This is a genomic window from Acinetobacter sp. Q85-2 (genome assembly GCF_013420555.1).
Lineage (GTDB): Bacteria > Pseudomonadota > Gammaproteobacteria > Pseudomonadales > Moraxellaceae > Acinetobacter > Acinetobacter indicus.
In genome coordinates this window covers 1-57,671 of sequence record NZ_VOXW01000010.1, presented here as the reverse complement: position 1 = coordinate 57,671, position 57,671 = coordinate 1, and the positions used below count along the sequence as shown (strand labels likewise).

Genomic DNA, 57,671 nt, shown 5'->3' with positions numbered 1-57,671 from the left:
GATTGCCATTTTGCAGGAAAATGCCGCGCTGATTGAACAGAAAGTTGAAAGTCTGAATCCACATACCTAGATTGATCTTTATCAAAATACAGCTGTTAAGATCAGCGTGGTGAGATAAATCTCTGCCCTGCCCGGCCTTTGGATCACAACCAGCATTAGAGTGGATAAAAATAGCGAAAGGTTAAATTGATTCGCGGCGTCACCACACGGCTGGATTTGGGCAGGCTGTGCTTCCAGTAGCGCTGGGTCTGCCCACGCATCACAATTAATTGACCACTCTGTAGCAGCAGCTCGACTTTTGCTGCGCTGTGTTTGTGCTTAAAGCTAAATTTACGGGTTGCACCCAGACTTAAAGAAGCAATCACCGTTTCTGCACCCGGAGATGCGACCAGACTCGGTTCATCATCACTGTGCCAGCCCAGTCCCTGACTGCCATCTGCATATAAATTGGCTAAACAGGAATTAAATGGATGTCCCACGATCTGTTCAATCTGCTGTTTTAACTGCCACAAAGCCGGATGCCAACGCTGCGCCTGCTTCAAACTGCCCGAATAACGATACTGATAATACTCATCACCATACCAGGCAATTTTCCGCGCGGTGACATAATGTTTGCCAAATAAGGTGACTTCATCGGCTTGCCAGGCCAGCTGCTGTAAACATTGCTGCAAGTAAGCGTGACTGTCCTCAGCGGACAGAATCAGCCCATAATCCTGCACGATCCCCTCATAGGGCAACAGATTCTGCCGTGGCTCGGGCGGAAACAGTTCCAGATTCATTGTGGCGTTTTCCTGCGAAGCGGAACTTCAGTTTAAACCCAAAACGGCTTCACAAATCAAAACATTCTCTGTGCTTGTGAGCCACGCCAAATCGACATAGACTGAAAAACAGGTTTTAGAATAAAAAATAATTGCTTATGAACTTATGGCAGCTCTTTCAGAAGCTCAAGCCCTTTGTGCGGCCGTATCGGCTGCTGGTGATTGCCACGCTGATTCTGACTTTAATTGGTTCTCTGACCGCACAGGTCAATGCCCTGACCCTGCAATATGCCGTCGACAGCATTAACCGGCTGGTAGAAGCCGGTCAGGGGCTGGCTGAAGGCTGGCAGATTCTGATAACCATTAGCGCCATTTTACTGGGCAAGGAAATCATTAATGCCTTTGTCCAATTCGGGCAGAAATTTTATGGTGAAAAACTGCGGATTTTTGTGTCGCAGGATTTGGCTCAAGGCATTATTGAGAAGTTCCTGACTTACCGGCTGGCGTTTTTTAATCAGGATAACAATCAGGCCGGCAAGCTGCAAACCCGGATTGACCGCGGCATTGGCTCCCTCACCCGGCTGGTACAAATCTTTTTTATTGATATTTTACCGTTATTTACCAGCGCGATTATTGCCTTAGGGCTGATGTACTGGGCCAATTTCTATGTCGGACTGGTGGCCTCGGCCATTGTGCCCATTTACTTCTGGCTGACCTATAAACAGGCCCAGAAACTTGGCAGCTGGCGCCGCAATTTACGTGATGGCCGCGAACGGAAAAGCCAGGGTATTCTGAGTATTATCAACTCGATTACCGTGATCAAATCCTTTAACCGGGAACATATCGAATCGGACAAACAGCTAAAACTGCAAAAGGAACTGACCGATAACCAGATGCATACCCGGCAGACCAGCTTCCTGTTTGATGGCCTGAAAACCTTTATTGAACAGATCGGAATTGTACTGATTATTATCCTGACTGCCTATTTTGTGCTGGATGGCCAGATGAGTATCGGCATGATCATGTATCACGTGCTACTGTTTAATAACGTGTCGGCACCAATCCGTTCACTGCACCGGATTTATGATGAAGTGAATGATGCCATGATCTACTCGGAAAGCTTTTTCCAGATTCTGGAGGCCGATGATGAAATTGAAGCCAGCGGTGCACAAAAACCGGCAATTCGTGGGCAATTCAATTTAAGCGGGGTCGAGTTTTATTATCCGAACGGGCATCATGCCTTAAAAAATATCGAGATGTGCATTCAGCCCAACAAGATTACCGCACTGGTCGGCCTGTCCGGTGCAGGGAAATCGACCCTGATCAGCCTGCTGGATAAATTCTATGAACCACAGCAGGGCAGCATTCAGTTAGATGGAGTGGATTTAAAAGACATCGACACCCAATACCTGCGTGACCATATCGGGCTGGTGCTGCAAAAAAACCATATTTTCCAGGGCAGTATTTTTGACAATATCCGCTATGGCAAAACCGATGCTTCTCAGGAAGAAGTGATACAGGCCGCCCAGAAAGCCTCGATTCATGAGCAGATTTTGCAGCTCCCGCAAGGCTATGACAGTGATGCCCTGATGCTCTCGGGCGGTCAGCAGCAGCGGATTGCACTGGCGCGGATGTTCCTGAAAAATCCACCGATTATTTTTCTGGATGAACCAACCGCCAGTCTGGATGCCATTGCCACCGAGCAGATCAAGCAGAGTCTGGATGAAATTAAACAGGGCCGTACCGTGGTGATTATCTCACACAGTCTGTCGCAGATTATTGATGCCGATTACACCTATGTCATGAAAGAAGGCGCGATTGCCGAACACGGCGAACATGACACGCTGTACCATCAGGACGGTGTCTATAAAGAAATTTTTGATGCGATGGCCAAAAGCCTGAATATTGAAAAGATTGCCAGAACCTTTGAAGATGATGCAGAAGAAGAAACCCATAGTTAAACCACAATCCGGTTAAAGATGAAGGAATGATTCTGTATTTTTTAATCCATAAAAAAAGCTCCTGTACAGGAGCTTTTTTGCCTTAAGGCTGTTTTAAATATGGCCAGGCGGCTTTTAAATAAATAAACATCGACCACAAAGTCAGCACCACCGCAGTATAGAGCAAGGCATAACCAAGCAATTCCAGTGGCTCCCAGTTCAGCAAGAACACGGAAATCGCAATCATCTGAAACGCAGTTTTATATTTCCCGACGGTAGAGACCGCCACGCTGGTACGCGCGCCGAGTTCTGCCATCCATTCACGCAAGGCCGACACGGTAATTTCACGTGAAATAATTACAATCGCGGCAAAGGCCATGGAAATGGTCGGCTGCCATTGCACCAAGACAATCAGGGCGGCTGCCACCATCAGTTTATCCGCCACCGGATCCAGGAAACGGCCAAAGGCTGAGGTCTGGTTTAAGGTTCGTGCCAGATAGCCATCAAACCAGTCAGTGACGGCAGCAATCACAAAAATAGCGGTCAGAATCAGATGCCGGGTCATCCCTGCATCATGATCATGGATTCCCATGGCAGGCGGCCAGTAGGCCACCAATAAAAATACGGGAATTAAGGCTATACGCGCTAAAGTTAAAATATTTGGAATGTTCAGGATTCGACCTGTTGTCATAGACACCGCCAATGCTTCCCCGTTATGCACGAGCTAAATGCACATATTTTTTGAGGGTTTATCCATCGTTAATAGGCTTCACTTTATACGAAATGGCAGAAAGTGTCACTAGGCAAAGACCGTTACGGTTTGCCGCGAAATGGCAATCAGCCGGTTTTCAGCATCCCAAAGATGCGCCGTTTCAGTAGAATAGCCATCTGCCGCATGCTCAGTAATCACTTTATATTTAAACCAATCATGCACTTGGTGGCGGATCGGATGCACATAAGTAATATGCCAGGTCAGCGAACTGGCCGGTGACAAGGTTTTAAATAAAGGCAGTACACCCGGTGGCCAAATGTCCATCAGTGTGACCAGATCGGCCACAGTAAAGTCGCGGTTGGCATGTTTTTCTGGCGTATAGCGGCACCAGCCACCAAAATCGGACTGCTGGCTGCCGGTACACGGATAATCGCCTTCGGCCCAGCACACCTCAAACTGCTGATAACATTCCGGCATCAGCTGATGCACCGGTAAATAGTTAAGCTGCGCTGGTGCAGGATAATCCGGCGCCACCGGTTCCTGCTGTACCTGAATAGTGGACTCACGCGCCGCGCCAAAGCTGGCCAGCAAGATGCTTTGTACCGCATCATCCTGCCATAAGCGCACTTCCAGCGTGGTCACCGACTTGCCCTGTCGCAAAATTTCTGCACTGATTCTGGCCCGGCCTTCCCGTACCGGCCCGACAAAGGTCACCGATGCACTGAGCAGGCGTTTATCCGGGTCGGCAAGCACCGAAAGGGCTTTCTGCATCATCAGTCCGGCCACCAGTCCGCCATAGATGGTTCGACCCTGTAACCAGCCTGTTGGAATCTGAATCCATTCATCCTGCTCGATTGCGGCAAATACAGAACGCAGCGACATATATTTTCCTTTTTATTGAGTGCGCTTCATCTTGCAGCTTTTCAGTGTGGATGTGAATGGTCAATCGTATACTGGCCAGTGACTATTTTTGCCAATAGGTCAAATATGCCGGACTTATTCGTGCAGAATTTTATAGATGGTCCGCGCCATGACCTGCCCCAGTCCCGGTACCAGCATCAGGTCTTTTTCCGAGGCTTTTAGCACGCCCTGAATCCCGCCAAAATGGGTCAGCAAATCACGGCGGCGTTTTGGTCCCAGGCCGGGAATCACTTCCAGCACCGAACTGCCACGTTTTTTATCACGTTTGGCCCGATGCCGGGTAATGGCAAAACGGTGCGCTTCATCCCGTACCTGCTGAATCAGATGCAGAGCTTTATGATCTTCCGGCAGCTGGATTTTGCTGCCATCGGTAAAATGCAAGGTTTCCAGTCCGGGTTTACGCCCCTCGCCTTTGGACACGCCGACCATAAAGGCTTCCAGTCCCAGTTCCTGCATCACTTCCATCGCCATATGCAGCTGGCCTTTACCGCCATCAATCAGCAGCAAATCCGGCAGCATGGCTTTTTTATAACGTCGGGTCAGGGCCTGACGCATTGCGGCATAGTCATCGCCTTCGGTAATGTCATTGATGGAAAACTGGCGATAATCGCGTTTGCGCGCACCGCCCGAATCAAACACCACACAAGACGCCACGGTCGCTTCGCCCATGGTGTGGGAAATATCAAAACATTCAATCCGGTCAATAGGACGCCCCACCACCTGCTCCAGCTGATGAAAACGCTCATTCAACTCGAAGTGATTGGCCAGCTTGCCTTTAATCGCGTGTTGCACGTTCATTTGTGCCAGTTCTTGCCATTCGGCCCGGGTTTCGCGGACTTTGTGCTTGATCTGGACTTTCTGCTGAAACTGCTGCTGTAGCGCCTGCTCCAGCTCTTTGGCATCTGGCAGTTCTATATTGACAATCAGCTCGGCCGGTACTTCATCGGCGACCTGAAAATAGAAGTTGGCGATAAAATCGGACAGCATCTGGCCCTGATCATCTCCGAGCATATCCGGAAAATAGCTTTTCCCGCCCAGCATCTTGCCATTGCGCACATGCATAATCTGCACACAGGTCACCCCGGCCTGATAGGCAATTGCCAGAATATCGGCTTCGCCTTTGACCTTATAAATCGCCTGCTGTGCCTGTACATCGCGCAGCAAGGCCATCCGGTCCCGATAAAACACTGCTTTTTCAAATTCCAGTGCTTCGGCCGCGGCTTCCATTTTGGCAATCAGTTCCTGATTCAGTTCACGGGTATCGCCCTGTAAAAAGCGGATCGAGTTCTGCACATCTTCCTGGTAGGCTTCCGGTGAAATCAGCCCGACACAGGGCGCCGAACAGCGTTTGATCTGGTATTGCAAGCAGGGACGTTTGCGCTGGGAAAAATAGCTGTTTTCGCACTGGCGCACATTAAACAACTTTTGCAGCACGATTAAAGTATCACGGGCGTTGTAGGCACTTGGATAAGGCCCGAAAAATTTACCGACCTGATGCTTGCCTTTGCCACGGCCACTGGCAATCCGCGGATAAGGCTTGTCACTGGAGACAAAAATATAGACATAAGATTTGTCATCGCGCAGCATGATGTTATACGGCGGCCGATGCAGCTTGATCAGGTTCTGTTCCAGCAGCAAGGCTTCGGTTTCAGAGCGTACCACCAGCGTTTCAATATCATAAATCCGCGCCACCAGCGCCTGGGTTTTCGGATGTTCGATGGTTTTTACGAAATAGCTGGACACGCGATTTTTAAGATTCTTGGCCTTGCCCACATATAACAGTTCCCCATCTTTACCCAGCATGCGGTAAATACCGGGTAAGGTGGTCATATTGGCCAGAATTTTGACAATATGTTCGCGTGCGTTTTCGTTCACATTCAGCCTATTTATCGATCTCGTCTGCTCTAGCATGATGTGATGGTGATTCTGCTATTTTCAAGCATTGCCGCGCAAGCATGCCGGCAGAAATGACATGATTGCTACAAAGTCTTAGTGCCACAGACAAATTTTGCTATGCTGAACTGCTTGTCCCGCTCAGGATTCAGTTTATGCACACCGTCCACTCTGCCATGCATATTATTCAGCCGACCACCTCAACACATGCGACATCGGAAAAAGACCGCCTGATTGGCAAACCGCGCTTTCATTTTGAACCGCGTGAAGTGATGCAGCTGCTCAGAACCCGGATTATTGGACAGGACACAGCCTTAAATGAAATTGAAAAAATGCTGCATGTGGTCAAGGCAGATTTTTCCAGCCCGGAACGTCCGCTGTCGGTGACGCTAATGCTGGGGCCAACTGGCGTCGGTAAAACTGAAACTGTCCGGCTGATCAGTGAAGCGATTTATGGCCGCCCGGATGCTTTTTGCCGGATTGATATGAACACGCTGGCACAGGAACATTATGCAGCAGCACTCACCGGTGCACCGCCGGGCTATGTTGGCTCCAAAGAAGGCCATAGCCTGTTTGATGAAACTGCGATTGCAGGCAGTCACACCCGCCCCGGCATTGTGCTGTTTGATGAACTGGAAAAAGCCTCGACTGAAGTACTGCGCGGGCTAATGAATGTGCTGGACACCGGCAAACTGACCCTGACTTCTGGCACCAAAACCATCGACTTTCGCAATTGCATGATTTTCATGACCAGTAATGTCGGTGCCCAAGCTGCGCAGCAATATCTGGACAAGCTGAATCTGTTCCCGAAAAAAATGCAGGACCTCTGTCTAAAACGTCTGCCGGCCAGACAGATTATTGAAAAGGTGATGCAGCGCCGTTTTGATCCGGAATTTCTCAACCGGATTGACCGGACCCTGCATTATGCGCCGGTCCAGGAAAATGCCCTGCCGCAACTGGTCGAGATTGAACTGGAAAAACTGAACAAACGCCTGCAGCATCAGAAACGTCAGGTGCAGCTGACCGATGCCGCCAAGGCTTATTTTTATCAAGGACATGATATTCGCTATGGCGCCCGGCATTTGGGCCGCCGCATGCGCACCGAACTGGAACCGATTCTGGCGCTGTATTTCCTCAGTCATCCAGAGCAGCTTAGTCTGTGTCTGGACTGTCAGGATCAGCAGCTGTTGATTCAGCCGGACCCAGCGACCAGCACTGAATCAGGACGATAAAGGCTGTTTAATCGCGGCGCAGAATTGCTCCGGATGCCGCGGCGACACCAGCACAAACTTGTTCACGCCATCTTGCTGATAGTCAATCTTTAAGCGTTTTAAGGACATGGCCGGAGATGCCACCGAGTTATTGGTCGGTGATACTTTTTGAATCTGCGCCAATGGGATGCGCCAGCTTAAAAACAGGCAGCGGATGGTCAGGCAGTCTTCGCTCACACGATAGCGGGTATTCCACACCGGCCACCAGATCACCACAATGGTCAGCAGATACACCGCGGTATGCACCGGATACGCTTGCATGGTGCCTTTGGCCTGCATGGTCAGCAACAATTGCACCAGCAGCCCAGTCATACAGATCAGAAAAGCCAGCACCCACCAGTCAATTTTGGAACGAAATTTCTGCATTATTTTCCCCTTTACTGTCTGTATCTTACACAAAATTTATGGGGGCTGCTGTATTCGGCCGTGCAGAAAAAAACGCCCATGTGGGCGTTTGGGTTGGAGTGCAAAAGATCAGCATGTCATCTTAAAACAGATAAGGCCGGATAAAAATCAGGAAGAATAGCCCCAGCATCAGCACCCATTTTAAAATGTAATATAGGGTCCGGTTTCTGGCTTTCAGGGCCTTGGCTTGAATCCGGATCTGATAAACATAGGCAAAGACTTTATTCAGGCCGCCAGTGCGGTCCCCGACTTCATTGGGCGAGCTGGCCGCCGTCATCACCTTTTTACCAAACCAGTGATTAAACTTTTGCATCCAACGGGTAGTTAACGGCCGCTCGACATCGGCAAAGAAAATAATCCGGTTTTGCGTAGTGCCATTTTCAGCATAGTGAATATAGGTTTCATCAAATACCACACTTTCACCATCACGCCATGAATAGCGCTGGCCATCGACATCAATAAAACAGCGCTCATCATTCGGGGTCATTAGGCCCAAATGATAACGCAGCGAACCGGCATAAGGATCGCGATGCCGGACCAGGCGGCTGTCCGGTGCCAGTTCGGTAAACATTGCCGCTTTGATACTTGGCAAGGTTTTTAATAAAGCCGTGGTTTTCGGGCACAGCTCGGCCGCAGAAGGATGCGCGGTGTCATACCATTTCAGGTAAAAGCGTTTCCAGCCGGTTTTAAAGAAAGAGTTAAACCCCAGATCATCATATTTGCTGGAGGCCTTGATGCCGCCTTGTTCATACAGCGCTTTGGCCTCATCGCGAATCATCTCCCAATGTTCATCCAGCACTTTTAAATCCTGAAAATGCTGGGTGTCGATATAGGGCTGATTCGGTACGCGTGAAAAACGGTACATCAGAAAATTAATCGGGGCGAACAGGGTCGAATGGTCAAAGAACTGACGATAAAACGAATGCCGAACTTTGCCGCGTTGCTGGATATAAAACGCTGAAATGACAAAGATGGCCAGAATAATCCACTTAAGCATAGCAACATCCGGGAAATTGCCGCCCTGTACAGGGACGACAGACAAGCCAAAATATCGGCGAGCATAACAAATTTAGCCAGGCCAATCAGCCGGTCGTTTAAGACACAGCGTTGCAAAACTGGCGCTGTTCAGGTACCTGTACTGCCCTGCCCATTCACACGAATTGACTTTTTTGACCAAAACACCACAACTCTGGCATGGGCAGCGCCAGCTTTTTCCGTTATAAACAGAGGGCAACTGCGCCAAAAAAGTAAAACTGAAACAAGTACTTCATTGGCTTTTAAGCGAAATAAGCAGGAGAAGAAAGGGAACAAGACCTTGATTGGGCATAGAAAAATTGATGACCCTAGCGTCACGGCTTGATACAACTTGTTATGTTCTTTTTCGATATAGTTATCGTAAGATTAGCGAGGCATAGAAGTGTGCGGGAAATGCACACTCGCTTCACAACATCAACTTAGAAATCCTCCAAAATAAAGGAGATCAGGCATGATCCACGCTGGCAATGCCATTACCGTCCAAATGCTTTCGGACGGAATTGCAGAATTCCGCTTTGACTTACAAGGTGAGTCGGTCAACAAATTTAACCGTGCAACGATTGAAGATTTTAAAGCTGCAATTGACGCTGTCAAAGCCAATAGTGAAATTAAAGGCTTGGTGGTCACTTCAGGCAAATCGACCTTCATCGTGGGTGCAGATATCACTGAGTTTGGTGAAAACTTCGCACAAGGCGAACAAGCAATTGTGGAATGGGCCTTGCCTGTTCACGACATCTTCAATGCTTTTGAAGATCTAGATATTCCTAAAGTGGCTGCCATTAATGGTATGGCGCTGGGTGGCGGTTTTGAAATGTGTCTGGTCTGTGACTACCGTGTCATGTCCGAACAGGCGCAAGTCGGCCTGCCAGAAATCAAGCTGGGAATCTTCCCAGGCTTTGGTGGTACAGTACGTTTAAGTCGTTTAATCGGGATCGACAATGCGGTGGAATGGATGGCAATGGCCAATCCGAAAAAACCAGCCGCAGCATTAAAAGATGGTGCAGTAGATGCCGTTGTTGCCGCAGACAAACTGACTGAAGCCGCAGTTGATCTGGCTAAACAGGCAGCAGCTGGCCGTCTGGACTGGAAAGCAAAACGCCAAGAAAAATTAGACCCTGTAAAATTGAACCCACTTGAACAAATGATGGCGTTCAACACGGCGAAAGGTGCGGTATTAGCCAAAGCGAATCCTGCACAATACCCAGCACCAAAACTGTTACTCGATTCATTACAAGCCGGCGCTGGCCTGAGCCGTAATGATGCCCTAAAAGCAGAAGCGGAAGGCTTTGCTAAAGCTGCTGTAACGCCTCAAGCAGGTGCGTTGATTGGTTTGTTTATCAACGACCAAGTGGTGAAAAAGACCTCGAAAAAATATGAAAAAGGTGCACATCCTGTGAACCAAGCGGCTGTACTCGGCGCGGGTATCATGGGCGGTGGTATTGCTTACCAAGCGGCAAGCAAAGGCACACCAATTATCATGAAAGACATCGGCAACCCACAATTAGCATTGGGGATGTCTGAAGCAAACAAATTGCTGACCAAGCAAGTTGAACGTAAAAAAATGACACCTGCCAAAATGGGTGAAACTTTGGCACGTATCCGCCCAACTTTAAGCTATGACGAGTTTAAAGAAGTGGATATCGTGATTGAAGCCGTGACTGAAAATCCAAAAGTCAAAGGCATTGTGTTGGCTGAAACTGAGAAAAATGTTCGTGACAACACGATCATTGCTTCAAATACGTCTACAATTTCAATCACACGTTTGGCTGAAAACCTACAACGTCCAGAAAACTTTGTCGGCATGCACTTTTTTAACCCAGTGCACATGATGCCATTGGTAGAAGTGATTCGTGGTGAAAAAACTTCACCTGAAGCAATTGCGACCACTGTGGTTCTTGCTCAGAAAATGGGTAAAACACCAATTGTTGTGAACGACTGCCCAGGCTTCTTGGTGAACCGCGTATTGTTCCCTTACTTTGGTGCATTCGACTTGTTACTTAAAGATGGTGCAGACTTCCAGCAAGTCGACAAAGTCATGGAAAAATTCGGCTGGCCAATGGGTCCTGCTTACCTGATGGACGTGGTTGGTATCGACACTGGCGTTCACGGTGCAGAAGTTATGGCAGAAGGTTTCCCTGACCGCATGAAGCCAGACTATAAAGGCTCAATCCAAGTCATGTACGAAAACAAACGTCTTGGTCAAAAAAATGGCGTAGGTTTCTACAAATATGAATTGGATCGCAAAGGCAAAAAAGCCAAAGTGGTTGATCCAACTGCATACGAGCTTGTGGCATCTGTGGCAACATCTGAAAAACGCGAATTTGATGCACAAGAAATCATTGACCGTATGATGTTGGCGTTCTGTAACGAAACTGTTCGTTGCTTAGAAGACAATATCGTGGCAACACCATCTGAAGCAGATATGGCGATGATTATGGGTGTAGGTTTCCCTCCATTCCGTGGTGGCCCATGCCGTTACATCGACCAAACAGGTGTTGCTGAATATGTTGCGCTTTGCGACAAGTATGCACACTTAGGAAAAGCTTATGAAGCGCCACAAATGTTGCGTGACATGGCTGCTAACAACAAAAAATTCTACGGTTAAGGAGCAACGTGAATGGCTACTTTAAATCCACGTGACGTTGTCATCGTTGATGGCGTACGTTCTGCAATGGGTAAAACCAAAAACGGTATGTTCCGCAATGTACGTGCTGACAGTCTATCGGCTGAATTGGTTCGTGCTTTAGTTGCTCGTAACCAATTTGATGTCAACGAAGTTGAAGATGTAATCTGGGGCTGTGTCAACCAGACTCTGGAACAGGGCATGAACATTGGCCGTAACATTGCCTTACTGGCTGAACTGCCAAAAACTGTGGCGGGTCAAACTGTGAACCGTTTATGTGGTTCATCCATGCAGGCGATTCATACTGCAGCGGCGCAAATTGCTACTAACCAGGGTGATATTTTCATTATTGGTGGTGTTGAGCATATGGGCCATGTAGGCATGATGCACGGCATCGACCTGAATCCTGAAGCCTCTAAATACTATGCCAAAGCATCAAACATGATGGGCTTAACTGCTGAAATGTTGGGTCGCATGAACGGTATTTCGCGTGAAGAGCAAGATGCCTTTGGTGTGGAATCACATCGTCGTGCATGGGCTGCAACACAAGAAGGTCGTTTTAAAAACGAAATCATTGGCATTGAAGGTCATGACGCAAACGGCTTTAAACAGCTATGCGACATCGACGAGGTGATTCGTCCAGATGCCAACCTTGAGGCGTTCCAAGCTTTACGTCCTGTATTTGACCCGAAAGGCGGTACAGTCACTGCGGCAACATCTTCAGCATTGTCTGATGGTGCATCTGCGATGCTGCTTATGTCTGCTGAACGTGCACAAGCTTTAGGTTTGAAACCACGTGCGGTGATTCGCTCTATGGCAGTTGCAGGCTGCGATGCAGCAATCATGGGTTATGGCCCTGTACCTGCAACACAAAAAGCGCTTAAACGTGCAGGCTTGTCAATTGCAGACATTCAAACTTTTGAATTAAACGAAGCGTTTGCTGCACAAGGTTTGTCTGTTCTTAAAGGCTTAGGCATTTATGATCAGCAAGATCGTGTGAACTTGAACGGTGGTGCAATTGCACTCGGTCACCCATTGGGTTGTTCAGGTGCGCGTATCACCACCACATTGCTGAACGTGATGGAACAGCAGGATACACAAATCGGTTTAGCGACCATGTGTATTGGTTTGGGCCAAGGTATCGCGACGATTATCGAACGTGTTTAATCTTTAAATACCAAGATAAAAAACCCCGCTTAATACGGGGTTTTTTATATTCGCAGAAATCACTTAATAAAAACGCCCCATGTGCTACATCGGGCGTTTTTAAATTGCATCTCAATCACGACTGAAGCAAGCTTCAGCTCATCGCCTTAATGTTCCGGCTTGGCCACTGTGGTTAACACTGGCTCAACCACTGTCTTTTTACCAAAATGAAGATGGTTAAACAGGATATTCAGGAAAATCGCCATCACACAGGTCGAGCTAATGCCCGAATGGAACAGGGTTTTAAACCAGGTTGGAAACTGGGCATAGAAGGAATGATCAATAATTGGAATCATCCCGGCGGCTAAAGACGTTGCCACAATAATCAGGTTTTTCTGATCGCTATAGTCCAGTTTAGATAAAGTACGAATTCCGCTGGCCGCCACTGTACCAAATAGGACCAGACCAGCGCCGCCTAATACCGGCGTAGGAATGGAAGCAATAATACGGCCCATAATCGGTAGCAGGCCCAAGATCACCAGAATCAGGCCACCGGCAGCTACCACAAAGCGGCTTTTCACACCGGTAATCGCCACCAACCCCACATTCTGAGCAAAGGCACTTTGCATAAAGGTGCCAAAGAAGGGCGCTACTGCTGAGGAAATCATATCGGCGCGCAAGCCATTGGCAATACGCTTGTCATCGACTTTGGCACCGACAATATCTCCCACTGCAATAATATCGGCCGTGGTTTCAGTTAACACCACCACCATCACAATGGTCATGGCCAGAATTGCAGACAGATGAAAAGTCGGTGCGCCAAAAGCCAAAAAGTCAGGAAAGGCAAACCAGGCACCCTCACCCACTTTGGAAAAATCGCCAAAACCCAAGACATAGGCCAGAATCGAACCGATCAGAATCGCCAGTAAAATTCCGGTACGGCGAATGGTTTCAGAACCAAAACGGCTTAAAAGCAGCAAAATCCCCAGGGTCATGGCGGCCAGACCAATATTTTGCATAGAACCCCAGTCGGGTGCATTGCTATTGCCGCCCATAATCCAGCGCACAGCCACCGGCAATAAAGACAGGCCGATGATGGTAATCACACAGCCGGTCACCACCGGTGGAAAGAAACGGATAATCTTGGCAAAAAATGGCGCCAGCAATAACCCGATTAAGGAGGAGGCAATCACCGCGCCCAGAATGGCATTAAAACCGCCACCCGTGGTGGCAATACCCACCATGGTGGCTACGCCGGCAAAGGACACGCCTTGTACCAGTGGCAAGCGTGCCCCGAAATATTTCACCCCCAAGGTTTGTAACAGGGTCGCCAGTCCGCCCATAAATAATGAGGCAGTAATCAAAATCCCGATTTGCGCAGCAGTTAAACCGGCCGCTGTGCCGACAATTAATGGCGGTGCCACAATACCGCCATACATGGTTAATACATGCTGTAAGCCATAAGTCAGGCTTTTTCCTGTCCCTAAAAATTCATCTTCGGGCGAAATATTCTGTTTGCTCGTTGTCATATGTAGCCCCACGCCGCAGCTTAGTGATGCTTTTCTCTGAAGCCATCCTTAAAAATATACTGGCCCTTGCCTGCATGTTGCAGACAAGCGCGATTCCTGCGGGATTGGAGCAATTACTATGCCATTTTAAAAAATCTGCCGGATTTTGCTGGTAAATCGGCACCAACATGAGGAGGAGATGAACTAGTTAAAAACAAGAAAGAATAGAAAGATAATTTCTTAAATTTTAGAATTTTATCAATTACTTATACCAATATTTTTTCATTCATAATTTTATTCTTTTCCTCTTTTTAAATGGATCACGCACGATGCTGTCCATGTATATAACTCGTAGCCATCCACACCCTTAAAAAGCGCTAGAGGCTGTACACTCACAGTGCATTTTCACAGCCATCGCGGCCAGCAGCAGCACTAAAATATGTCCTGAGCCTGTGGCCAGGTGATCATTAAGAATGCACCTTGCATCTGCCGATACTGCCCCATGACGGTGTTGGGGCAGTATTAAGCTTTGGCTTAAAACAGGTGCAAGAAGTTGAGCTGTTACTTACAGTTTTTCAGCCAATGCCTGCTGATGCGCCTGGATAATCTCCTGCATTTGCTGATTCAGCTTGAGCATGTCCTGATAGGCCTGATTAAACTGTTTCAGGCCTGCATCTTCATAGAACATAAACAGGTTGTTTTTCATTTCCCAGCGATTATTTTTTAGAATCCCAAGCAGCACATAGGCCTGACTCAGGCTCTGTTTTTCCAGCTCAAACAGCACTGTGCCTTCATCATTCTGGCGGCTTTCCAGCAGAGATTCACTTAACTGACGGCGTAGATGCGATTTAATCGGTAATTCTTCAATTTGGGCCGGCGCCTGAGCTTCATGTTCAGTCAGATGCTCCTGATACAGCTCCATCATGGCTTTGACCTGTGACAGCATCGCTTCAGTTTCAGCATAGTCCTGTTTTTTATCTTCATTCAGGCGTTTAATATCCAGAAACTGATCCCATTGCAGCGCTTTCAGCTCACGTAAATAGCTGTTACGCGCTTCGGCACTTTGCACCAGATGGCTAATCACAAATTCAGCCATCAGGGCATAATCACCGCTTAAACGCGGATCGGACGGATCAACCTGAATCGGGGTCGACCAATCCTGCGCCTGTACATAAATCTGCTCGGCCTTGTCATACAGTACGTTCTGATATTCGTGTAATTGGGTCAGTTCTTTTTGTTGTGCCTGATATTGATAAAACATCAATCCAAACACGGCACAGGTCACGAGGACGATGATCCACACTATACGTCGCATATCCTGTCCTCTTGTTGTATTTCTCGTTATCATAACGCTTTGTTGTTGTATCGCCTGTTTTTTAGACAAAATTATTCAACAAAGCACACAAAAGATCAAACAATAAAAATGACTTAAGTGATTTATTTTATTCAGCTAATTTTTTATTGTTTAGCTTATTTTCAAAAAATATAAAGTGATGAGGATGAAAAATACGGTTTGCTGGCGGCAAAGTACCCATCTCGGCTTTAATTCAGGCAAATCATCCCCATCAATAGTTGAAAACAAGGCAAAGAGAATATTCATGCGTGTAGATATCTGGTCCGATGTGGTCTGCCCTTTCTGTTATATCGGCAAAAAACGTCTTGAAGCCGCGGCAGCACAGGTCGGCGTAGAACTTGAGGTGCACTGGCACAGCTTCCAGCTTGACCCGGAGGCACCGGAACGTCAGGAAATTTCCAACTCTGAACGTCTGGCACAAAAATATGGCCGTACCTTGGCAGAAGTAGAAGACATGCAGCGCAATATTGCCAGCATGGCTGCTGAAGAAGGCATCCAGTTTAACTGGGAACAGGCCAATTCCGGCAATACCTTGAATGCCCACCGTCTGATTCATCTGGCGCAAAGCAAAGGCTTGGGCAATGAAGCCAAAGAGGCTTTTTTCTACAGCTATATGACCCAAGGTCTGGCTATTGGCGAACGCGAAACGCTGGAAGATGTCGCTGCACGTATCGGTTTAAACCCGGTGGAAGTCGATGATGTGCTCGATTCCGATGCCTATGCCGATTTTGTGAAATTTGATCAGGATGTAGCACGTGATCAGCTTAAAGTGACGGGCGTACCCTTTTTTGTATTTGACCAGCGCGTTGCTTTAGCCGGTGCCCAGCCACGGGAAGTGTTTGAACAGGTGCTGAAAAAAGCTTTGGAAACACCTACAGACAACGGCGCGCAATGTCAGGATGACCAGTGCGATGTACCGGAACAATAAGCAGTTACATCCTTAAGCATCGCTGCCATAAAAAATCCCCTTACGGGGATTTTTTTCTATGTACTTTATTCCACCAGGAAACTGATTTTTAAATTAACCCGATACTCGGTAATCTTATTGTCCTTAATCACCACTTTCTGTTCATTAATCCAGGCACCCTGCAGGTTTTTGACTGTTTCACCGACTTTGGCAATGCCGCTTTGAATGGCATCTTCAAAACTTTTATTACTGCTGGCATTCACTTCTACTACTTTTGCAATCGCCATGATTGATCCCTCAGTGTTGGTATAAACGTTCATCTTAGAATAAAAAATAGACAATAAAAGAGCGCTTAACCATACCGCGTCAAAAACTTACATCTCTATACAGATCAAGGGATTTGTACAGAGATGACGCATGGATGGGGCAAAAAATCTGGAGATTTTTTCATCTTAAAACAGGATGATCTCGTTCTTGTAAAAATCATCATTAATTTAAATCTTGTAGCTAAATGATTAGAGCAATTATTCTAATTTATTGTTTTTAAATGTTATTTTTTAACAAAAAGTCTTAAACTTGCCGATATGATCATTTTCTCTCAATCACAACGCGCTATCATAGCTGTTGTTTGAATACACTCTCCCACGATGACTTTTCTCCCAAGTCATCCTTTTTTTGTGAAGGTAAGATTGATGAACGTTTTAAAAGCGCTTGGCCTGTTTATGGTCACCCTGTATGCAGCCAATGTATCAGCAGAAATGGTTTATGTACCAAGCTTCCCGACTGAAAAAGCCCACACTGAAACCGTGAGCAACGATCAGCCTGCAAGCGCTGAACAGAACAAAGAAGCTTAAGCACTTCTTTAAATACAAGCAGACCTCAGGTCTGCTTTTTTTATTGCGGTTTAGAACAATTCTGCGGCTGACACCTGATCCGACCGGACAATTTGAGACTGACATTTTTTGTCAATTCGGCAGCATGATCTGTTTATTCTCTGATTTAACTGAAATTTATCTAAAAAATTTTTTAATATTTCTTATATTGAAATCCCAATTTCTGTCATAAATGCCTAAAAATCCACAAAAGCTGACATTTTTTTTCATGTAATTTTTAGTGAAATACCTATAATCAAAGTGATCCAAAACAATTATTTAAGTACAGGTTGATGAGAGAGCAATGCACGAACTTCAAGCCCTGATTCAGAGAAAAATTTCTCCACAAGAGATTAATGTAGAAAATCTGGTGGCGCTGGCGGAACATTATTCACAGCCGCATTCTGCCGAATACAAATTGGTTGAACTGGCCCTGAATATTGTCCTGGCCAGTTATCTGGAAAAAGCACAACAACTGGTTTAAGTTTCCACCATGAATACTTTAGAAAAATCCCGGCTGATTAAAGAACTGCACGACCTAACGGGCGCGCTGGAGCGCCGTTCCTTGAGTCTGTATGAAACCGCCAAGGCCAAAAGCCGGATTAAAAGTATTTTTGTTGAATGCGACCAGCCTCTGTTTAAAAAGCAGATTCTGGCCTATAAGACACAGGTGCAGCCGGAACGTTCTGCCGAAGAATTTGCGCGTGACACCATTTATGCACGTTCTTTTCGGGGCGTGTTTCAGCAGGTCGAGGCGCTAGAACAAGCTTTATATACCCAGCCCGATTCAGGTTGGGCTATCTTGTATCAGCCCGCCTCCGGCTGGCAAATCTGGCTGATTCCGGCACCCGCACGTACTGCCCTGCTCAGTGACTGGGGCAATCTGGAACAGGTCTATCGCTGGATGTTGCAACAGCAGCATCAGTATCGCAGTCTGCACACCGATCTGGAATTACTTAACCAGCAAAACTATGCCGCAACGCAGGCCTTTCAGCATACCGTCGCAGTACGTACAGCTGTAGCGATAGAACCTGAAGCAGCAGCTCAGCAACTCAAGCCTACCAAAGCCGCACCTGTTCAGCCTGAACAGCAAGCAGAGTCTAGCGCCCGTCATCTGCTGCTCAATCAGCTCAGCTGCCCGATTTCCGAATTACCCCTGGACCATCTGCCGGCGGAAAAACTGTGCCGGGTATTTTTACCAGCCCGGCCTGAAGTGATGCAGTATGCCGATGTGCTGGTTCATGATGCAGAGCAAGCGGCTCTGCTCAAACGCCCCGGTTATGTGGCCGAGCAGATCAATGCCCAAGGTCGTTTTATTAAATATCTGGTCTTGTTTGGCGCCTTGGATGCTATGCAGGCCACCCGTTTTGCCCATGCCTTTAGCCAGCAGCATGAACATGAAATTGCCGCAATCCGTGAAATAGACAGCGCTGTACTGGAAAGCCAGCTGTTTGCGCTGGACAGCCTGTTTCAGTGCTATCAACATGCCGAGCAGATGATCTGGCACAAAGAAGATTATTATCCGTTTATTCCGCTACAACTGATTCATACCCAGAAATTTATCCAGTTTGAGGAAACAGCAGCCACGCTGGCCACCCCGCTGATTTTATTAAAAGAGCGACAAAAAATTCGCCTGATTCATGGCCAGCAGCGTTTACAACTGGCTCGTACCGAACCGGCCTATCCCTATATTCTGCTCGATCGTCAGCAGGGCGTGAGCTGGCAAATTATTCAAAAAGTCTTGAATCACCTGCCTGCGCCGGTCGACCCTTTACGTCTGGTTCAGGCCATTCAACGGCTCACCGCCAGTTAATGTTTATGTTTTTGTAGCTGCATCTTGCTTTTCGCCTGAAGATTTTCAACACTAGCAAAAAGAGCTTAAAGATCAGTAAATAATGCCAAGAAAAGTACATTTTATAGCGCCATCATTATTATTATTTTGCCTGTTAGGCAGTGGATATACGGTTGCAGACAACAATACCAACCTGGAGACAGAACCGCAGACCGCACCACCAGGTTATGAGGTGCCACTGGTGCCCGAAAGTGAGGCGGGTAATGGTTTTTTCTATACCCTGCCGCGGCTGATTGATGCCACCCCGACCATTTTGCCGGAACAGTCGAATGAACCGATTGTGCCGCCCACGCATGAAACCGAAGAACAAAGCTGGGTAGACCGGCGCCAGAAGCAGATTCGCCATTGGGCAGACAATACCGCACATAAAATTGATAACTGGTTTGGAGAAACCAGCCCGGAGGAACCGGCCTCTGCGACCTTGCGTATTCTGGTCGACAGTCGCTGGAACAAATATGATGACTACGATATTAAACCGCGGGTACGTGGCCGGATTAAACTGCCGACGCTGGAACGCAAATTAAGTCTGGTCTTTGGTGATGACTCACTGGATAACGAACTGCAAAACAGTGTTGCCATTACCAATGAAAACCCCAGCAACAGCCCGGACAAAACCCTGGATGGTCGACGGGCACGTGAAGACAACAGCTCGCTGGCCTTACGCTGGTCTGACTTCACTGAACGCTTACCCTTTGAAACTGATGCCGACCTCGGGGTGCGTTCCGGTGATGATATTTATGCCCGTTTAAAAATTGCCAAGGACTGGGAACTGGTCAATGACTTTTCCTTTCATGCCGAGCAGATTTACCGTTACGGCCTCGACAGTGAAAACTATTTAAGAACCAACCTGGAACTCATTCATGCCCGGCCCGATCATCCGTTTTTAAGCAACCAGTTTAGCCTGACCTATGCCGATGAACAGGATGATGACCTCAGATGGGACAACTACAGCTTTAGACAGCACCAGTTCTTCCACGGCAACCGTTTTAACTACGGGCTCTACACCGGCGGTTATTATCATAATGATGATTTACGCCTGAACAGCTGGGGGCCATTTGTGTCCTGGCGTCAGCCGTTCTTGCGCGAATGGTTTTTTGTGCAGGGCGACCTGAATTACTATAATGATGACCGTGAAGACCGCAGCCATTACCCGAGTGTCTTGCTGCGTTTAGAAGCCCTGTTCTAAAGCCGTCAACAATATAATCGTGCATTAAAAAACCTCCCGCAGGAGGTTTTTTTAATAGGCTTATTTTAAGAGCAGACTGTTGATGCGTTTCAGGTACTCTGCCGGATTTTCTGGCAGTCCCCCTTCTGCAATCAGGGCCTGATCAAAAATCACATTGGCCAGATCATCAAACTGAGCCGAACCTTGCAGTTTTTGCACCAGTGGATGCTGCGGGTTAATTTCCAGAATCGGCTTCATTTCTGGCACCGGCTGACCAGCATCTTTCAGCATCCGGATCAGCTGTGGCGACAATTCCCCATCAGCCGTAACCAGACAGGCCGGAGAATCAACCAATCGTGTGGTCACGCGCACTTCTTTGGTTTTATCTTTCAGCGATTCAGACAGCTGCTCCACCACTGGCTTAAACTGCTCTGCCGCCTGTTCCAGTGCCTTCTTCTCTTCAGCATCTTGCAGATCGCCCAAATCGACCGCACCTTTAGACACGTTTTGCAGCGGTGTACCATCAAACTCATGTACGAAGTTCATGGCCCATTCATCAACACGTTCAGTCATCAGCAGGACTTCAATGCCTTTTTTCTTGAACAGCTCCAGCTGCGGCGAGTTCTTGGCCGCGGTCAGGCTATCTGCGGTTACATAGTAAATGGCTTTCTGGCCGTCCTGCATCCGCGCTTTGTAATCTGCCAGTGAGGTACTGACCTCATCCTGGGTGGAGGTCGCATAGCGTAATAATTTCAGGATACGCTCACGGTTACCAAAGTCTTCGCCCAGGCCTTCTTTTAAGACCGAACCAAATTCACGATAGAAAGTCTTGAAGTTGTTCTGGTCTTTTTCATCTTCAGATTTGGCCAGACCATCCAGCATGGTCAGCACACGGCGTGCGTTACCTTCACGTATGGTTTTCACATCGCGGCTTTCCTGTAGCAGTTCACGGCTGACGTTCAGCGGTAAATCGGCGCTATCCACCACACCTTGTACAAAGCGCAAATAGTTTGGAATCAGGTTGTCAGCATCATCCATAATAAACACGCGTTTGACATACAGCTTGATGCCAGCTTTGGCTTCGCGGGTAAAAATATCATGTGGTGCTTTTGGTGGAATATACAGCAACTGGGTATATTCGGTGCTGCCTTCGACACGGTTATGCGACCAGGCCAGCGGCGCTTCAAAATCATGGCTCAGGTTTTTATAAAACTCGATATACTGTTCTTCGCTAATCTCGTTTTTACTGCGGGTCCATAAAGCACTGGCCGAGTTAATCGCTTCCCATTCATCAGTTTTCACATACTGGCCGCCTTTTGGCTGTTCACCTTCCGCTACTTCCTCTTCCTGCCAGACTTCTTTTTGCATTTGAATGGGCAGGCTGATGTGATCAGAATATTTATTGATAATCTGCTTCACTTTATAGCTTTGCAGATAGTCCAACGCATCTTCACGTAAATGCAGGATGATGTCGGTGCCACGACCTTCCTTGTTGATTTGCTCGACTTCAAATTCACCGGTGCCACCGCTGATCCAGCGTACACCTTCCGATGCGTCCAGACCGGCACGGCGTGATTCTACGGTAATTTTATCGGCCACAATAAAGCCAGAGTAGAAACCCACCCCAAACTGGCCAATCAGCTGGGCATCGGCTTTTTGATCACCGGTCAGCTTGGACATAAAGTCTTTGGTGCCGGATTTGGCAATGGTCCCCAGATTATCAATCGCTTCCTGCTGGCTTAAACCAATACCGTTATCGGAAATGGTCAGGGTATTGTTCTCTGCATCCAGACGCACACGCACGCGCAGGTCCGGATCATTTTCATAATATTCAGGATGGTTGATGCCTTCAAAACGCAATTTATCGCAGGCATCAGAGGCGTTAGAAATCAGTTCACGCAGAAAAATTTCAGGGTTGGAATAAAGAGAATGCGTCACCAAATGTAAAAGCTGAGCCACTTCAGCCTGGAAACTGTGTTTTTGTGCGCTTTGTTCGCTCATTCATCACTCCTTAAATTGACAGCATTGTTGTATTGGAATGCCTTATGAATTGGAGTGAGGCGACGATTTTTCAATAGGAAAACAAAAAAATATTAAAATGGGCCCTGCTGATAGACCCGCTGCATATACTGCTCCAGCTTTTGCTGACGCATCTGGTAAACCTGGGTCAGACATTCAACCGACTGGCCACAGCGGTCACGCAGGGCCAGCCAGCGCACCTGTTCATCCCGTATAGCCGAACGTGTCCCCATCGGTACCAGACGGTTAATAATTTTATAGGTGGTGGCCATCTTCACATCGGCATCATTAACATTACGATGTTCACAAATGGCATGTTCGGTTGGGGTTTGAGCACGTTCACAATTAAAGCTGGCTGCAGCGGCAGGCAGGCTGATCAAACTGGCGAAGACCAAGGCAAAGGTTGTATTTCTATTCATATTTGATCTTCTCACTTTTTCATTTCTTTCATTTCATTCACTACAAATTAAATGAAAACGAATACTTAACTCAATATTCTGATTTTGTTCTATTGTTATCATTTTGCAATAAAAAGGCCCCATCACCAGGATGGGGCTACGCTGAATTTTATTATTGGTACTTTTTTATAATTAGAATTTGTAGCTATAACCGATGGTGTACACCATTGGATCGATATCTAAATCGAATTGGGCTGCCACATCACCACTTAAAGTAACTTCAGGGCTAAGTTGCGCATAACGTGCATCAAAGAATACGCCCCAGTTTTTGGCATCTGCTGGCTGGAAGTTAAAACCAATCTGGCCGGCAAAACCAAAATCTTCTTTTACTTTCACATCGGTATCACCCAGACCTTTGGTACGCTCATCCCAAGCCACAAATGCGGTACCACCGACACCAATGTACGGTGTAAAACCGGTATTGTTTTTAAAATGGTATTTTGCCGTCAGCGTTGGTGGTAAATGTTTAATACGTACCACATCTGTACCCGCTAACTGAACATCATGGTTAATTGGTGCAGCTAAAAGCAGTTCTGTCGAAATATTGTCATTAAAGAAATATTCAACTGACGGGGTAAATGCATATTCATGATCTGCCTCAACTGTTGCGCCGCCGAGATTATAATCGCCTGTAGGTGCTACAACCGAACCGCCCAGCTTGACTTGCCATTGGCCTGCCATCGCAGAAGCAGAAAGACCCATTAATGCAACGAGTGTAATTTGCTTTAACATTTTAATACCCCACTGGAAGATTATTTATTCAAAAATTAAACATTAATTAATAATAAACACGTTAGAAATTAATATGCAATACTTATCCGATATAATAATTTTATATTATTTTCAAACTATTGATTATTAAATTAATTTATTTTAACCAACCACACAACTTGGTTTTAAATACCAACCTGATTTATCAAGATTAAATAATAATATTCAGATTAAAATACTCAGGTTTATTTTAAACGCTCTATAATATATATTTTAAATACATCTATTATTAGATTATCAGAATGATTATAAGATTTATTATAAATACATCTATGATTCAAAAAAAATCCCGGGATTTTATTCCCGGGATATTTCAGGTTAAAGCACCATGGCGGCAATCCAGCCAAAAATCATCAGCGGGATATTAAAGTGAATAAAGGTCGGCACTACACTGTCTTTCATATGGTCATGCTGACCATCCATATTCAGGCCTGAGGTTGGCCCCAAGGTCGAATCCGAAGCAGGTGAACCGGCATCGCCCAGTGCAGCCGCAGTCCCAATGATCGCAATAGTTGCTGCAGGACTAAAACCAAATTGAATACAGAGCGGTACATAAATAATCGCCAGAATCGGAATGGTAGAGAATGATGAACCGATACCCAGAGTAATCAGCAAACCAATCAACAACATTAAAAAGGCTGCAAGTGCCTGGCTATTACCAATCCAGTCAACCGACGCTTCAACCAGCGCAGAAACCTGTCCTGTTGCCTCAATCACGGCAGCAAAACCTTGCGCAGCAATCATAATAAAGCCAACCAGTGCCATCATCCGCATACCGGTAATAATAACATCGTCCGCTTCTTTCCACTTAAAGATCCCGGCACAGCTCAGAATCGCTACACCAACCAGACCGGCCAGAATCATCGAATCTGAATACAGCTGCACGCCAAGGGTTACCAGAATCGCAATGACTGCCATCCAGATGGTGAACGTCGCCACTTCAGGTTGACCTGATTTTTGTGCCACACCCATTTCAGCCGAAATGCTTTGCTGCTCTTCAATATGCACGTCTTTATATTCACGTGGCTTACGGTATGAGAAAAACACCGCGATCAGCAAACCGACAAACATCCCGAATACCGGAATGGCCATCGCTGTTGGAATCTGGTCATAGCTGATCTCAAATCCATACGGCTTGCCAAAGGTATTAATATTATGGCCCAGAATATCATTCAGGAAGATAGCGCCAAATCCGACCGGCACCAGCATATAGGTGGCCACCAGACCAAAGGTCAATAAACAGGCCACCAGACGACGGTCCAGTTTCAGGTGGTTAAATACCATCAACAATGGCGGAATCAGCACCGGAATAAAGGCAATATGTACCGGAATCACGTTCTGGGAGAATACCGCGGCAATGGCCACCACCAGGAAAATAAAGTATTTGACCCGGTTTTGCGCTTTCAGATCGGCCTCACCCTTTAAGGTGTGAATCATTTTATAGGCCAATAAATCAGGTAAACCTGAACGCGCCAGAGCCAGTGCAAAAGCACCTAAAATACCGTAGGCCAAAGCAATTTTAGCACCACCACCCAGGCCATTATTAAACGCCTCTAAAGTACCTTGCAGGCCCAAACCAGCCAGCAAACCACCCGTAACGGCACCAATGACCAGTGCAAAAACAACAGGAACACGTGCCAACGACAGCCCGAACATGACTGCGATGGCGGCAAGAATTGCAAACATAAGAAAAGACGGATCGAGAAAAAACGCTATTTTATCAGAGATTGATCGCTATTTAGCTGCTGTTGTTGCGCTGTCCGATATTTGTCTTGACCTTGCCAGTAACAGTCAAATTAACTGCCTGATTTTGAAAATGCAAAATCCCGAAGATGTTGAGCAATCCGCTCCGGCTGGCTTAAAATTGCCCAGTGATTGGCCGCAATCTCCACTCGCTGGAAGTCTGCTGCCCAGTTCGGCACTTCATCAATCAGCTCCGGACTGACAAAGCGGTCTTCGGTCAGTACCACGGCCTGTACCGGACAAATCGCCACACGCTGACGTGGTTTGAGCAAACGTGGGATAAAATTGGCCCGATACAGATTGACGCCATATTGACCGTCTTGCTGGATATTCGGGTTTAAGGCCAGACCCGGGCTTTGCTCCAGCTGCTGTAGCATTTTGCCCCAGCGCTCTGCACTCATGTATTGCCACACCGTCGGTGCCAGTAAGGGCAATTGAAACACAGCGATATACCAGGACTTGCCCAGCTGTTTTAAGAATTTGGCCTTACCCTGCTGTAACTGCGCACGCATCCAGAATGCAGCATGATCCAGACAAGGCCCGGAAATGCTGCTGTAAGAGAGAATCCGCTGGCGAAACCGGGCATCGGTCACCGACTCCCAGGACTGAATTGAACCCCAATCATGCGCGGCCAAATGAAATGGCCGGTTGGGTAGCACCGCATCCACCACGGTCAGTAAATCTTCAGACAGGCGTGCCAGCCGATAATCATGAATATGCTTCGGAATGGAAGACTGACCGGCCCCACGCACATCATAGGTCACAATATAAAAATCCTGAATCAGCTGGGCAATAACAGCTTCCCAGACTTCCTGATTGTCGGGATAACCATGAACCAGTACCAGCGCCGGATTGTCCGGCTTGCCCCAGCTTTTGACATACAGGCGCTGCTGGTCTGAGGTATGAATCCACTGCGTATGAGCGTGCATGATGACATCCTGTTCTGTTTATGGGTGATTTCTTGTATTGGCTGTTTATTGGCAAGCGCAGTCAATCAAATCAATGCCACCTGCCGGTTTCTGTTCTAGTATGCAGATCAGTGCAATAAAAATAATTGACCCTTATGAGCCTTTTAAAAAAACTACAGACAATTCCGACCCTGTCCAAATTCCTGATCAATCGCTATGCCCCCTATCGCGGCGCCGGTATTGCGGTCGAGAAAATGGATCTGGCCAATTACCACATTCGTGTCAAAATGCCACTGACACGTAAAAACCAGAATATTGTCGGGGTACATTTTGGCGGTAGCCTGTATGCCATGGTCGATCCGTTTTATATGCTGCTGTTGATGCATCATCTTGGCTCAAAATATATTGTCTGGGATAAAGCCGCGACCATCCGCTTTTTAGCGCCCGGTCGCAGTATGGTCTATGCCGATATCCGTCTCAATGCCATGGAGGTCGCTACCATTCGGGAACTGGCCGAGAATTATGCACCGGTATATCGCAACTATCACCTGAATATTTTTGATGAAGCCGGCGTACGTATTGCCGAAGTGGAAAAGACGGTCTACATCCGCCGCAAAAAGCCGCATGCGGCCAGCTAAATAAAAAAGCGCTTATCTTTAAGCGCTTTTTTATGTGAGATCGTCTGCACCCGACTTAGCGGTTCTGCTCAATCGCGGCACCTGCACCGCCACCAATCGCACCACCAATCGCTGCACCAGTACTACCACCGAAGATGCTTTTACCTACCGCAGAACCAATTGCACCGCCGACGCCACTATAGGTCGCGTTACGGTTTGAACCATCCTGGGTTTTACTACCCACTGCTGCACCGGCACCACCACCAATGGCTGCACCTGCAGTACCGCCGACATTACCACCGACACCACCACCAATTGCACCACCTAAAGCAGCTGCACCAATACGCTGTTCATTTGGAGACATACTTTCACAGCCGGCCAGCATAAAGGTAGATAAGGTGGCGGCTGCCATAACACCGATAACTTTTTTCATGATCGCTCTTCCCCTGTTTTGGTCATAGCTTTAGCTTATTCGATATTGATGGGTCGAATCTGAGCAATATGTTACCAACTTGGTAACCAATAGAGGATTTATGTAAAAACACCCGCTTTGCAGCAGCAACCCGGCCCATCTAACGCCAAAGTACAGCGCGATACCCTTTTTTCAGGCATAAAAAAAGACGCCCGAAGGCGTCTCTTGGTTGTCATTTCACCAGCTTAGAATTCCTGGTTAAATGCCTGACTTAATGCTTGGTCTACATCAGAGAAGTCATTTTGCAGTTCAAATTCTGCAGCTTCTGCTTCCTGACGACGACGCTCTAAGTGGTAAGCCAAACCTGTACCCGCTGGGATCAGACGACCAACAACGACGTTTTCTTTCAGACCACGTAGATCATCTTCTTTACCGGTTACAGCCGCTTCAGTTAACACACGTGTGGTTTCCTGGAACGATGCAGCAGAGATGAACGAATCCGTCGACAGCGATGCTTTGGTAATACCCATCAACTGGCGATCAAACTTCGCTGGGAACTTGTTCTGTGCAAGTACAGCCTGGTTTTCTTGAACCACGCGGATGTAATCCACCTGTTCGCCTTTGATGAAGCTGGTATCACCACCGTCAGTGATTTCAACTTTACGCAGCATTTGACGTACGATGACTTCAATATGCTTGTCGTTGATTTTTACACCTTGCAGACGGTAAACGTCCTGAACTTCGTTCACGATGTAGTTGGTCAACGCCACTTCACCTTTCAGACGTAAGATGTCATGCGGGTTTTGTGGACCATCAGAAATGGTTTCACCACGGTTCACATGCTCACCTTCGAACACGTTAATAGTACGCCATTTCGGAATCAGCTCTTCGTAGATCTCTGAACCATCATCCGGGGTAATCACCAGACGGTTCTTACCTTTGGTCTCTTTACCGAAGCTCACGATACCTGACACTTCTGCCAAAATCGCATGCTCTTTTGGTTTACGTGCTTCGAACAAGTCAGCAACACGCGGCAGACCACCGGTAATATCACGGGTACGTGAAGATTCTTGTGGTACACGACCAATAACGTCACCGACACCAATGGTTTCGCCATCGCGAACCGAAAGAATAGTGTTTTGTGGCAGGAAGTAGAACTGTTCACCACCGTCCACGGTGTCTAACACAACAGCAGGACGTAAATCTTTACCTGACGCAGGACGTGAAGTCACTGGCAAGATTTCGATTGTGGTCATACCGGTTGCATCATCTGTTTTCGAGGTTACAGTGACACCATCAGCAATCTGGCTGAAACGTACTTTACCTGCAACTTCAGTTACCAGTGGATGGGTATGCGGATCCCAAGTCGCCACGATACCACCTGCTTCTACCGCTTCGCCATCTTTCAGCAAGATTGACGCACCGTAAGGCAGTTTATAGCGCTCGCGCTCACGACCTAAGTCATCTGCAATACCAATTTCACCTGAACGAGAGGTCGATACCAGGTGACCTTTGGCATGTTGTACAGTTTTCACGTTGTGGAAACGTACGGTACCTTTGTTACGCACTTGAACGCTGTTGGCAGCAGAAGTTCGGCTTGCCGCACCACCCACGTGGAAGGTACGCATGGTTAACTGTGTACCTGGCTCACCAATTGATTGAGCAGCCATTACACCCACAGATTCACCCGGGTTCACCAAGTGACCGCGTGCAAGGTCACGACCATAACATTTCGCACACACACCGAAGGTCGATTCACATGATACTACCGAACGTACTTTCACTTCGTCGACACCTTGCTCTTCCAGGAAGTTGGCAAGTTTTTCGTCAATTAAGGTGTTACGTGGCAGGATCACTTCATCTGAACCGGCTTTCTTCACGTCTTCAGCAACCACACGACCCAGTACTCGCGTACCCAGGTTCTCGATCACGTCACCGCCCTGAATGAATGGTGTCATCACCAGACCAGCCATGGTGCCACAATCTGGCTCAGTGATCACCAAGTCTTGCGCAACGTCAACCAGACGACGCGTCAGGTAACCCGAGTTCGCAGTTTTCAGTGCAGTATCGGCCAAACCTTTACGCGCACCGTGCGTTGAAATGAAGTACTGAAGTACCGTCAAACCTTCACGGAAGTTCGCCTTAATTGGTGTTTCAATGATCGAGCCATCCGGCTTCGCCATCAGACCACGCATACCTGCAAGCTGACGAATCTGAGCTGCCGAACCACGGGCACCAGAATCCGACATCATGTAGATCGAGTTGAATGATTTCTGCTTCTCGTCTTCACCCTGTTTGTTTTTCACAGTGGTGAAAGACAAGTTGTCCATCATCGCTTTCGCTACCTGGTCATTGGTACGTGCCCAGATATCGACGACTTTGTTATAACGTTCACCGGCCGTTACGAAACCTTGTTCGAACTGTTGTTCGATTTCACGAACTTCAGCTTCTGCCTTGTCAATGATCGCCTGTTTGCTTGGTGGAATAACCATATCTTCCATACCAACCGATACACCTGAACGCGTCGCTTGACGGAAGCCCAAGTACATTAATTGGTCAGCAAAGATGACCGTGTCTTTCAGACCCAGTTTACGGTAGCAAGAGTTGATTAACTTAGAGATGTTTTTCTTGGTCATCTCAACGTTAATTTGCTCGAAGCTCAAACCTTCTGGCACAACTTCCCACAGCAGGCAGCGACCTGGTGTGGTGTCTACAACAATAGTTTGTTGCTCACGCTCACCGTTGTCATTGATGACAGTTTGGTATACACGCGCTTTTACGCGAGCATGCAAATCAACCTGACCGGTTGCAAGGGCACGGTTAACTTCATGCGTATCTGCGAACACCATGCCTTCACCTTTGGCATTTACCGCATCACGGGTGATGTAGTAAAGACCCAAGACCACGTCCTGAGACGGTACGATGATTGGCTCACCGTTGGCTGGAGACAGAATGTTGTTGGTCGACATCATTAACGCACGCGCTTCTAATTGCGCTTCAAGTGTTAATGGTACGTGTACCGCCATCTGGTCACCGTCGAAGTCGGCGTTGAACGCAGCACAAACGAGCGGGTGCAGACGGATCGCTTTACCTTCAATCAGGATCGGTTCAAACGCTTGCAGACCCAAACGGTGAAGGGTTGGCGCACGGTTCAACATCACTGGATGCTGACGAATCACAGATGCAAGAACGTCCCAAACTTCTGGCGTCTCGCGCTCAACCATTTTCTTCGCAGCTTTAATGGTAGTGGCTTGACCAGACGCTTGCAGTTTCGCAAAGATGAACGGCTTGAACAGTTCCAGCGCCATTTTCTTCGGAAGACCACATTGGTGCAAACGTAAAGTAGGACCTACGGTAATCACCGAACGGCCTGAATAGTCAACACGTTTACCCAACAAGTTCTGACGGAAACGACCTTGCTTACCTTTGATCATATCGGCCAAAGATTTCAGCGGACGTTTGTTCGAACCGGTAATTGCACGACCACGACGACCGTTATCAAGCAATGCATCTACAGACTCTTGTAACATACGTTTTTCGTTACGTACGATGATGTCTGGCGCTGCAAGGTCAAGAAGACGCTTCAAACGGTTGTTACGGTTAATCACACGACGGTAAAGGTCGTTCAGGTCAGACGTTGCGAAACGGCCACCTTCAAGCGGAACCAGCGGACGAAGGTCTGGTGGAAGTACTGGCAGTACATTCATTACCATCCATTCTGGCTTGTTGTTCGACTCTTTGAACGCTTCCATCAATTTCAAACGCTTAGACGCTTTTTTCAGTTTCGTCTCAGAGGTTGTTTGTGGAATTTCTTCACGCAGGCGTGAGATTTCATTTTCAAGATCGATGTCTTTTAACAGGTCCTGAACTGCTTCTGCACCCATTTTCGCTGTGAATTCATCACCGTGCTCTTCCAACGCATTGAAGTATTCTTCATCGTTCAGAAGCTGGTATTTCTCAAATGGAGTCATACCTGGGTCAGTCACTACATAAGATTCGAAATACAGAACACGTTCGATATCACGTAAGGTCATGTCTAATAACAGACCGATACGGCTCGGCAGTGATTTTAAGAACCAGATGTGTGCTACTGGAGAAGCAAGCTCAATGTGACCCATACGTTCACGACGAACTTTTGCAGTTGTTACTTCAACGCCACATTTTTCACAGATGACGCCTTTGTATTTCATACGCTTGTATTTACCACACAAGCATTCGTAATCTTTGACTGGACCAAAGATTTTGGCACAGAACAAACCGTCACGTTCTGGTTTGAAGGTACGGTAGTTAATGGTTTCAGGCTTTTTAACTTCACCATGAGACCACGACTTAATCATTTCTGGTGACGCAAGACCAATACGGATGCGGTCAAACTCTACAGGAGCATGACCGTCTGAGTCCGTCTTTTTGCGCATGATATCGAGCAAGTCTTTCAATTTTTTTCTCCGTGTGCCGGTAAGATTTTCACTTTCCGACTGGGTCACAAATATTGTTTTTTAACTGAATTTTAATCTCCCTCAGTCCCCCTTTGTTAAGGGGGAAGCCCCTCTTTTATAAAGAGGGGTTTGGGGAGATTTAATGGAGATTCTTAGTCACCATTTTTCAGTTCAATGTTGATACCTAAAGAACGGATCTCTTTGGTCAATACGTTGAACGATTCAGGCATGCCCGGATCCATATAATGGTTGCCATCTACAATATTCTTATAGATGCGGGTACGGCCTTCAACGTCATCCGACTTCACAGTGAGCATTTCTTGAAGCGTATAAGCTGCACCGTATGCTTCCAGTGCCCAGACTTCCATCTCACCGAAACGCTGACCACCGAATTGTGCCTTACCACCCAGCGGCTGCTGTGTTACTAATGAGTAAGAACCAGTTGAACGCGCATGCATCTTGTCATCAACCAAGTGGTTCAGTTTCAGCATGTACATGTAACCAACAGTGACAGGACGGTCGAAACGCTCACCCGTACGGCCATCATACAATACGGTTTGACCGGTACGTGACAGACCCGCAAGTTCAAGCAAGTCTTTGATCTGACCTTCTTCAGCACCGTCAAATACAGGTGTTGCCAATGGAACACCAGCACGCAGGTTGCCAGAAAGCGCCAAGATTTCATCATCCGTCAGGCTGTCAAGATCTTCTTGCTCGCCGCCCACCTTGTTGTAAATCTTGTCCAAGAATTCACGCAGTTCAAGAATGGTGCGCTGTTCTTTCAGCATCTTGTCGATCTGATCACCCAGACCTTTGGCTGCCATACCTAAGTGCGTTTCTAGAATCTGACCCACGTTCATACGCGATGGTACACCAAGCGGGTTCAGTACCACGTCTACCGGCACACCGTTGGCATCGTGTGGCATGTCTTCAACCGGCAGAATGTTGGATACAACACCCTTGTTACCGTGACGACCCGCCATCTTATCACCTGGCTGGATACGACGTTTCACCGCAAGGTAAACCTTAACCACTTTCAGTACGCCAGTGGTCAGTTCATCACCTGTAGACAGTTTGCGTTTCTTCTCGGCGAATTTCTCGTCAATTTCAAAGCTCTTCTCTTTCAAGAAGGTTTGAATTTGCGTTAAACGTTCCGCAATCGCTTCGTCACTTGGCTGGATTTCAAGCAGATCAACCAGTTCAAGACCAGACAGCATATCTTCAGACAGTTTGTCGCCACGTTTGGTGCCGCCACCGCCATTTGATTCCTGACCTTTTAACAGACGGACAATACGTTCACGTGCTGCTTCTTCGAAGATTTTGTATTCTTCTTTCAAGTCTTTACGGTATGCATCAAGCTGCGCTTTCTCAATCGCCAGTGCACGTTCGTCTTTTTCCAGACCATCACGGGTAAAGACTTGAACGTCGATGACTGTACCTTTTGTGCCCGATGGAACACGTAAAGAGGAGTCTTTCACATCCGCTGCTTTTTCACCGAAGATGGCACGAAGCAGTTTTTCTTCAGGCGTCAACTGAGTTTCACCTTTTGGTGTTACTTTACCCACCAGGATGTCACCGGCAGTCACTTCTGCACCGATGTAAACGATACCTGATTCGTCCAGTTTAGACAGCGCAGCTTCACCGACGTTTGGAATATCAGCCGTGATTTCTTCAGCACCCAGTTTGGTATCACGTGCAACACATGACAGTTCCTGAATGTGAATCGACGTTAAACGGTCTTCTTGAAGCACACGCTCAGAAAGCAAGATCGAGTCTTCGTAGTTGTAACCATTCCAGGTCATGAACGCCACGCGCATGTTTTGACCCAGGGCCAGTTCACCGCCATCTGTCGATGGACCATCCGCCAGGATGTCACCACGTGCAACTTTATCGCCTAAACGTACCACAACGTTCTGGTTGATACAGGTGTTCTGGTTTGAACGCGTGTATTTGATTAGGTTGTAGATATCTACACCTGCTTCACCCGCGATCATTTCATCTTCATTCACGCGAATTACGATACGTGATGCATCAACAAACTCGATCACACCACCACGGCCTGCAACCACACACACACCTGAGTCACGTGCCACGTTGGCTTCCATACCGGTACCAACCAGCGGTTTGTCCGCGATTAGTGTAGGTACGGCCTGACGTTGCATGTTGGAACCCATCAATGCACGGTTGGCGTCATCGTGTTCAAGGAATGGAATCAGTGATGCTGCAACAGAAACCACCTGCTGAGCAGATACGTCCATATGGGTCACTTTTTCAGGTGACATACGTACGAATTCACCGTGGTGACGTACAGAAACGAATTCTTCAGTCAGGTTACCGTCCTGATCTACAACCGAGTCGGCCTGTGCAATCACGGTACCCACTTCTTCAATCGCAGACAGATATTCAACTTCGTCTGTTACACGACCATCAACCACTTTACGGTATGGCGTTTCCAGGAAACCGAAGCTGTTGGCTTTCGCGTAAACAGATAGCGAGTTGATCAAACCAATGTTTGGACCTTCAGGCGTTTCAATTGGACATACACGACCATAGTGAGTCTGGTGTACGTCACGCACTTCGAAGCCTGCACGTTCACGGGTCAAACCACCAGGACCAAGCGCCGATACACGACGTTTGTGGGTGATTTCAGACAATGGGTTGTTCTGGTCCATAAACTGAGACAACTGGCTCGAACCAAAGAATTCTTTGATTGCAGCCGCCACTGGCTTCGCATTGATCAGATCTTGCGGAGACAGGTTGTCAGTTTCAGCTTGTGATAGACGCTCTTTTACAGCACGCTCAACACGTACCAGACCCACACGGAACTGGTTCTCGGTCATCTCGCCCACTGAACGAACACGACGGTTACCCAAGTGGTCGATATCGTCGACTTCACCTTTACCGTTACGGATTTCAACCAATGTTTTCAGTACATCCGTGATGTCTTCGTTCGACAGGATGCCTTCAACTTCGCGCGACTTCTGGTCAGTACCCACTTCATAAGGACGACCCAGACGACGGTTGAACTTCATACGGCCGACTGGTGACAGGTCATAACGCTCAGAAGAGAAGAACAGGTTGTTAAACAGGTTCTCAGCTGCTTCTTTAGTTGGTGGCTCGCCTGGACGCATGACTTTGTAGATTTCAACCAGTGCTTCTTCACGACCTGTAGTCGTATCGGCACGTAGCGTATCTGCAATGAATGAACCGCGGTCGATGTCGTTGGTGAACAGGGTATTGAACTGCTTCACGCCGCCTTCAGCCAGCTTCACCATCACTTCATGGCTTAACAGTGTGTTGGCCGGAATCACATCGCCATCTTTCAGCACGATGTCTTCGGCAGTAATGCGCTCATACAGGTATTCATCCGGCACTGACAGTTTGGTCAGACCAGAGGCTTCCATTTGACGAACATGACGTGCGTTGATACGCTTACCTTGTTCAACAATGACTTTACCATCGGCATCAGTGATATCGAATTGTGCCATTTCGCCACGCAGACGTTCTGGAATCAAGTCGATCTGATAGCTACCCATATCCAGGTAAACAGGAACTTTTTCGTAGAACAGGTCAAGAATCTGTTCGTTGTTATAGTTCAGGGCACGCAGAACCACAGTCGCCAGTAATTTACGACGACGGTCGATACGTACATAGACTAAATCTTTGGCATCAAATTCAAAGTCTAACCATGAACCACGGTAAGGAATAATACGCGCTGAATACAGCACTTTACCGCTTGAGTGAGTCTTACCTTTGTCATGGTCAAAGAATACGCCTGGTGAACGGTGTAATTGCGATACGATTACACGCTCGGTACCGTTGATCACAAAAGTACCGTTATCCGTCATCAATGGCATTTCGCCCATATAGACTTCTTGTTCACGTACGTCTTTGATTGATTTCGTTTCACGATCTTTCAAGATCAAACGAATTTTAACGCGCATTGGTGCCGCATAAGTTGAGCCGCGAAGAATACATTCGCGCACATCAAACTCTGGTTTACCAAGACTATACTCAACAAATTCTAAAGCAGCATTGCCAGAATAACTTTCTATAGGAAAAACTGAACGAAATGCGGCTTGGAGACCGATATCTTCGCGGTTTTTTGGAGATTTGCCATCTTGCAAGAAAGTACGGTACGAGTCGACTTGAATCGCCAACAGGTACGGTGCTTCCATGACTTGGGGCAATTTACCAAAATTCTTACGGATCCGTTTCTTTTCGGTATATGAGTATGCCATCTGGAGTCCTCGGAAAGTAAACCAAGCCCGCCTGCAGAACGGGCTCAGAAGGAATTACGCAGGCCGATATGGCCACCACTCTTTACAAATGCTGCAATTTTTAGTGGTATTAAAACGCTTAACAATATTTTTTAACATTGAAAAATATTGGTAAGCGTTTGATTGTTATCTTTATTTTTAATTTGTATGAAATTTATATCATGCAAACAAAAATCGAGCCGATTATTGTAACGCAAAAAGGCTGATGACCCAAGAGCCATCAGCCATTTTTTGGAGTCGATTATAAAAAAATCGACTCCGCTTAAGCTATTACTTAAGTGTAACTGTAGCACCAGCTTCTTCAAGTTTCTTCTTAAGCTCTTCGCCTTCTTCTTTAGAAACGCCTTCTTTAAGTACTGCTGGAGCACCTTCAACCATGTCTTTCGCTTCTTTAAGACCAAGGCCAGTCGCTTCACGAACTGCTTTAATTACTGCAACTTTGTTTGCACCGAAAGAAGTCAACTCAACGTTGAATTCAGTTTGCTCTTCAGCAGCAGCAGCGCCAGCGCCTGGAGCAGCAGCAACTGCAACAGCAGCAGCAGATACGTTGAATTTCTCTTCGAAAGCAGAGATCAGTTCAACAAGTTCAAGAACAGTTTTTTCAGCAACTGCGTTTAAAATTTCTTCGTTAGTTAAAGCCATGAGAATAACTCCAAATGGAAATTGAATGGTGTGTAAATTGATTTAAGCTTAAGCTGCTTCTGACTCGTTTTTCTCTTTGAGTGCTGTAATAAGGCGACCCAATTTCGAAATAGGAGCTTGAAGAACGTTTGCAAGCATAGTAAGCGCTTTTTCTTGGTTCGGAAGATTTGCAATCACGCTAACTTCAGCACCTTCATAAACCTTGCCGTCAAATGCAGCAGCTTTAAGTTCAAATGCTTTGTTTGTTTTAGCGAAATCTTCGAACAAGCGTGCAGCTGCACCCATGTCGTCTTCAGAAGTCGAGAAAGCTAAGATTGTTGGACCAACAAGAGTTGCATTCAAGATATCGAATTGAGTACCTTCGAATGCACGCTTAGCCAAAGTATTACGCACGATACGAGTCGTAACACCAAGCTTACGCGCTTCAACACGTAAAGCAGTTAATTGCTCAACGGTTAAACCTTGATAGTCAGCAACAACAGCAGAGAACGCGCGAGAAGCAACTTCGTTTACTTCTGCTACGATCTGTTTTTTGTCTTCGATAAGAAGAGCCATTGTAAAACCTCCTAACGGTGATTTATGTACCCACAAGGGATACACTCCCAATTCGTGAATTCATCACTGAACTCACACGCGGAGGAGGAATAAATCACACCACCGCGTCTACGCAGGCTGGGATTTTAAGAGAAGAGCATAAAACTCCCCTCGCCTGAGGTCTTTGACGCTGATAAATTCTCATTTACCAATTCAAAGTCCGCCTGAATGTCCCCTCTCCTTTCAGGAGAGGGCTAGGGAGAGGTTTAACCCTCATCCCAACCTTCTCCCAGAGGGAGAAGGAGACCTTTCAGGACTTTAAAATTCTGTCTAAGTTAAACTTAGTTAGAAACGTTGTTTACATCAACAGTCAGACCAGGACCCATAGTTGAGCTTAGAGTGATCTTTTTGATGTATACACCTTTAGAAGTCGCAGGTTTTGCTTTCTTCAGGTCAGCTACAAGAGCTTCAACGTTTTGACGAACAGCTTCAGCAGTGAAACCTACTTGACCGATCGCAGCGTGGATGATACCCGCTTTGTCTACACGGTAACGTGCTTGACCAGCTTTTGCATTTTTAACTGCAGTTGCTACGTCAGGAGTAACCGTACCCACTTTAGGGTTTGGCATTAAGCCACGTGGACCAAGGATTGTACCTAATTTACCTACAACGCGCATTGCATCTGGAGCAGCAATTACTACGTCAAAGTCAAGGTTACCCGCTTGGATGCTTTCAGCCAGGTCATCAAAACCAACTACGTCCGCGCCTTCAGCTTTAGCAGCTTCAGCAGCAGCGCCTTGAGCAAACACAGCTACACGTACAGTTTTACCTGTACCTGCAGGAAGTGTAGTCGCGCCACGAACAACCTGGTCAGATTTACGAGGGTCAACACCTAGGTTTACAGATACATCCAAAGATTCTTTGAATTTAGCTGCAGGAAGGCTGTTAAGAACTTGTACTGCTTCTTCCAAAGTATAAACTTTGTTTGCTTCTACAGCAGCAGCAATGGCTTTTTGACGTTTAGTTAACTTTGCCATGTCTTATAGCTCCACTTCCAAGCCCATAGAACGTGCAGAACCAGCGATGGTACGTACACGCGCGTCTAAGTCAGCACCAGTTAAGTCTGGTTCTTTCGTAGTCGCGATCTCTTCTAACTGAGCACGAGTCAACTTACCAACTTTAGTTTTGTTTGGTACAGCTGAACCCTTCTGGATACCAGCAGCTTTCTTAAGCAGAATAGCAGCAGGTGGAGTTTTCATGATGAATGTGAACGACTTGTCGTTGTACACAGTGATCACTACTGGAATTGGAAGACCAGCTTCAACTTTTTGTGTCGCAGCATTGAATTCTTTACAGAATGCCATGATGTTAACACCACGTTGACCCAGTGCAGGACCAATTGGTGGAGATGGATTTGCTTTACCAGCTGGAACTTGCAGCTTGATATAGCCGTCAATCTTCTTAGCCATTTTCAATTACCTCTGGGTACAAACGCCGCTAGGCTCCCCAATGATTTCTAAGTAACGATACCGTTACAACAACAATGCCCGATCCATAACAAATCGGGCGTTTTCAACCAGCAGTGAATTAAACTGATTTTTCGACTTGGCGAAATTCCAGCTCAACCTGTGTTGGTCGATTGAATACATTAATCGTCAACGTTAAACGCGACTTGTCGTAAAGGACTTCTTCCACCACGCCTTTAAAGTCGGTGAATGGACCGTCAATTACCAGTAATTCTTCGCCTGGTTCAAACATCGTCTTCGGACGAGGTGCTTCACCAGTATTGCGTACACGTGCAAGAATCGCATCAGCTTCACGCTGCGTAATTGGCGCAGGTTTTTCCGGTGTACCACCAATAAAACCTAATACTTTTGGACATTCTTTTACAATGTGCCAAGTATCATCATTCATTTCCATTTCGACTAGCACATAGCCCGGAAAGAATTTACGCTCAGATTTACGTTTCTTGCCATCCTTCATTTCTACCACTTCTTCGGTAGGAACCAGGACTTCACCAAAGCTATCGGCAACAGCGCTACGCTGGATTCGATCATTAAGCGAACGCATCACTTGTTTTTCATAACCAGAATAGGCATGAATAATGTACCAACGTTTCATAGCTCTCTTACCCGATAATAAATTTAATTGCCCAACCTAAAACGTAGTCAAAACACCACAATAAAATGGATGCTACAACTACAACTGCAAGTACGTGCCAAGATGTGGTCACTGTCTCTTGCTTGGTTGGCCAAGTCACTCGACGCAGCTCGATTCGTGAATCTTTCAATAAACGAACAAAGCCTTTGCCTTGATGGGTGGCGTATAATAAACCTAAAGCCACTACGATACAAGCCAAAATTACCCCAACGCGCACCCAAATATCATTTGCCGGTGCCCAGTACGCTGGTAGATGCTGATTCACCATGGTTGCCGCAATGAATAAAATCAAGGCGATAATCCACAACACGTAGTCTAATGGAGAACCCGAATTTACAACTTCAGCAGGATTATTTCTTTGAGGAATTGGCGCTTCGCTTAATGCGTCACGCGATTTATCATTCGACATTTTTGTACTCGTCGTAGGATTCGCGACTTATTATATGACCAGTTTTGCCAGCATCAAGCTTTTTTTGAAAAATGGCAGGCCAGGAGGGACTCGAACCCCCAACATTCGGTTTTGGAGACCGACGCTCTACCAATTGAACTACTGGCCTGTAGAACAAGCCGAAATCCGCAAACTTCGGCTTGTGAAACTTATTTTATAATTATGCAGTTACTTTAGCAACTACACCCGCACCTACAGTACGGCCACCTTCACGGATCGCGAAGCGTAAACCAGCGTCCATTGCGATTGGGTGGATTAATTCTACTGACATTTCAACGTTGTCGCCTGGCATAACCATTTCAACGCCTTCTTTCAGCTGGATCGCACCAGTTACGTCCGTAGTACGGAAGTAGAACTGTGGACGGTAACCATTTAAGAATGGAGTGTGACGGCCACCTTCGTCTTTAGAAAGTACGTATACTTCTGCGTCGAATTTAGTGTGCGGCTTGATTGAACCTGGTTTAGCAAGTACTTGACCACGTTGAACTTCTTCACGCTTAGTACCACGTAGAAGAACACCACAGTTCTCGCCAGCACGACCTTCGTCAAGAAGCTTACGGAACATTTCAACGCCAGTAACAGTTGTTTTCGCTGTATCTTTGATACCAACGATTTCAACTTCTTCACCAACTTTAACGATACCAGTTTCTACACGGCCAGTTACAACTGTACCACGACCAGAAATAGAGAATACGTCTTCGATTGGCATCAAGAATGCTTGATCGATTGCACGTACTGGCTCTGGAATGTAAGAGTCAAGTGCTTCAACAAGAGCAACAACAGCGTCTTCGCCATATTGACCTGATTCACCGTTAAGTGCTGCAAGCGCTGAACCACGGATTACTGGAGTGTCATCGCCTGGGAAGTCGTAAGTAGAAAGAAGTTCACGAACTTCCATTTCAACTAATTCGATTAACTCTTCGTCGTCTACGATATCGCATTTGTTTAAGAATACGATGATGTAAGGTACACCTACCTGACGAGAAAGAAGGATGTGTTCACGAGTTTGTGGCATTGGACCATCAGTCGCTGAACAAACAAGGATCGCACCGTCCATCTGAGCAGCACCAGTGATCATGTTTTTAACATAGTCGGCGTGACCTGGGCAGTCAACGTGAGCGTAGTGACGAGTTGGAGAATCGTATTCTACGTGAGAAGTATTAATTGTAATACCACGTGCTTTTTCTTCTGGAGCAGAGTCGATTGCAGCGTAATCTTTCGCTTCACCACCGAATTTCTTCGCACATACAGTTGCAATTGCAGCTGTTAAAGTTGTTTTACCATGGTCAACGTGACCGATTGTGCCCACGTTAACGTGTGGCTTATTACGTTCAAACTTAGCCTTAGCCATGTTTATTTTCCTCGTTTACGTCGAACACAATCTGAGTAATACCCAGCCTCGACATATCGCCTAAAAAACTAGACACCTAATACTTAAAAAGCAGACTAAATAGCCTGCTTTCTTTAAATCTCATGCAACCAAGTTGCTAAACTGTATCTGGAGCTCTTATCGAGATTTGAACTCGAGACCTCTCCCTTACCAAGGGAGTGCTCTACCACTGAGCTATAAGAGCGATCATCTTCGATGATGGAGCGGGAGACGAGGATCGAACTCGCGACATGCAGCTTGGAAGGCTGCCGCTCTACCAACTGAGCTACTCCCGCACATTGTTGGTAATGTACCACTTCATTCGAAGTTAATGGTGGTGGGAGAAGGATTCGAACCTTCGAAGCTTACGCGGCAGAGTTACAGTCTGCTCCCTTTGACCGCTCGGGAATCCCACCAATATCACACTTATTGCAGTGCTCGTTCTTTACTTCACATCTCGAATTCTCTAAGATGGTGCCGGCACACGGATTCGAACTGTGGACCTACTGATTACAAGTCAGTTGCTCTACCAACTGAGCTATGCCGGCGTTTCTTAGTGTTTCGTACGTTTCGTATCGGAACGGTGTGCAGTTTAGCAAAACTTGAAATCCGTGCAAGTGTTTTTTTAAAAAAAACCGTCAAAAACTCACAAAATCAATCCGTTTGACGATAATTCAACCGCTTTGATCACTGCGCGAGCTTTTATTTGGGTTTCATTCCACTCAGATTCAGGATTTGAGTCGGCAACCAGCCCTGCGCCAGCCTGCACATAGACCTTATTTTCACGAATAACACAGGTCCGAATCGCAATCGACATGTCCATTTCGCCATGCCAGCCTAAATAACCAACAGCACCACCAAAAATTCCACGTTTTACTGGCTCAACTTCGTCAATAATTTCCATGGCACGGATTTTTGGTGCCCCAGAAAGTGTGCCTGCCGGGAAAGTTGCCTTAAAAACATCCAATGCATCAACATCATCGCGCACTTCACCTTGCACATTGGACACAATATGCATGACATGCGAATAACGTTCGATCACCATTTGATCAGTCACCTGCACTTTACCAATTTTTGAGACGCGACCAACATCATTACGACCCAAGTCAATCAGCATTAAATGCTCGGCAATCTCTTTTTCATCAGAAAGTAAATCTTTTTCCAGGGCCAGATCTTCTTCTTTGGTTTTACCACGTGGACGTGTGCCAGCGAGTGGACGCACGGTGGCAATACCATTTTCCAGACGCGACAGGATTTCCGGCGATGAACCGACAATATGAAACGGGGTGTTATTGTCCAAGGTTCGCCCTTGCACCAGGAACAGATATGGTGATGGATTAAGGTGACGTAAAGCGCGATAGACCTGTAACGGCTCACCATCAAAGTCAGACACCATACGATGTCCCGGCACCACTTGCATGACATCACCAGCACGGATGTATTCTTTAACCTTCTCAACCGAAGCAATAAAGTTGTCATGCCCAGTTAAAGATTCAAAATGCGGCGCCATATGAGTCTGTGCTTGCAGATTCACCGGTGTCGCCAGCAACTGCTCCAGCGCATCCAGTTGTGCCTGTGCTTTCTGATAGGCATCAGCATCATTACTATCGGCGTGCACAATCAGGAATAAGGTATCTTTTAAGTTGTCAAACACGATCACGGTTTTAGACAGCATCATCCAGATATCTGGCAGGCCCACCGGATCGGCGTCTGGAATATTGTTCAGGCGCGGTTCGATATAACGCACGGCGTCATAGCCAAAGTAACCGACCAGTCCACCAGTAAAGCTTGGCAACGCCGGTAAATCGGCCTGTGTTGGCACTTTAAACTGGGCCTGGAAATCACGGATAAACTGGAAAGGATCACTACACGGCTGCTGTAGCAGTTCGCCATTGGCCTGCTGAATGGTCAACCGCCCTTCATTGCAGGAAAACACGGTTGACTCGCCCAGGCCAATAATCGAATAGCGCGCCCAGTTTTCACCACCTTCAACAGATTCAAACAGATAAGCCTGTTCATGCTCTTTTAAACGCGCAAACACAGACAATGGGGTTTCGGTATCGGCCAGACGCTGACGGTAGACAGGAATCAGGTTATAGCCGGCAGCTTGCAGTTGTTGATATTGGGCTTGAGTGGTCATGTTGAATCTCTTTCATTTTCGCGGGGTCATAGGAAGGTTGCTGGTAGGTGCTGACTTAGTGACGCCATCGAAAAACTACACAATCACTCATTGCGGTGTCCTTTTACATCTATTCTTACATTAGGAAGCTAATAATTCTGTCAGATTATCCACCACTTGCTGCGGCTGACAATCATAAATACTCTCGCCATGATTATAGCCATAGCTGACTACAATACAATCAATACCGGCACGACGTGCGGCTTCCACATCATTGGAAGAGTCGCCAATCATCAACACTTGGGATTTTTCTACCCCAAAGGTCTCAACACAGTGCAATAACTGGCGTGGATGCGGTTTACGTTCGCTAAACCGATCACCACCAATCACATCAACAAAATAATGGCTCATGTCCAGTGCATCTAAAATGGCGCGTGATGGCAGCTCGGGCTTGTTGGTGACACAGATCATTTTTTTCTGCTGCTGTTTGCCCCATTCCAGAAACTCCAGAATTCCGGCAAAAGGCTGGGTATCCAGACAAGGATCGGCATTGTAAATTCCTAGGAAAGTTTCCAGCAGCTGCTGATGCTGATCGGGATGCACCTCTCCGGTTAAATGCAGCAAGGTGCTGTGACAAAATACCGAGGTGCCTTTGCCAATCCAGGTGCGTACCTGTGCTTCGGTGACCATGGGCAGCTGCAAGGCATTCAGGCTCATATTCATGGCACGATACAGATCGGTGGCTGAATCGACCAGCGTACCGTCCAGGTCAAATAAAATCAGCTCACGGGTGTCAAGTTTGGCCACAGACATTTTGGTCCTCTCAAAAAAATAAAGGCATGCCAAAGCATGCCTCGATTGTATGCTGTGTCGCGGTTTATTTAAACAACAGCCAGGCAATAATTGCCAGGATCACCAGCACAATAATGGTCATCAGGCCGACAGAGGCATTTTTCTGCTGCTCTTTTTCCTGCTCAACCCGTGATACAGGCTGCTCAACCGGTACCGGTTGTGGCTCTGGGGTGGCCGCGCTTAAATCGGTCCCTTCAGGAATTGGGGCTGGTTTTGGTACACCGACATTGGTTGGCATGCCATCACGTGTCAATTGTACCGATGCATCACGCTCTTTCAGCTCAGGCATACCCTGATCATTCATCTGCTGTGCCGGCGTTTTCACTGCTACAGTTTCTGTCGGCTCGGCTGCAGTAGCGGTTTCCACCACATCCAGCTCAGGAATCTGTTCTACTTCGGTGCCTGCAGGCGCAAGCGGCTCATCTGCCAACAGTTCCGGTTTGGCTGGTGCCAGGACTGAAAATTTAAAGCTGGCAAACTGGACAATATCACCTTCATGCAACGGAGTTTCCTGATCAATCCGCAGGTCATTCACAAAGGTGCCATTGGATGAATTTAAGTCTTGTACCCACAGGTCTTCAGCTTTCAGTAACAACGCAGCATGTTTGCGTGATACTTCAGCCGACTGCAGCACCACATCAGCTTCCTGATGACGCCCCACCAGCATGTCACGATCAACACTAATTTCCTGCCCGGTAAATTCACCCGTAATTGCTTGTAATTTCCAAGTCATAGCGAACTTCTCTTTAAATTTTTGCCCATCATAACATGCTCAAAACCAGATTCCATGTCCGCTCTGTTAAGAGCGCGGTCTTAAGGTGGTCGTGGTGGTGGTATTGGTGGTTTTGCTGACTTGCGGGCTTAAGGTCTGACGCTGCAGCGCCGGTTCTACCGCAACGGGTGTGGTCACCACAGCCGCCCCCGACTGTGCCGCAGGGGTCGCGGATGGCACCTGCTGATAACGGGTTTGATTTAGTGGAGTTTTAGACACTGGCACCCGCTGCTGATAGATATCTTCCACCCGCTCCGGCAGTTTGGCAAAATTACCATCCTGATCCAGTGCCAGTTGCAAGCTATACAGCTGACTATAACGCTGCTGCGAAATCCGGCGGATATCATTCTGATCTCCAACAATGGTCGGGTGAATAAAGATCAGCAGATTACGCTTCTGATTGGACTTACCATCGGAACGGAATAAACGTCCCAGTCCTGGAATGGCACCCAACCCCGGCACGGCCTGGCGAGAATAGGCAGTGTTATCTGAAATAAGACCACCCAAGACAATAGTCTGACCATGCTCGGCCAGAATTGAGGTTTTAATTGCGCGTTTGCTGGTGACCAAGTCCTGCGCCTGACCTTTGCTGGATTTAACCCCAGAAACTTCCTGTTCCACTTCCAGACGCACTGTGCCATTTTCGCCAATGTGCGGCACCACTTTTAGGGTGACCCCGACGTCCTTACGCTCAATGGTGGTATAGGGATTGACGGTACCATTTCCGGTACTGACCGAACCAGTGACAAACGGCACGTTCTCACCAACCACGATATAGGCTTCTTCATTGTCCATGGTGACAATAGATGGGGTCGACAACAGATTGGATTTGGTGGTTTCTTTTAAAGCTTGAATCAGCGCGCCATACAAACGGCGTGAACCATCACTGCCTTCCTGATAATCCCCCAACACCAGTGAGGTACCCGCGCCAATCGCGCCACCCGCACCCGCTGCACCTCCAGTTAAATAACCGGCGGCAATATTTTTCAGGCTAGACCCCAAGTTATCAAAATTGATCAGGCCAATGCCACTGCTTAAATCACCCAGGGCCCATTGCACGCCAAGCTGATCGGCATCGGTGCCTTCTACTTCAATAATCGCGGCTTCAATGAGAACCTGTTGACGGCGTGTATCCAGCTGCTGAATCGCAGACTCAATTTCGCGCATCAGCTGTGGATCGGCTTTGACCACCAAGGCATTCTGGCTACTATCGGCAATAATACTGACGCCATTGCCATTAAAGCTGGTGATCTGGCTCTGCTGATCAAAACCGTTATTCAGGGTAATACTTGGCGAGGTACTGCCTGTGCTATTGCTGGATGTGCTGTTACTGCTGTTATTGACCAGACTGCTAACGCTATTGTTACTGCTATTTTTCGTATTGGAAGATGAGCTGCTGACCGCCTGCCCCGATACCAGCCCTTGCAGAATTTCCGCCAGGCTTTGCGCACTGGCATATTTTAAGCGGAAGACTTTTAAGCCACCAAGACGGTCGGCCGCCGGCACATCCATCATTTCAATCATCTGACGGATGCGCTTGCGGGTGGCAGTATCGCCTTTAATGATAATGCGATTGGTCCGGTTATCCGCCACAATTCGCACCCGCGAACCTTTGAGATCTTTGGCATTGCCGGTCGAACTCATTGACTCCAATAGCCCGATCACTTCTTCGGCCTGACTGGACTGTAGCGAGATGGCTTCAATATCATTTTGGCCGGTGCCATCCAAATTACGGATAATATTTTCCAGCTGATAGATATTGCTGGCCCGGTCCGAAACAATCAGGGCATTGGTGCCGGCCACCGCAGACAGGTGGGCAAATTGCGGCATTAAAGGCCGTAAAGCCGGAATCATGTCATTGGCATTGGTATTTTCCAGCCAGATGACCCGGGTCACAATCTGGTCGCCGCGCGCATTCTGGCGTGCATCAAACGGAATTCCGGAGCTTTTGACATTGTTATCTGGCACCAGCTTGATGGTATTGCCCGAGGGAATAGCCACTACCCCATTAACATTAAGCACGCCCAGAAACAGGTCATAGACTTCATTGCGGTTCAACGGCTTGTTGGAAATGACCGTAACATTGCCGCGCACCCGCGGATCAACCGCGAAGTTTTTACCGGTAATATCGGCCACTTCATTAATAAATGCAGTCAGGTCAGCATCACGTAAATTAATTTTCCAGGTTTGTGCATAGCTCGCCGTACTTACCATAGCCACCAGAGGTGCACCGACCATCAATGCCCAAAGCGGACGCTCATGATTTAATAAAGCCATAATCTACCGTGTTTCCTAACCCTATAAGGTGACAAATCCGTCACTTAAAATCTTGTTGTACCGTGATGACCTGGTCACCACGCTGAACTTCCAGTCTGACCTGACCCTCCTGTCTTGCCTGTTCCAGCAATTGGGCTTCATTTTGCCCTTGTCCGACAGCCTGACCATTTAAGGATAAAATCCGGTCGCCTGGTTGTAATCCCAATCTGCTTCTGAGTGCCGCCGGTGTCCGTGCGGTAATTTCATAGCCCTGACCATTGCCACTATTCACGCCCATATCCTGTAAATAGCGTTCCCGGTCTTGCTGAATCTTTTGCACTGCCTGACCAATCGCATTTTGCGCAGTTGTTGCCGGTGCCGGATTTCTGTTGGGTGCAGCTGGGCTTTGTGTCGGCACAATCGGCTGATTCAGCCCGTTTTCAATGCCTTTAAACTCTATCTCACGGGTGGCGCCACTGCTATGACGCAAAACCACCCGATCCCAGTACACTTCAGCCAACTGATAACCACTGCCTTCAATCACATCGCCGACGCGATAGCGCTCTGCCACCTCATTGACTTTGAGCACGGCAGAAGAAAACTGGTTGGGATAACCGACCATCACGCCTTGTAATTGAAGGTTCAGATTGTCTTCGGCCTGCGTACGCTGGCTCGCTTCATGAAACAAGGCAAAACTGCTGATATTCGGTACACGCAGCTGCTGCGAACCCAGTTCGACCCGATCCAGTTGCATCGCTTGAGGTGGCGCCAGTAATAGCCAGAACAGACTGGCCAGCTTCCAGCATAAATACAGAATCAGCAGCGCCAGCAATACCGGTGCGACACGATCGGCCTGTTTCAACTGGAGAATCTGCAACTGTTCCCAGATTTTCTGCATCAGAAGCCTCCCTTGAACAGCGGCTGGCGGGTACTGATTACATAGGTATCGGCACCAGCCTTGCCTTCATAAGAAGGAACATGCATCAATAAACGCTGGGTCAGCTGCACATCCAGCATCATCTCCTGATCCAGACTCAGGTTAATCATTTTCTGGTCACGTGCATCACGCACATCAATTTTCAGTTTTCCGCTTTCATCCGACAGTGTGCCTTTCAGCGTGGGCACGGTCATGCGCTCTTGACGCTGGGCAAACTGATACACCAGCTCCCCGCCGGCCCAGTTCAGCTGGCCTTGTGCCTGGGCAAATCCTTGCTGCTTATTATAGTTCAGATCAATATTTTGTAATTGAATCGGATTGGTCGGCCATTGCCAGTCAACCAGGGTTTTTAGAGTTTCTGGCGCAACACGGCCGTGTACAGCGTTTAGCATGAAGGTCCCAAAACGGTAACCCATCACGCCTTTTAGTTCGGTATGACCACTATGGATTTCAACATCGGCTGCCACTTTCAGCAATAACAGGTCTAAAGGACGCGTATTCCAGCTTAAGCTGCCACGCAACTGTCCCTTGTGCCAATCTGCCTGCCCCTGCCAGATGTTACCACTGACATTATGTAAACTCTGATTGTTTTTATAAAACTTTGAAATTAACCAAGCTGCAGGAATCTGTAATAACACAAAAATTAAAAAAGCAATGATGGCGAAAATCCACCACGTGATGTATCTCGGTTTCTTTATCATTCCACCACGACCAACCTATCTAATGCATTCATGAACAAATTGTTATTTTCATGCACACATTATGCACACTTTTTTTACAACACCAACGGATACACATAAAAAAACCAAGCAGTTCTGCTTGGTTTCGACACTCTAGTGCGCTTAGATGACAATCTGATGAAGTTTAGATCAAGAAGTCTTCAAGCTTGGCACCTTTTTCCAGTTCTGCCACTAACCAGCGCGGTTGCTTACCACGACCTGTCCAGGTTTCATTGGCATTGGCTTTATTACGATAACGCGGCTCTACCGATTTACGTACATTCTTTTTACGTTTAGACGCACCAAACTCAAGAATCTGTTCAATGCTTAAACCCGCATTTTCAGCAATTGCCAAAATCTGATTATATGCATCTTCAACTGCCTGGTCCTTTTTCGATGCAATTAATGCTTCCGCTTCTTCCTGCAAGCGCTTTAATTGTTCTACAGACAAATTACTAATATCGGGCATCATATTTACTCCACAAGTATGCTTTTATATTAATTTACTTCAATTGCATTAATACATCATATTTTTATCTGAATTAAGTTTCAATCATTATTTGAAATGAAAAACAATTATTAACAGAGATAAATAATCTATTTATTCGGGATTAGAATTAATCCAGATAATGCCCCACACTATTTTCCAAAGCCAAAATATGCTGCCGAATCGACTCGGGTAATGGCATTTTCTGCATACTTTCAGAATTCACACAAACCATGATGGCTTCTGCACTCGCGACTACAGCCTGTTGCTGCTCGCTCCATAATATATAATGCATGCGAAAAGCACTATTTCGGATTTCCTCAACCCGTACACCTATTTTTAAGGTATCCGGATAAAATACCGGACGCATATATTTGCACTGATTTGATGCCACTACCGTCGAAAAGGATTGCTGCATCATTCTGATCTGATCCATATAATGAATGCGGGCACTTTCAATATAGCGGTAATACATCACATTATTGACATGACCGAGCGCATCCATATCGCCCCATGCCACCACTTGTTGATGAATTACTGGATAATCGGTTAATTGCATGCGACTTTACCTAGATTTTAATTTTCATGAAATGACTATTATTTTCAAACACCAGATTTAACTGCTGCTGTAAATGCGGTTGATCTTTTAATGCCGATTTAATTCTTAAATAGTTCATTAAAATATGTTCCGGATATAAATCCAGAAGCTGTGCTGCATCGTCATGACGACCGGTAGCTTCCAATATATGCCATTTGGCAAAACTCAATACCGGTAAAGCAGGATATTGCTGTTCCCACTGATTCAGATAATCTTCAATCTTGAGATAATCCGGTACCGGTTTTAACAGCTGCTGCTGGAACCATAAATAGAACACATCCTGATGAAACTGTTCAGACAGTAAATGCACCGCCAGATGCTCCTGCTGCTCTCCCATATCGCTTAAGCGTGCCAGCACTTTTAACCACAGCACTTTAATCGCATACGGCTGGCTAAACATCTGCCCTGACAGATTGCAATAACGCTGTTTTAAATCCTGCAATGCTTCCGGTGTGGCCTGCTCAAAATGCTGCAAGATTTGCTCAAGCCATAACTGCTTGCTGTCCAGCCCTAAATGCCCATATTGGGTCGCACGCAAATATAACCATGGATACTGCAGCGCAAACTCTCCCCACAGTGCGGTTAAGCGCTGTTCATAGGCTTGTTTAACATCTTTGAGCCACGGCGACAGTTGATGGCCATTTAAAAATTCCAGATGGGTCAGGGCTTTTTCCGGTTGCTGCTGCGCCAGATAAATTTCAATACGCTGCAACTCGGCCAGCTCAAAGGCCATGGCCTTGCTCTGGTTTAACATCTGCAAAGCCACCGGATAATCCTGCTGCATCAGCGACAGGCGTGAATGAATCACGGCTTTTAATAAACCAGACTGGTTAAATACCTGACGGATAAAGGCGTCCTGCTCACGCGCGGCATCCAGCAGCCAGATTACTGCCATTTGCTCATAAGGATGTAAATGCTGGAAATCAAACACCGCTGCCTGCTTACGCTGTTCACGGCTTAAATAACGCTTTAGCATCGCCCAGATCAGCTGCACCACCAGACTGATCAGCATCAATAAAATTAAAAGCACCCAGATATTGGTCTGTAGCTGCCAGTCACGCCAATACAGGTAAACATAGCCCGCGCCATAGCCATAACTGAATACACTGAGCAAGGCCACCAGCACTAACGTGACCAAAACATAGGCCAGAACAATCTGCTTCATGATCATTCATCCAATAAGGTGCGGCTGGTCAGCACCGGCACAGGAATCACGGTCAGGCTCTGAATTTCCGCCAATTCAGCGCTTAACTGCTGCGCCCCCCGATCCGGCAGCAGCTGTAACAGATGAAAAATTTCAGTCAGCTCCTGCTGATAATTCAGATATTGGCCTTGTCCTAATAACTGACGTGCCAGTAATAAACGCAACTGCGCTTCTTTTAACAGCAATTGACGCTGACTAAGTACAGTCGCTGGCTGCTCGGCGGCTTCCAGTTTCAACCACTTATGCCAGAAGGCCGGATTGGCCTCTTGCGCCGGCTGCAGTTGTGGCTGCTGGATTTCCTGACGCAACAGCTGATCCAGCTGCTGTAGAGCCTGAGTGACCTGCTGCTGCTGGGCACTGCGCTGTGCCGCAAATTGCTGGATCAGCTGCCGGTCTTTGCTCAGGGTTTGATGCAGGCTTTCGGCCAAGGCCGGTGACAAAGCCCACTGATTCAGCTGAACATCCAGTACTGCCAACTTTTCCAGTGCATACGGATATTGCGCCTGCTTTAAGGCAAATTCGATCAGTTCCAGCTGCTGTTGAAGCATCTGCTGCGGCGTGATCGTGGTCTGGCTGATCTGCACTGTAGTATTAGCTGCAGGCGCACTTGAAGATGCTGACGGTGAAGGATTGCTACTCTGGCGCTGCAAAGCCACTAGCTGGTCATTGAGATTGGCGCGGCTTTTTTCCGCCTGATGCATACTCTGAGACAATTCGGACTGCTGCGCCGTTATTTTAAATACGTCATAGCTCAGCTTTAACATCCAGGCCAAGCCGATGATCAATAATAAAATAAGTAGCTTCTTCATGCGTGTCCTGATTTAAGCTCAATCTGCTGCAGTATTGTTTCTGTTTTTAAATTCGTCAACTTGATCAGTTGAAAACGGGTGTGATGCTGTTGTTGATAATCCATCAACAGCGCTTCCAGGCGGTCACCCAGCACCAGATAACGTCCCCGGTTCAATAATTCTTTTTGCGCTTGACTCAGCCGCAACCAGTTTAACCAGCTGGCCTCACTGCTAATCAGCATCCAATAGTCCCGGTGCTGCTGCAGTTGTGGCAATAGCGCGGGCATCTGCTGAATGGACGCGGCCGGACACTGACGCTGATATAAAATAAAATTCAGAATCTGCATTCCGGCCTGTTGCAGGCTGTCCATCATAAACTGACGACCGCCTTCACCGCGCCAGAAGGCAATACATGAACCGGCCGCCAGGGATTTTAATAAAGGCAGTTCCAGCATGCCTTCCGAGGTTTCAACCTCCGGCACGGCGCTCGAAATTCCGTATTCTGCCAGTACCTGCGCCGTTTTTTCACCAACCGCAATCCACTGTAAATGTTGTAATTGATCGAGATGAATACCGCTTTGCGCCAGATACTCCATCCCGATGTGTACTGCGGTCGGGCTGACCACCACAATCCGCTGCGCCTGCAGTAATTGCTGGTACAGCTGTGCCAATGCATCGGACCAGGGACAGGCCTGTAATTCCAGCAGAGGCAGCTCAATCACCGACCAGGCCTGTTGCCTTAAAGCCTGTGACAAGGTACAGGCACGATCGGCCGGGCGGGTATTAATAAACAGCATCTTAATATAAGGCTTTTAGCAGCTCACCTGCCCCTTGTGCCAACAGGTTCTGTGCCAGTTGTTCACCCAGCTGTTCGGCCTGCTCGGGTGCGGCACTGAGCTGTGCGCTTAACAAGGTCTGGCCATCGACACTGCCCACCCGGCCTTCCATCGACAGCTGGCCATCTTTTAAAGTGGCATAACCGGCAATCGGCACCTGACAGCCACCTTCCAGATAAGCATTAAACGCACGTTCTGCGCGTACACAGACATTGGTTTCATCATCCATCAACGGCAAAATCAGCTCGAGTACGGCCTGATCATTAGTCCGGCATTCCAGCCCCAAAGCGCCCTGACCCACGGCCGGCAAACTCACTTCAGGCGCGAGCGTATGACGAATCCGCTCACTAAGGCCCAAACGCTTCAGGCCGGCACTGGCCAGAATAATCGCATCATATTGACCTGCATCCAGCTTGGACAGACGGGTACCAACGTTACCGCGCAAATCAATAATCTCCAGGTCAGGGCGTGCTTTTAAAATCTGGCATTTACGGCGCAAACTGGACGTTCCGACTTTGGCACCCTGCGGCAAGTCCTGAAAGCTGGCATAAGTATTGGACACAAAGGCATCCAGCGGATCTTCACGCTCGCAAATCACCGCCAGGCTTAAGCCTTCTGGTAGCGCCATTGGCACATCTTTCATGGAATGCACAGCAAGGTCAGCACGACCATCTAGCAAAGCTGCTTCTAATTCTTTGACAAACAGTCCCTTGCCCCCAATTTTGGCTAAGGGGGTATCGAGAATTTTATCACCCTGGGTCACAAAGGTGACCAACTCCACGTTTAGACCGGCATGTAAGGCTTCTAAACGCGCACGAATGTGTTCCGCCTGCCATAATGCCAGCGGGCTTTGTCGAGTTGCAATTTTCAGGGTGTTCATCATGTCAGTGAAAGCAAATAAAAGGATTCCCTTAAACTTAACCTGATCGCTTGAAAATGCAAGTCAATTTGCACCCTGAGATGGCGAAAAAGCCATTTCAACCGGTGCTTACAGTTTCTGAATACGTTCTCTTAAGGTCGGTAAATGACGACGGCTTACTGCCAGACGTTCTTCCAGTTCACGACAACGCACCTGATACTGACCGGTATTAATCACTTCCAGTCCTTCAAGATAATGAATCGAGACCAGCGCATTGCGATGAATCCGAATAAACTGGTCGGCAAATTCATGCTCCAGGTCTTTTAAGGTTTCGTCAATCAGCACGCTGCCATTTTTATGGCGCACGGTGACATATTTTTGATCTGCTAAAAAATAATAAATATTTTCTACAGGCACCAGTTCAACACCACGATAAGTTTTCGCCGTGATCTGGTGGCGTTTTATATTCAATTCTTCCATATTTTCTTTTTGTTTTATGTGACTCAGCTGGGCTTGCGTGAGTTTGGTTAAGTGATCTAAAACCTGCTGCAATTCCTGTTGCATGACCGGTTTTAACAAATACCCTTCTGCCTGCGATTTAAATGCATCAAGTGCATGCTCATCATAGGCGGTACAAAAGACAATTGCCGGCATGGGGTCAAGCTCGCGCAAATGCTGGGCGCAGCTTAGTCCATCCATTTCTGGCATCTGAATATCTAATAACACGACATCTGGCTGATGTTCATCTGCTAGCTCAATGGCCTGCTCACCATGACTGGCGGTTGCCACCACCTGATGTCCAAGTTGAGTCACCAAGCGGGCCAAACGCTCAGTTGCAAGAGGTTCATCATCACAGATCAGAACATCCATTTATCCCTCCTTTACGTTAAATCATTTATTTTTATAGCTTAACGTGAATTTTTTTTTATTTATATGGATACTGTACCACGGTGGTATACATGCCCTCCCCTGCATACGTTTGAAAGACCACCTTTCTTCCATAAAAGGCGCGTAGACGCTGTTGCACATTTTGAATTGCAATACCATGTCCTTGTCGTAAATTCATTTTAGCGTTTACGTAAGGGTTTGTAATGACGATATTGACTTGATTTTCCAAAATTTCTACCAATACGCTAATGGTACTCGGTCTGGATATTTTTTCAACACCATGAAAAATACTATTTTCCAGTAAAGGTTGTAAAGTTAATAAGGGAATTTGTACCTGACTGAGCAGTTGCGGCTGTTCAATTTTCCATTCCACCTGCAAGCGTTCACCCAGACGAATCTGCTCAATCTCCAGATAACGCTGGCATAATTCAACTTCTTCCTGCAGCTTGACCAGCTTGACTTCCTGTAAACTGGCACGAAACAGACGTGACAGATTGAGCAGCATCTGCTCGGCTTTTTCAGGATCAATCGCAATCAGGCTAATGACATTATTTAAACTGTTGAATAAAAAATGCGGATGGATACGCGCTTGCAAGGCATGCACCTTGGCCTTTAGAGCACTTTGCTCGCGCAGATAATTCTGTTCGCGCAAATATAAATAGCGAAAACAGAATGCTCCCAGCAAGATGCCATAACTTAAATGCAAATCCAGCCCGCCCCCCAGCTCGGCTGCAGTCAAGTCACGCAGATGAAAATTCTGGCCAAAATGCGTCAGCAGATTCAGGCTTAAAGTGGTCACCAGTACAATTAGCTGTAGCAATAAAAAACCAAAACCGAGCGAAAAGCCCAGACTCATCCGACCCAAACGTCTTTGAAAATATTCAATAAAGGCAGTAAAGGCCAGTAACACCCAGTTAATGTACAGCACATATTGCAGCAGTCGTGAACCGGTTAATGCCTGCCAGCCTTGCGCTTCAGCCAGTGCCAGCACCATGGCCAATACATTGCTGGCAATAAATAATTCAATTAGATGTTGCCAACGCCCTATTTTCGTAAAAAAATAACTGTAATTTTTTTCATCAGCCGTATCTGCAAAAGATGATCTCACCTGCCCTTCGGCAAGTGATTCCGAATTTGTTATACTCGTTTTCAAATTACTGCTTTTTATTCTATTGAGCCGACATGACCACATCTTCTAATTCCTCAAATCCGTCACAAACCCAGACTTCGGGTATGTGGGGCGGTCGTTTCTCTGAAGCTACTGACGCATTTGTTGCTGAATTTACAGCATCTGTCCAATTTGACCAACGCTTTTATAAACAAGATATTGCCGGTTCAATCGCCCATGCAACCATGTTGGCCAAAGTTGGCGTGCTGACTGCACAAGAACGTGACGACATCATCAACGGCTTAAACACCATTAAAGCCGAAATTGAAGCGGGTCAGTTCGAATGGCGTATTGACCTTGAAGATGTGCACATGAACATCGAATCACGCCTGACCCAGCGTATTGGCATTACCGGTAAAAAACTGCACACCGGCCGTAGCCGTAACGACCAGGTGGCGACTGATATCCGTCTGTATGTGCGTGATGAAATTGATGCCATTTTAGAATTATTGAAAAAACTACAAACTGGTATTCTAAGCCTGGCGGCAAAAAACACTGACACGATTATGCCGGGCTTCACCCATTTACAAACTGCTCAACCTGTGACTTTTGGTCACCACCTTATGGCCTGGTTTGAAATGCTGGTACGTGACTCTGAGCGCTTAATTGACTGCCGTAAACGTGTGAACCGTATGCCACTCGGTTCAGCTGCACTGGCAGGTACAACCTATCCAATCGACCGCGCCTATACCGCAGAATTACTGGGCTTTGATGCCGTTGCTGAAAACTCTTTAGATGCAGTATCTGACCGTGATTTCGGGATTGAATTTAACGCCGCTGCATCGCTGATTATGATGCACCTGTCGCGTATGTCGGAAGAACTGATTCTGTGGACCTCAGCCCAGTTTAAATTTGTGAATATTCCTGACCGTTTCTGTACCGGCTCATCAATCATGCCGCAAAAGAAAAACCCGGATGTCCCTGAACTGGTTCGCGGTAAAACCGGCCGTGTCTATGGCGACTTAATGAGCCTGTTGACCCTGATGAAAGGTCAACCACTGGCCTATAACAAAGACAACCAGGAAGACAAAGAGCCTCTGTTTGATGCAATTGATACTGTACGTGGTTCACTGATGGCGTTTGCTGACATGATTCCGGCATTGGTGCCTAACATTGCAGAAATGCGTGAAGCGGCGCTGCGTGGTTTCTCTACTGCAACCGACCTTGCGGATTACCTGGTGAAAAATGGCGTTGCTTTCCGTGATGCCCATGAAATTGTTGGTAAAGCGGTCGCACTGGGCGTACAGGAAGGCAAAGACCTGTCTGAACTGACCCTGGAACAGCTGCAGCAGTTCTCTGACCTGATTCAGGCCGATGTATTTGAAAAAGCCCTGACTCTGGAAGCTTCAGTGAATGCACGTAACCATATTGGGGGGACTGCTCCGGCACAAGTCGCTGCTGCGATTGAACGCGCCCACGCCCGTTTAGAGCAACTTTACGCTTAATCTTAAATTCGGAGTATGGATATGTCTCGACAAGTATTTTGCCGTAAGTATCAACAAGAAATGGAAGGCTTGGACTTTGCCCCGTTCCCGGGTGCCAAAGGTCAGGAATTATTTGATACCGTGTCTAAACAGGCCTGGAACGAATGGCTGAAACATCAGACCACGCTGATCAATGAAAAGCGTTTAAATGTGTTTGAAGCAGATGCGAAAAAGTTTCTGGAAGAACAACGCGAAAAATTCTTCAATAATGACGAAACTTTAGAAAAAGCCGAAGGGCTAAAGCCTGAGTAAAACTTAAAGCGCTGCTTTAAGTTTTACGCAAGACAAGGACGAAGTCCGCGTAGGCTTTCATGCAAAAAGAATCTCCATTTTTGGGGATTCTTTTTTATGCACGGTTGTAAAAATTACGCAAGACAAGCGAAGCGCGTAGTTTCAAATGTCTCAAAGGAGTCTGAAGAGGCCACTGCTGTCCCATAGTTTGCTTTAAATAAAAAAACCTGAGTCCTAACAGTTAAAATATGAGTGCAAACAAACACTTTAACGACCAGGATTCAGGTTTTGTCACATCAGAATACCGTATTTCA

The 57,671-nt window shown here is 47.1% G+C and carries 50 protein-coding genes, 5 tRNA genes and 1 pseudogene (1 of these 56 running past the window's edge); 13 read left to right on the top strand and 43 right to left on the bottom strand.

Annotated features, from left to right (window positions below; all coding sequences use genetic code 11):
• Window positions 1-70 carry the end of an IclR family transcriptional regulator gene (locus FTT68_RS07480; protein WP_016659660.1) on the top strand. The gene continues 698 nt to the left of window position 1, outside the view, so only the last 70 of its 768 coding nucleotides appear in the window; its start codon lies beyond the left edge, outside the window; its stop codon occupies window positions 68-70.
• Window positions 71-155: 85 nt separating this feature from the next.
• Here FTT68_RS07480 and FTT68_RS07475 read toward each other — a convergent pair whose 3' ends face one another.
• Complete coding sequence (locus tag FTT68_RS07475) at window positions 156-779, bottom strand: alpha-ketoglutarate-dependent dioxygenase AlkB (RefSeq protein WP_016659661.1); 624 nt, start codon at window positions 777-779, stop codon at window positions 156-158.
• 137 nt (window positions 780-916) lie between these two features.
• On the opposite strand from FTT68_RS07475, the gene FTT68_RS07470 reads away from it, so the two are divergent.
• Window positions 917-2,719: an ABC transporter ATP-binding protein gene (locus FTT68_RS07470; RefSeq protein WP_177155272.1), complete on the top strand. Its 1,803-nt coding sequence runs from the start codon at window positions 917-919 to the stop codon at window positions 2,717-2,719.
• A gap of 82 nt (window positions 2,720-2,801) precedes the next feature.
• Here the strand turns inward: FTT68_RS07470 and pgsA are convergent, their stop codons facing one another.
• The 3 genes from pgsA to uvrC form a co-directional block, all read right to left on the bottom strand.
• Window positions 2,802-3,389, bottom strand: a complete 588-nt coding sequence (pgsA, locus tag FTT68_RS07465) for a CDP-diacylglycerol--glycerol-3-phosphate 3-phosphatidyltransferase (RefSeq protein ID WP_034598126.1) — start codon at window positions 3,387-3,389, stop codon at window positions 2,802-2,804.
• 108 nt (window positions 3,390-3,497) lie between these two features.
• Window positions 3,498-4,292, bottom strand: a complete 795-nt coding sequence (locus FTT68_RS07460; RefSeq protein ID WP_180006873.1) for a thioesterase family protein — start codon at window positions 4,290-4,292, stop codon at window positions 3,498-3,500.
• A 114-nt stretch (window positions 4,293-4,406) separates the two neighbouring features.
• Window positions 4,407-6,206 carry an excinuclease ABC subunit UvrC gene (gene uvrC, locus FTT68_RS07455; RefSeq protein WP_168370328.1) on the bottom strand — a complete coding sequence of 600 codons (1,800 nt, stop codon included), beginning with the start codon at window positions 6,204-6,206 and terminating at the stop codon, window positions 4,407-4,409.
• Between the two features lie 173 nt (window positions 6,207-6,379).
• Here uvrC and FTT68_RS07450 point away from each other — a divergent pair, with 173 nt between their 5' ends.
• On the top strand, window positions 6,380-7,456 hold the full coding sequence (locus FTT68_RS07450) for an AAA family ATPase (protein WP_168370327.1): 1,077 nt from the start codon (window positions 6,380-6,382) through the stop codon (window positions 7,454-7,456).
• Here the strand turns inward: FTT68_RS07450 and FTT68_RS07445 are convergent.
• Together FTT68_RS07445 and lpxO are read right to left on the bottom strand one after the other, a co-directional pair.
• Window positions 7,445-7,861: a PH domain-containing protein gene (locus FTT68_RS07445; protein ID WP_005181729.1), complete on the bottom strand. Its 417-nt coding sequence runs from the start codon at window positions 7,859-7,861 to the stop codon at window positions 7,445-7,447. The two genes, FTT68_RS07450 and FTT68_RS07445, sit on opposite strands and share 12 nt — an antisense overlap.
• Before the next feature lie 121 nt (window positions 7,862-7,982).
• Window positions 7,983-8,897, bottom strand: coding sequence for a lipid A hydroxylase LpxO (lpxO, locus tag FTT68_RS07440; protein ID WP_075167599.1), 915 nt, complete (start codon window positions 8,895-8,897; stop codon window positions 7,983-7,985).
• A 489-nt stretch (window positions 8,898-9,386) separates the two neighbouring features.
• On the opposite strand from lpxO, the gene fadB reads away from it, so the two are divergent.
• Together fadB and fadA are read left to right on the top strand one after the other, a co-directional pair.
• Complete coding sequence (fadB, locus tag FTT68_RS07435) at window positions 9,387-11,540, top strand: fatty acid oxidation complex subunit alpha FadB (RefSeq protein ID WP_180083975.1); 2,154 nt, start codon at window positions 9,387-9,389, stop codon at window positions 11,538-11,540.
• Window positions 11,541-11,552: 12 nt separating this feature from the next.
• A complete protein-coding gene (fadA, locus tag FTT68_RS07430; protein WP_160243593.1) occupies window positions 11,553-12,725 on the top strand; it encodes an acetyl-CoA C-acyltransferase FadA in 1,173 nt (390 codons plus the stop codon).
• 146 nt (window positions 12,726-12,871) lie between these two features.
• Here fadA and FTT68_RS07425 read toward each other — a convergent pair whose 3' ends face one another.
• Window positions 12,872-14,233, bottom strand: coding sequence for a nucleobase:cation symporter-2 family protein (locus FTT68_RS07425; protein WP_005181726.1), 1,362 nt, complete (start codon window positions 14,231-14,233; stop codon window positions 12,872-12,874).
• Window positions 14,234-14,777: 544 nt separating this feature from the next.
• Window positions 14,778-15,527 carry a hypothetical protein gene (locus tag FTT68_RS07420; RefSeq protein WP_180175267.1) on the bottom strand — a complete coding sequence of 250 codons (750 nt, stop codon included), beginning with the start codon at window positions 15,525-15,527 and terminating at the stop codon, window positions 14,778-14,780.
• A gap of 283 nt (window positions 15,528-15,810) precedes the next feature.
• Between FTT68_RS07420 and FTT68_RS07415 the strand changes: the two genes are divergently transcribed.
• The gene (locus FTT68_RS07415; RefSeq protein ID WP_160241685.1) at window positions 15,811-16,494 is read left to right on the top strand and encodes a DsbA family oxidoreductase; all 684 of its coding nucleotides are present in this window, start codon (window positions 15,811-15,813) and stop codon (window positions 16,492-16,494) included.
• A 65-nt stretch (window positions 16,495-16,559) separates the two neighbouring features.
• Here the strand turns inward: FTT68_RS07415 and FTT68_RS07410 are convergent, their stop codons facing one another.
• The gene (locus FTT68_RS07410) at window positions 16,560-16,760 is read right to left on the bottom strand and encodes a dodecin family protein (RefSeq protein WP_005181715.1); all 201 of its coding nucleotides are present in this window, start codon (window positions 16,758-16,760) and stop codon (window positions 16,560-16,562) included.
• Between the two features lie 405 nt (window positions 16,761-17,165).
• Between FTT68_RS07410 and FTT68_RS07405 the strand changes: the two genes are divergently transcribed.
• From FTT68_RS07405 to FTT68_RS07390, 4 genes and pseudogenes are all read left to right on the top strand, one after another.
• Window positions 17,166-17,327 carry a hypothetical protein gene (locus tag FTT68_RS07405; protein ID WP_168369786.1) on the top strand — a complete coding sequence of 54 codons (162 nt, stop codon included), beginning with the start codon at window positions 17,166-17,168 and terminating at the stop codon, window positions 17,325-17,327.
• Between the two features lie 322 nt (window positions 17,328-17,649).
• A complete protein-coding gene (locus FTT68_RS07400; protein ID WP_005181710.1) occupies window positions 17,650-17,829 on the top strand; it encodes a hypothetical protein in 180 nt (59 codons plus the stop codon).
• 9 nt (window positions 17,830-17,838) lie between these two features.
• Window positions 17,839-19,158, top strand: coding sequence for a hypothetical protein (locus FTT68_RS07395; RefSeq protein ID WP_168370323.1), 1,320 nt, complete (start codon window positions 17,839-17,841; stop codon window positions 19,156-19,158).
• A 262-nt stretch (window positions 19,159-19,420) separates the two neighbouring features.
• A pseudogene (locus tag FTT68_RS07390) lies at window positions 19,421-20,383 on the top strand (hypothetical protein); the annotation flags it as partial.
• Window positions 20,384-20,443: 60 nt separating this feature from the next.
• On the opposite strand, the gene htpG reads toward FTT68_RS07390, so the two are convergent.
• The 5 genes from htpG to FTT68_RS07365 all read right to left on the bottom strand — a co-directional run bounded on the left by htpG (window position 20,444) and on the right by FTT68_RS07365 (window position 26,282).
• Entirely contained in the window at window positions 20,444-22,363 is a 1,920-nt protein-coding gene (gene htpG / locus FTT68_RS07385) for a molecular chaperone HtpG (protein WP_005181707.1), read from the bottom strand.
• 92 nt (window positions 22,364-22,455) lie between these two features.
• Window positions 22,456-22,800 carry a lysozyme inhibitor LprI family protein gene (locus FTT68_RS07380; RefSeq protein WP_016659674.1) on the bottom strand — a complete coding sequence of 115 codons (345 nt, stop codon included), beginning with the start codon at window positions 22,798-22,800 and terminating at the stop codon, window positions 22,456-22,458.
• A 171-nt stretch (window positions 22,801-22,971) separates the two neighbouring features.
• The gene (locus tag FTT68_RS07375; protein ID WP_163146198.1) at window positions 22,972-23,571 is read right to left on the bottom strand and encodes an OmpW family protein; all 600 of its coding nucleotides are present in this window, start codon (window positions 23,569-23,571) and stop codon (window positions 22,972-22,974) included.
• Between the two features lie 357 nt (window positions 23,572-23,928).
• On the bottom strand, window positions 23,929-25,296 hold the full coding sequence (locus FTT68_RS07370) for a Na+/H+ antiporter family protein (RefSeq protein WP_005181697.1): 1,368 nt from the start codon (window positions 25,294-25,296) through the stop codon (window positions 23,929-23,931).
• A gap of 110 nt (window positions 25,297-25,406) precedes the next feature.
• Complete coding sequence (locus FTT68_RS07365; protein WP_163143093.1) at window positions 25,407-26,282, bottom strand: alpha/beta fold hydrolase; 876 nt, start codon at window positions 26,280-26,282, stop codon at window positions 25,407-25,409.
• Between the two features lie 134 nt (window positions 26,283-26,416).
• On the opposite strand from FTT68_RS07365, the gene FTT68_RS07360 reads away from it, so the two are divergent.
• Window positions 26,417-26,899, top strand: a complete 483-nt coding sequence (locus FTT68_RS07360; RefSeq protein WP_168370321.1) for a DUF4442 domain-containing protein — start codon at window positions 26,417-26,419, stop codon at window positions 26,897-26,899.
• A gap of 55 nt (window positions 26,900-26,954) precedes the next feature.
• Here FTT68_RS07360 and FTT68_RS07355 read toward each other — a convergent pair whose 3' ends face one another.
• The 29 genes from FTT68_RS07355 to FTT68_RS07215 form a co-directional block, all read right to left on the bottom strand.
• The gene (locus tag FTT68_RS07355) at window positions 26,955-27,311 is read right to left on the bottom strand and encodes a hypothetical protein (RefSeq protein WP_005181692.1); all 357 of its coding nucleotides are present in this window, start codon (window positions 27,309-27,311) and stop codon (window positions 26,955-26,957) included.
• A 224-nt stretch (window positions 27,312-27,535) separates the two neighbouring features.
• On the bottom strand, window positions 27,536-31,726 hold the full coding sequence (rpoC, locus tag FTT68_RS07350) for a DNA-directed RNA polymerase subunit beta' (protein WP_005181690.1): 4,191 nt from the start codon (window positions 31,724-31,726) through the stop codon (window positions 27,536-27,538).
• 152 nt (window positions 31,727-31,878) lie between these two features.
• Window positions 31,879-35,967: a DNA-directed RNA polymerase subunit beta gene (gene rpoB / locus FTT68_RS07345; protein WP_160243601.1), complete on the bottom strand. Its 4,089-nt coding sequence runs from the start codon at window positions 35,965-35,967 to the stop codon at window positions 31,879-31,881.
• Window positions 35,968-36,276: 309 nt separating this feature from the next.
• Window positions 36,277-36,648, bottom strand: coding sequence for a 50S ribosomal protein L7/L12 (rplL, locus tag FTT68_RS07340; protein ID WP_004774018.1), 372 nt, complete (start codon window positions 36,646-36,648; stop codon window positions 36,277-36,279).
• Between the two features lie 48 nt (window positions 36,649-36,696).
• A complete protein-coding gene (rplJ, locus tag FTT68_RS07335; protein WP_005181686.1) occupies window positions 36,697-37,203 on the bottom strand; it encodes a 50S ribosomal protein L10 in 507 nt (168 codons plus the stop codon).
• Window positions 37,204-37,523: 320 nt separating this feature from the next.
• On the bottom strand, window positions 37,524-38,219 hold the full coding sequence (rplA, locus tag FTT68_RS07330; RefSeq protein WP_005181684.1) for a 50S ribosomal protein L1: 696 nt from the start codon (window positions 38,217-38,219) through the stop codon (window positions 37,524-37,526).
• Window positions 38,220-38,222: 3 nt separating this feature from the next.
• A complete protein-coding gene (gene rplK, locus FTT68_RS07325; RefSeq protein ID WP_004868049.1) occupies window positions 38,223-38,651 on the bottom strand; it encodes a 50S ribosomal protein L11 in 429 nt (142 codons plus the stop codon).
• A gap of 118 nt (window positions 38,652-38,769) precedes the next feature.
• Complete coding sequence (gene nusG, locus FTT68_RS07320) at window positions 38,770-39,303, bottom strand: transcription termination/antitermination protein NusG (RefSeq protein WP_005181681.1); 534 nt, start codon at window positions 39,301-39,303, stop codon at window positions 38,770-38,772.
• Between the two features lie 7 nt (window positions 39,304-39,310).
• A complete protein-coding gene (gene secE / locus FTT68_RS07315) occupies window positions 39,311-39,751 on the bottom strand; it encodes a preprotein translocase subunit SecE (RefSeq protein WP_005181678.1) in 441 nt (146 codons plus the stop codon).
• Between the two features lie 72 nt (window positions 39,752-39,823).
• Window positions 39,824-39,899, bottom strand: a tRNA-Trp gene (locus FTT68_RS07310).
• Window positions 39,900-39,950: 51 nt separating this feature from the next.
• The gene (gene tuf, locus FTT68_RS07305) at window positions 39,951-41,141 is read right to left on the bottom strand and encodes an elongation factor Tu (RefSeq protein ID WP_104513317.1); all 1,191 of its coding nucleotides are present in this window, start codon (window positions 41,139-41,141) and stop codon (window positions 39,951-39,953) included.
• A 148-nt stretch (window positions 41,142-41,289) separates the two neighbouring features.
• Window positions 41,290-41,364, bottom strand: a tRNA-Thr gene (locus FTT68_RS07300).
• Between the two features lie 15 nt (window positions 41,365-41,379).
• Window positions 41,380-41,455: transfer RNA gene (locus tag FTT68_RS07295), tRNA-Gly, on the bottom strand.
• Window positions 41,456-41,491: 36 nt separating this feature from the next.
• A tRNA-Tyr gene (locus FTT68_RS07290) sits at window positions 41,492-41,575 on the bottom strand.
• Window positions 41,576-41,631: 56 nt separating this feature from the next.
• Window positions 41,632-41,707, bottom strand: a tRNA-Thr gene (locus tag FTT68_RS07285).
• 98 nt (window positions 41,708-41,805) lie between these two features.
• Window positions 41,806-43,299, bottom strand: a complete 1,494-nt coding sequence (trpE, locus tag FTT68_RS07280) for an anthranilate synthase component I (RefSeq protein WP_005181673.1) — start codon at window positions 43,297-43,299, stop codon at window positions 41,806-41,808.
• Between the two features lie 120 nt (window positions 43,300-43,419).
• Window positions 43,420-44,091, bottom strand: coding sequence for a phosphoglycolate phosphatase (gene gph, locus FTT68_RS07275; protein ID WP_005181670.1), 672 nt, complete (start codon window positions 44,089-44,091; stop codon window positions 43,420-43,422).
• Window positions 44,092-44,155: 64 nt separating this feature from the next.
• Window positions 44,156-44,863 (bottom strand): FHA domain-containing protein, encoded by a 708-nt coding sequence (locus tag FTT68_RS07270; protein ID WP_168370320.1) that lies wholly within the window; start codon window positions 44,861-44,863, stop codon window positions 44,156-44,158.
• Window positions 44,864-44,929: 66 nt separating this feature from the next.
• Window positions 44,930-47,179, bottom strand: coding sequence for a type II secretion system secretin GspD (gene gspD, locus FTT68_RS07265; protein ID WP_016659681.1), 2,250 nt, complete (start codon window positions 47,177-47,179; stop codon window positions 44,930-44,932).
• A 40-nt stretch (window positions 47,180-47,219) separates the two neighbouring features.
• Window positions 47,220-48,056, bottom strand: coding sequence for a type II secretion system protein N (locus tag FTT68_RS07260; protein ID WP_168370319.1), 837 nt, complete (start codon window positions 48,054-48,056; stop codon window positions 47,220-47,222).
• Window positions 48,056-48,796, bottom strand: a complete 741-nt coding sequence (gene gspN / locus FTT68_RS07255; protein WP_005181650.1) for a type II secretion system protein N — start codon at window positions 48,794-48,796, stop codon at window positions 48,056-48,058. Before gspN ends, FTT68_RS07260 begins: the two co-directional genes overlap by 1 nt.
• Before the next feature lie 163 nt (window positions 48,797-48,959).
• Window positions 48,960-49,286: an H-NS family nucleoid-associated regulatory protein gene (locus tag FTT68_RS07250; RefSeq protein ID WP_005181647.1), complete on the bottom strand. Its 327-nt coding sequence runs from the start codon at window positions 49,284-49,286 to the stop codon at window positions 48,960-48,962.
• A 145-nt stretch (window positions 49,287-49,431) separates the two neighbouring features.
• Complete coding sequence (locus tag FTT68_RS07245; protein WP_005181644.1) at window positions 49,432-49,860, bottom strand: thioesterase family protein; 429 nt, start codon at window positions 49,858-49,860, stop codon at window positions 49,432-49,434.
• Between the two features lie 10 nt (window positions 49,861-49,870).
• On the bottom strand, window positions 49,871-51,064 hold the full coding sequence (locus FTT68_RS07240) for a heme biosynthesis protein HemY (protein WP_168370318.1): 1,194 nt from the start codon (window positions 51,062-51,064) through the stop codon (window positions 49,871-49,873).
• A 2-nt stretch (window positions 51,065-51,066) separates the two neighbouring features.
• Window positions 51,067-51,912, bottom strand: coding sequence for a hypothetical protein (locus tag FTT68_RS07235; RefSeq protein ID WP_168370317.1), 846 nt, complete (start codon window positions 51,910-51,912; stop codon window positions 51,067-51,069).
• Complete coding sequence (locus FTT68_RS07230) at window positions 51,909-52,688, bottom strand: uroporphyrinogen-III synthase (RefSeq protein WP_075167812.1); 780 nt, start codon at window positions 52,686-52,688, stop codon at window positions 51,909-51,911. The genes FTT68_RS07235 and FTT68_RS07230 overlap by 4 nt, the downstream gene beginning before the upstream one ends.
• Window position 52,689: 1 nt before the next feature.
• Window positions 52,690-53,607: a hydroxymethylbilane synthase gene (gene hemC / locus FTT68_RS07225; protein ID WP_034598116.1), complete on the bottom strand. Its 918-nt coding sequence runs from the start codon at window positions 53,605-53,607 to the stop codon at window positions 52,690-52,692.
• Window positions 53,608-53,715: 108 nt separating this feature from the next.
• On the bottom strand, window positions 53,716-54,456 hold the full coding sequence (locus FTT68_RS07220; RefSeq protein WP_005181633.1) for a LytTR family DNA-binding domain-containing protein: 741 nt from the start codon (window positions 54,454-54,456) through the stop codon (window positions 53,716-53,718).
• A 55-nt stretch (window positions 54,457-54,511) separates the two neighbouring features.
• On the bottom strand, window positions 54,512-55,666 hold the full coding sequence (locus tag FTT68_RS07215) for a sensor histidine kinase (RefSeq protein WP_104989206.1): 1,155 nt from the start codon (window positions 55,664-55,666) through the stop codon (window positions 54,512-54,514).
• Here FTT68_RS07215 and argH point away from each other — a divergent pair.
• Together argH and FTT68_RS07205 are read left to right on the top strand one after the other, a co-directional pair.
• On the top strand, window positions 55,657-57,087 hold the full coding sequence (argH, locus tag FTT68_RS07210) for an argininosuccinate lyase (RefSeq protein WP_171065096.1): 1,431 nt from the start codon (window positions 55,657-55,659) through the stop codon (window positions 57,085-57,087). The two genes, FTT68_RS07215 and argH, sit on opposite strands and share 10 nt — an antisense overlap.
• 21 nt (window positions 57,088-57,108) lie before the next feature.
• Window positions 57,109-57,378, top strand: coding sequence for an oxidative damage protection protein (locus FTT68_RS07205; RefSeq protein ID WP_005181625.1), 270 nt, complete (start codon window positions 57,109-57,111; stop codon window positions 57,376-57,378).
• The last annotated feature ends 293 nt before the right edge of the window (window positions 57,379-57,671 follow it).

Excerpts from the sequence above, each read along its gene's own strand:
- FTT68_RS07475 (WP_016659661.1), bottom strand. The coding sequence starts at position 779 with ATGAATCTGGAACTGTTTCCGCCCGAGCCACGGCAGAATCTGTTGCCC.
- FTT68_RS07470 (WP_177155272.1), top strand. The coding sequence starts at position 917 with ATGAACTTATGGCAGCTCTTTCAGAAGCTCAAGCCCTTTGTGCGGCCG.
- pgsA (WP_034598126.1), bottom strand. The coding sequence starts at position 3,389 with ATGACAACAGGTCGAATCCTGAACATTCCAAATATTTTAACTTTAGCG.
- FTT68_RS07460 (WP_180006873.1), bottom strand. The coding sequence starts at position 4,292 with ATGTCGCTGCGTTCTGTATTTGCCGCAATCGAGCAGGATGAATGGATT.
- FTT68_RS07450 (WP_168370327.1), top strand. The coding sequence starts at position 6,380 with ATGCACACCGTCCACTCTGCCATGCATATTATTCAGCCGACCACCTCA.
- FTT68_RS07445 (WP_005181729.1), bottom strand. The coding sequence starts at position 7,861 with ATGCAGAAATTTCGTTCCAAAATTGACTGGTGGGTGCTGGCTTTTCTG.
- lpxO (WP_075167599.1), bottom strand. The coding sequence starts at position 8,897 with ATGCTTAAGTGGATTATTCTGGCCATCTTTGTCATTTCAGCGTTTTAT.
- fadB (WP_180083975.1), top strand. The coding sequence starts at position 9,387 with ATGATCCACGCTGGCAATGCCATTACCGTCCAAATGCTTTCGGACGGA.
- fadA (WP_160243593.1), top strand. The coding sequence starts at position 11,553 with ATGGCTACTTTAAATCCACGTGACGTTGTCATCGTTGATGGCGTACGT.
- FTT68_RS07425 (WP_005181726.1), bottom strand. The coding sequence starts at position 14,233 with ATGACAACGAGCAAACAGAATATTTCGCCCGAAGATGAATTTTTAGGG.
- FTT68_RS07420 (WP_180175267.1), bottom strand. The coding sequence starts at position 15,527 with ATGCGACGTATAGTGTGGATCATCGTCCTCGTGACCTGTGCCGTGTTT.
- FTT68_RS07415 (WP_160241685.1), top strand. The coding sequence starts at position 15,811 with ATGCGTGTAGATATCTGGTCCGATGTGGTCTGCCCTTTCTGTTATATC.
- FTT68_RS07410 (WP_005181715.1), bottom strand. The coding sequence starts at position 16,760 with ATGGCGATTGCAAAAGTAGTAGAAGTGAATGCCAGCAGTAATAAAAGT.
- FTT68_RS07405 (WP_168369786.1), top strand. The coding sequence starts at position 17,166 with ATGAACGTTTTAAAAGCGCTTGGCCTGTTTATGGTCACCCTGTATGCA.
- FTT68_RS07400 (WP_005181710.1), top strand. The coding sequence starts at position 17,650 with ATGCACGAACTTCAAGCCCTGATTCAGAGAAAAATTTCTCCACAAGAG.
- FTT68_RS07395 (WP_168370323.1), top strand. The coding sequence starts at position 17,839 with ATGAATACTTTAGAAAAATCCCGGCTGATTAAAGAACTGCACGACCTA.
- htpG (WP_005181707.1), bottom strand. The coding sequence starts at position 22,363 with ATGAGCGAACAAAGCGCACAAAAACACAGTTTCCAGGCTGAAGTGGCT.
- FTT68_RS07380 (WP_016659674.1), bottom strand. The coding sequence starts at position 22,800 with ATGAATAGAAATACAACCTTTGCCTTGGTCTTCGCCAGTTTGATCAGC.
- FTT68_RS07375 (WP_163146198.1), bottom strand. The coding sequence starts at position 23,571 with ATGTTAAAGCAAATTACACTCGTTGCATTAATGGGTCTTTCTGCTTCT.
- FTT68_RS07370 (WP_005181697.1), bottom strand. The coding sequence starts at position 25,296 with ATGTTTGCAATTCTTGCCGCCATCGCAGTCATGTTCGGGCTGTCGTTG.
- FTT68_RS07365 (WP_163143093.1), bottom strand. The coding sequence starts at position 26,282 with ATGCACGCTCATACGCAGTGGATTCATACCTCAGACCAGCAGCGCCTG.
- FTT68_RS07360 (WP_168370321.1), top strand. The coding sequence starts at position 26,417 with ATGAGCCTTTTAAAAAAACTACAGACAATTCCGACCCTGTCCAAATTC.
- FTT68_RS07355 (WP_005181692.1), bottom strand. The coding sequence starts at position 27,311 with ATGAAAAAAGTTATCGGTGTTATGGCAGCCGCCACCTTATCTACCTTT.
- rpoB (WP_160243601.1), bottom strand. The coding sequence starts at position 35,967 with ATGGCATACTCATATACCGAAAAGAAACGGATCCGTAAGAATTTTGGT.
- rplL (WP_004774018.1), bottom strand. The coding sequence starts at position 36,648 with ATGGCTTTAACTAACGAAGAAATTTTAAACGCAGTTGCTGAAAAAACT.
- rplJ (WP_005181686.1), bottom strand. The coding sequence starts at position 37,203 with ATGGCTCTTCTTATCGAAGACAAAAAACAGATCGTAGCAGAAGTAAAC.
- rplA (WP_005181684.1), bottom strand. The coding sequence starts at position 38,219 with ATGGCAAAGTTAACTAAACGTCAAAAAGCCATTGCTGCTGCTGTAGAA.
- rplK (WP_004868049.1), bottom strand. The coding sequence starts at position 38,651 with ATGGCTAAGAAGATTGACGGCTATATCAAGCTGCAAGTTCCAGCTGGT.
- nusG (WP_005181681.1), bottom strand. The coding sequence starts at position 39,303 with ATGAAACGTTGGTACATTATTCATGCCTATTCTGGTTATGAAAAACAA.
- secE (WP_005181678.1), bottom strand. The coding sequence starts at position 39,751 with ATGTCGAATGATAAATCGCGTGACGCATTAAGCGAAGCGCCAATTCCT.
- tuf (WP_104513317.1), bottom strand. The coding sequence starts at position 41,141 with ATGGCTAAGGCTAAGTTTGAACGTAATAAGCCACACGTTAACGTGGGC.
- trpE (WP_005181673.1), bottom strand. The coding sequence starts at position 43,299 with ATGACCACTCAAGCCCAATATCAACAACTGCAAGCTGCCGGCTATAAC.
- gph (WP_005181670.1), bottom strand. The coding sequence starts at position 44,091 with ATGTCTGTGGCCAAACTTGACACCCGTGAGCTGATTTTATTTGACCTG.
- FTT68_RS07270 (WP_168370320.1), bottom strand. The coding sequence starts at position 44,863 with ATGACTTGGAAATTACAAGCAATTACGGGTGAATTTACCGGGCAGGAA.
- gspD (WP_016659681.1), bottom strand. The coding sequence starts at position 47,179 with ATGGCTTTATTAAATCATGAGCGTCCGCTTTGGGCATTGATGGTCGGT.
- FTT68_RS07260 (WP_168370319.1), bottom strand. The coding sequence starts at position 48,056 with ATGCAGAAAATCTGGGAACAGTTGCAGATTCTCCAGTTGAAACAGGCC.
- gspN (WP_005181650.1), bottom strand. The coding sequence starts at position 48,796 with ATGATAAAGAAACCGAGATACATCACGTGGTGGATTTTCGCCATCATT.
- FTT68_RS07250 (WP_005181647.1), bottom strand. The coding sequence starts at position 49,286 with ATGATGCCCGATATTAGTAATTTGTCTGTAGAACAATTAAAGCGCTTG.
- FTT68_RS07245 (WP_005181644.1), bottom strand. The coding sequence starts at position 49,860 with ATGCAATTAACCGATTATCCAGTAATTCATCAACAAGTGGTGGCATGG.
- FTT68_RS07240 (WP_168370318.1), bottom strand. The coding sequence starts at position 51,064 with ATGAAGCAGATTGTTCTGGCCTATGTTTTGGTCACGTTAGTGCTGGTG.
- FTT68_RS07235 (WP_168370317.1), bottom strand. The coding sequence starts at position 51,912 with ATGAAGAAGCTACTTATTTTATTATTGATCATCGGCTTGGCCTGGATG.
- FTT68_RS07230 (WP_075167812.1), bottom strand. The coding sequence starts at position 52,688 with ATGCTGTTTATTAATACCCGCCCGGCCGATCGTGCCTGTACCTTGTCA.
- hemC (WP_034598116.1), bottom strand. The coding sequence starts at position 53,607 with ATGAACACCCTGAAAATTGCAACTCGACAAAGCCCGCTGGCATTATGG.
- FTT68_RS07220 (WP_005181633.1), bottom strand. The coding sequence starts at position 54,456 with ATGGATGTTCTGATCTGTGATGATGAACCTCTTGCAACTGAGCGTTTG.
- argH (WP_171065096.1), top strand. The coding sequence starts at position 55,657 with ATGACCACATCTTCTAATTCCTCAAATCCGTCACAAACCCAGACTTCG.
- FTT68_RS07215 (WP_104989206.1), bottom strand. The coding sequence starts at position 55,666 with ATGTGGTCATGTCGGCTCAATAGAATAAAAAGCAGTAATTTGAAAACG.
- FTT68_RS07205 (WP_005181625.1), top strand. The coding sequence starts at position 57,109 with ATGTCTCGACAAGTATTTTGCCGTAAGTATCAACAAGAAATGGAAGGC.